Origin of the sequence: Halomonas sp. OfavH-34-E (assembly GCF_024124525.1) — a bacterium.
GTDB classification, from domain to species: domain Bacteria; phylum Pseudomonadota; class Gammaproteobacteria; order Pseudomonadales; family Halomonadaceae; genus Halomonas; species Halomonas litopenaei.
Genome location: NZ_JAMXRY010000037.1, coordinates 1 through 53594, shown reverse-complemented (window position 1 = coordinate 53594; position 53594 = coordinate 1). Strand labels below are relative to the sequence as shown.

Sequence of the window (53594 nt, the reverse complement as noted above, 5' to 3'; positions counted from 1 at the left end):
GCCCTGCGCGGCGTATCGCCCTGGCCAACCCGCGCCACGCCCCTTATGGCATGGCCGCCCGCGAGGTGCTCGAGCGCCAAGGGCTGTGGCAGGCAAGTGAACCCCTGCAACTGTTGGGTGAAAACGTCGCCCAGGCCGCCCAGTTCGCGCTGTCCGCCGAGGCCTCCGGTGGCCTGGTCGCCTATTCCCTGGTCAAGGCGCCACGCCTGGCCGAGCGCGCTGCCTGGCGGCTGATCCCCGCAGACTGGCATCGACCCCTGGTACAGCGCATGGTGCTGCTCGAAGGGGCGGGCGCCGGCGCCGAGGCCTTCTTTGACTTCTTGCAGACGCCCGAGGCGCAGGAGATTCTGCGGGATTATGGTTTCACTGCGCCCGTGACCGGCGAGTAGCCGCTTTATGGACGCTCTGGCGCTGGTCGTCTCGCTCAAGCTGGCCTTGCTGACCAGTCTCTTGTTGTTGGCACCGGGTATCTGGCTAGGGCGGCGCCTGGCCCACAGCCGGTCACGCTGGCGGCCGCTGGCGGAATCCCTGGTGGCACTGCCGCTGGTGATGCCGCCCACCGTCATGGGCTTCTACCTGATGCTCGCCTTCAGTGCCGACGCCCCGCTGGGCGGCGCCTGGCAGGCGCTGACCGGCACCAGCCTGAATTTCTCCTTCAGCGGCATCCTGCTGGCCTCGCTGGTGGTCAACATCCCCTTCGCGGTACAGCCGATCCAGCGTGCCTTCGAGGCCTTGCCGGACCACCTGCGTGAGGCCGCCTGGTGCAGTGGGCTATCGACCTGGCGCACTTTTATGACCATCGAATTGCCGCTGGTGATGCCTGGCGTCATCTCGGCGCTGGCGTTGACCTTTGCCCACACCCTGGGGGAGTTCGGCGTCATCCTGATGGTCGGCGGGGCCATCGATGGCGAGACCCGCACCCTGGCGATTTCCATCTACGACCACGTCCAGGCCTTCGACGAGGGGGCCGCCGGGGTGATGTCAGCGCTGCTGCTGGTGGTCTCCTTCGTGACCATTGCGGTGGTCTACGGGCTGGCGGCGCGCCGCCGCTGGCGGGGGCGTTGAGCATGCACCATCACCAGGATGTCCATACGGGACTCGACGTCGACCTGGCCCAGCCCGGGCCGATCCCGCTCGAGGCGCAGTTCGCCTGCCGTCCCGGGGAGTTGCTGGCGCTGGTCGGACCTTCGGGCAGCGGCAAGTCGACCCTGCTGCGCGCCATCGCGGGGCTCTATGCTCCCGCCTCGGGGACGGTGCACTGTGGCGGTGAGCGGTGGTTTGACGCCGAACAGGGGGTCGTGTGGTCGCCGCAGCGGCGCAGGGTGGGGCTGGTGTTTCAGGACTATGCGCTGTTTCCTCATCTCGACGCCGCCGACAATATCGCCACCGCCCTGGGCCACCTGCCGCGGCGTGAACGTCGCCTGCGAGCCGCGCACTGGCTAGAGCGAGTCAACCTCGAAGGGCTGGAGCGGCGCCTGCCGCGAGAGCTGTCCGGCGGCCAGCGTCAGCGGGTGGCCTTGGCCAGGGCGCTGGCCAGGGAGCCACAGGTGCTGCTGCTCGACGAACCCTTCTCGGCGGTGGACCAGGTGACGCGCCGTCGGCTTCAGCGTGAGCTGGTGCAGTTGCGCGAACGCCTCAATATCCCCATCGTGCTGGTCACCCACGACCTCAACGAGGCCAGCGCCCTGGCCGATCGCCTGTGCGTGCTGCATGGCGGCCGGACCCTGCAGCAGGGCACCCCGAGCGAACTGTTCCGGCGCCCTGACAGTCCCGAGGTGGCGCGCCTGCTGGACCGGCCGAACATCTTCAGCGGGCGAGTGGTCGATACCGCCCAGGGACTGCGCCTTGGCTGGGGCGAGTGGTGTCTTGAGGTGGCCGCAGGCCTCGAGGGGCTTGGCGAGGGAGCCAGGGTGACCTGGTACCTGCCGGAATCCGATATCGTGCTGCAGCGCCGCGACCGGCCCTCCCGCGGTGTGCGGGAAAACCTGGTCACCGCGCGGGTGGATGAGCTGCTGGTGCTGGGCGGACAGAGTTCCGTGACCCTGAGGGTGCCCCACGAAAGCCAGCCCCTGCGCTTTGATATCTCGACCCACGCCGCCAGGCGCAATGGACTCGAGCAGGGTGCCTGGGTCAATGTCTCGTTGCTGGCTGCTGGCATCCACCTGATGCAAGCGGATAAGCTGCCTGCCTTGCCTGCCGATGACCATCCTGACTGAGAGGCCTCCATGACCCTGACTCGCCGTCGATTCCTCAGCTCCCTGGCGCTCGCGCCGGTGGCGTTTTCTACTCCCTTTCTGGCGACGTCGGCCTTTGCCGCCGCCGACAGGGAAGAGGTAACCCTGGTGGTCCATGGATCCCAGGGGCCGAGTCGTCTGACGGTCGAGGTGGCCGACGAGGCGGCGGAGCGCAACCGTGGGCTGATGGGGCGCGAGCGACTGGCTGATGACGCCGGCATGCTGTTTCTCTACGCCAGTCCCCAGGGGGTGCATAACGGCTTCTGGATGTATCAGACCCTGCTGGCGCTGGATATCGCCTTTATCGGTGCCGACGGACGCATCCAGGAGATTCGTCGCATGGAGCCCTGCCAGGGCGAGGCCCAGGAATGTCCGACCACCCGCCCGGCGTCGCGCTACCACGCTGCCCTGGAGGTCAAGGCCGGGACGTTCGAGGCGCTGGGCGTCGGTCCCGGCGACTGTGTCAGCTGGCCGGGCAGCAGCGAGAGCTGCAGCGGCTAGGGGTCCTTGCTGGGGGCGGTGGGTACCGGCGGGGTGGCGGGAGCACGACGAGGCCCGAAGCGGATGACGATCAGCGCCACCCCGGCGACCACCATGCCACCACCGCCCAGCTTGTAGGCGTTGACGCTGTCACCCAGCAGCACGATGCCGAGGATCACCGCCAGCACCGGCACCAGCAGCGTCAGCGGTACCACCCGGTTGACGTCGTGGCGCCGGATCAAGCCAAACCAGATGCCGTAGGCCAGGATCGAGGACATCAGGGCGGTGTAGAGCACCGCCCCCCATCCCGCAAGGCCGGCGTCGAGCATGGCCTGCCAGTGGTTGTCCTCGAACCACCAGGAGGCCAGCGCCAGTTGGGGAGTGGCGAACAGCGCGATCCAGCCGGCCATCGCCATCGGCGAGACCTTGGGTCCGAGCTTGATCAATAGCTGGGATACCGCCCAGCCCAGGGCGCTGGCCAGCAGCAGTGCGGTAGGCAGCGGCGCCGGCAGGGTCGGCCCGCCGGCCAGCACGCCAATGCCGCCGAAAGACAGCAACAGTCCCACCAGGCGTTTTGCGCCGAGCCGCTCCCTGAGAAAGATTACCGCCAGCAGGGTGGCGAAGGGCGTACCCATCTGCACCAGCAAGGCACCGGTACCCGCCTCGGCCTGGCCGAGCCCGATGATCAGCAGGGCGAAGTTCATCACCCCGAAGGTCACCGACAGCAGTGCCAGGAAGGGCAGCTGATGGCGCGCCACCGGATGAAAGGGCACCAGCAGCGCGGCCACCAGTGCCAGGCGCAGGGTAGTCAGGAGCAAGGGCGGCATGTCTGACACGCCAAGCTTGATGACGATGATATTCAACGCCCAGATGGCGATGACCAGGAGGCCGAGGAGGAGGTCGCGTAGGGGCACCGGTCGTCCTTGATGGGTAAAACGAGCAGCATAGCAGAGCCCCTGGGCCGGTCCGAGGGGCGCCTTCGTTCGACTGCCTTGTTCACCGCGTCATGCTAGCACCCCCTTCGCAGACGTTTGGTGTCCACGCTCTCACAAGCTCCAGCCGTGCAGCCCTCGCACGAACGACATGGCGAGGACATCTGAGCGTGCGTGTCCGAAGGCCGACGGGCCTTTCGCGCATCGCGCGGCACTTGTCGCGGATTACCGTTTGCAGGCATATTGAAAAGTCGACAAGATCAATACGTTTCTCCCTTAATCACCACACTCGACCCCCAGCCTTTGCCAGGCTAGATCCGGCTTCTGATGCAGCGCTTGTGTCAGGTACCGCTCAGCGTTGGCCTGGCCAAGGGGGCATCAATGCAAGGACACGTCATGACATCTCTGTTCGGCTCGCGCTCGCCGTCTCGTTTCTCTCTCACCCTGGTCGGTGCGGCCATCGCCCTTGGCTCGCTGGCCGCCTCGGCGGACGTCGAAGCGCGGGAACTCAAGGTCTCCACGGTGCTTTCCGATGCCTTCCCCTGGGGCCAGGCCGCTCAGAAGTGGGCTGACCTGGTCGAGGAGCGTTCCGACGGCGAGCTGACGCTCAGGGTCTTTCCCAATTCCCAGCTGGTCAGCGGTGACCAGACCCGGGAGTTCTCGGCGATGCGCTCGGGGCTGATCGACCTGGCGGTGGGCTCGACCATCAACTGGTCGCCCCAGGTGCCGGAACTCAATCTGTTCTCCTTGCCCTTCCTGATGCCGGACGAGAGCGCGGTGGACGCGATCACCGAAGGTGAGGCCGGCGAGCTGGTGTTCCAGGCGATCGAGTCGCGGGGCGTGGTGCCGCTGGCCTGGGGCGAGAACGGCTTCCGCCAGCTGTCCAATTCCCAGGGCGTGATCGACGAGCCGGCGGACCTGGAAGGCCTGAAGATCCGGGTGGTGGGGTCGCCGCTGTTCCAGGACACCTTCAGCGCACTGGGCGCCAACCCGACCCAGATGAGCTGGGCCGACGCCAAGCCGGCGCTGACCACCGGCGCGGTGGATGGCCAGGAGAACCCGCTGTCGGTGTTCGACGTGGCGCGTATCGACCAGGTCGGCCAGGAGCACGTAACGCTGTGGAACTACATGAACGATCCGCTGATCTTCGCCGCCAACCAGCAGGTCTGGAGCACCCTGTCCGATGACGAGAAGGCGTTGCTGCGTGAGACCGCGGTCGAAGCCGGCGCCTGGGAGATCGCCATGACCCGCGAGCAGGAGAGCGAGCGCCTGGCGGCCATTCAGGAGCGTGGTGTGACCGTCACCGACTTGAACGAGGAGCAGCACGAGGCGTTCGTCGCGGCGACCGAAGGGGTTTACGAGAAGTGGGTACCGCGCATCGGCGAGGACCTGGTCGAGGCCGCCCGAAGCGCCATCGACGCGCGCTGAGCAACCGCTCTGACGCGGCGGTAAACCTTGTGCCGACCCTCATGATCGAGGGTCGGCGTTGATTGACTCCCTACCGACGCCCTTTCTCGATGAAACGTCCTGATGCACGAATCGAGCGCACCCTGGCCACCCTGGCGATCCTGATCATCGGTGCGATCAGCCTGGTCAATGTGGTGGTGCGCTACATCACCGGTGGTTCCTTTGCGTTCACCGAAGAGTTTTCTGTCTTTCTGCTGGTCATGTTGACCTTCGCCGGTGCCTCGGTGGCTCTGCGAAGCCATCGCCATATCCGTATCGGCCTGCTGGAGCGGGCGCTGCCGCCGCTTGGCTATCGCCTGCTGGTGATCTTCCAGGGCTTGTGCGGGCTGCTGGTGCTGGGCCTGATCACCTGGTTCGGTGCGCTCATGACCTGGCAGGAGTACCAGTGGCAGTCGTTGTCGCCCGGACTTGGGCTGCCCCAGTGGTGGTACCTGATCTGGCTGCCGCTATTGTCGGGGCTGATGTTCCTCCGCCAGTGCCAGGCGAGCCTGGAGCGACTGCGCGGAGGTGCTCACGATGACGCCTGATGTATGGATGCTGATCGCCTTTCTGGTGCTGCTGATCGCCGGCGTGCCGGTGGCCTTTTCGCTGGGCCTGTCCGGCGCCGTGGGCATCGTCACCGGGCTGTCGCCGGCGATGCTGGCGACCCTTGGCACCAATACCTACAACAGCGTGGCCAAGTATCCGCTGATCGCCATTCCGCTATTTATCCTGACCGGGCTGATCTTCGAGCGGGCGGGGGTCGCGGCACGCCTGGTGCGCTTCGCCCAGGCGCTGATCGGGCCTCGCCATGGTGGCCTCGCGGTGGTCGCGGTGGTGGTGTGCATGATCATGGGGGGCATGAGCGGCTCCGGCCCCGCCGACGCCGCCGCGGTGGCGATGGTGATGCTGCCGAGCATGACCCGCGCGGGCTATCCGCGGCCCTTCTCGGCGACCCTGATCGCTTCCTCGGCGTCTACCGCCATCCTGATCCCGCCTTCGGTGGCCTTGATCCTGTACTCCATCGTGGTGCCGGGAGTGGATCTGCGGGCGCTGTTCGCCGCCGGACTCTTTCCCGGGGTGCTGGCCGGCGCTTCGCTGCTGATTCCGGCGTTGTGGCTGTCCCGGCGCTATGGTTGGGAAGACCCTGCCGAGATGGAGCGCCCACCCATCGGCAAGAGCTTCCGCGAGGCGCTGCCGGCGCTGTTCGCGCCGGTGATCATACTCGGCGGTCTGCGCAGTGGCCTGTTCACGCCCACCGAGGCGGCGGTGGTCGCCGTGGCCTACGGCATCCTGGTCGGCCTGGTGCTGACCCGTGAGCTGTCGCTCAAGGACCTGTGGGGGCTGATGGGCGAGGCGGCGGTGGTGTCCGGGGTGGTCATGCTGATCATCGCCCTGGCGGGCATCTTCGCCTGGTCCGGGACCATGCTCGGCACCTTCCGTCACCTGGCAGAGTGGGTCATCGGGCTATCCGACAACGGCACCTTGCTGCTGCTGTTGATCATGCTGGCGGTGCTGGCCGCGGGCATGCTGCTGGACGCCATCTCGATCTACCTGATCATGATGCCGATCCTGATCCCGGTGATGCAGCACTTCGGCTGGAATCCGGTGTGGTTCGGCATCCTGCTGGCCATGAACATCGCCATCGGCCAGTTTACTCCGCCGGTGGCGGTCAACCTGATGGTGACCACCGAGGTCGCCAAGGTCAGGCTGGAGCAGACCCTGGGCTGGGCCATGGTGTTCGTGGCGGCGATGGCCTCGGCGCTGGCATTGGTGGTGATCTTCCCGGAGATCGCGCTGTGGCTGCCTCGGGTGCTGGGTTACAACGTCTAGGCCGCCTGGGGCAGTACCCTGGGCAGTGGGGGCACAAGGCGCGAGCATGGCTCGCGCCTTGTTGTGTTCATGGTCTTCAGTCGTTGTCGGTCAGCGTCTCGAGCCAGCGTTGATGGACGTCTCGGCTGGCCTCGTCGAACAGCACGAAGCGTACCAGTTCGATATCGGGGCAGGCGGGCAGGGTGGTCAGGACCGTGGACACGGCAATTTCCGCCGCCTCGTTCAGCGGGTAGCCGAATACGCCGGTGGACAGTGCCGGGAACGCCACTCGACGGATGCCTTGCTGCTGGGCCAGGCCCAGCGCCTCTCGGTAGCAGCCGGCGAGCAGTTCGGCGCTCGGTTCGTCGACGCCGTAGACCGGGCCGAGGCAGTGGATCACCCAGGCGTTGGGCAGCGCAAAGCCTTCGGTGATGACCGCCTGGCCGGGGCGAATCGGTGCCAGCGGCCGCCCGGCCTGGGCCAGCTCCGGGCCGGCGGCACGGTGAAGGGCGCCGGCCACACCGCCGCCGCTTTCCAGCTGGGCGTTGGCTGCGTTGACCACCGCCTCGACGTCGGCCTGGCGGGCGATGTCACCGGTAATGCATTCGATCAAGGGATAGTCCATGGAGACTCCTGTCATTGGCTTGCGGTGGTAACCGTCGGTGACGGTAGCGGCCCTGTGGCCAGCCGGTCGATGTCCTGACGGCGGTCGCCCGCCAGTGGAAGCCGCTTCCTGGCACGCTCCAGGGTGTCGCGCTCGAGCTGCCAGCTGACCAACGCTTCCTCTTCGCCCAGAACCTCTGGCGACGCCTCGGGGGTGACCAGTGGCGGACACAACAGCGAGTGCCCCCAGCCGTTACCGGCCCGGTTGAGGCTTAGCCAGTAGCATTGGTTTTCCATCGCCCGGGTGATGACGAAGCTGTGCCAGCTGGTGAAGGAGAAGTCCCGAGTGAAGGCCACCGGGTGGATCATGAGGTCGACGCCCAACCGGCGGTAGCGGGCGGCCAGCTCACCGAACCTGAGGTCGTAGCAGATCATGAAGCCGACGCGCCAGCCGGCGATATCCAGCGTCACCAGGCGCTCGCCCGGGCTGAAGTGGGCCGCCTCGGCGCTGGCGCCGAACTGGGCGCAGTGCAGCTTGTCGTAGGCTCCCGCCAGTTGCCCCTCGGCGTCGACGACCACCTGGCTGATATGGCGCCAGAGGGAGCCGTCGGCCCGGCGTGATCTGCGCGCCACGCCGAAGGCGATCGGGCACCTGAGTTCCCGGGCCAGCGCGCAATAGTGTGCTGTCACAGGCCCTTGCAGGTCGTCATCGAGTTCATCCATCGCCTCGAAGGCCTGCTCGCCGTACTCCTGGGACGACAGCTCCGGCAGCACGATCAGCTGTGGGCGTTGCTGCGACGCGGCAGTGCGCAGGCGCCCGGCCAGGGCGTCCAGGTGGTCGCGCTGGTCGAGCCGATTGCGGGTCGCCGGGATTGTGGTCTGGCAAGCCAGCAGGCGCATGGATTCCTCGCAGTTGGCGAAAGAGGCAGGGTAACCCGAATCGACAGCGCGACGACATGGGCGGCAGTCGATTGCGTCAGCGGTGCCAAGGGCTATGCTCACGGTAGACCGTCGACGCTCGATTTCCGCTCCGCGAGTGTCAGTGGTCGAGCGCCTTAAGTCCTCGTTGTGTACCTGGCCATCGTTGCAGGCCGACGGGGAGGGAAGGGATATTTCTCCACGCCCTGAGGGGCGTGCAGAAAAAATTAACGCCCACTAAACGTTAGCGGTAGCTAAACTCTCGTTTTACAATGATTCGGCCTGGTCTCTCCAGGTGAATTTATCGCAAAAGGAATGACTGGTGGATCTTTTGCCGGCCCAGGAGGGGCAAGGCACGAGTCCATGCCGTCAACGTCGACAATACCAAAAGAGGTGTGACCATGAAGCGCCATGCTTTCTCCGCCGCTGCACTGTCCAGCGCCATTCTCGGAGCCGCCATGTTCACGTCCCCGGCCATGGCCCAGGACGAAGAACAGTTCATCACCATCGGCACCGGGGGTCAGACCGGCGTGTATTACGTCGTTGGCCAGTCTGTCTGCCGCTTTGTGAATCGCAACAGCGAAGAGACCGGCATCCGCTGTAACGCGCCGTCCACCGGTGGCTCCGTGGCCAACGTCAATGGTATTCGCAGTGGCGAGCTGACCATGGGTGTCGCCCAGTCTGATGTGCAGTATCAGGCCTATAACGGTACCGGCAACTTCGAGGGCGAAGCCTACGAAGACCTGCGTGCCGTGTTCAAGGTGCATGGCGAGCCGCTGACCATCCTGGCCCGTGCCGACGCCGACATCGAGAGCCTCGATGACCTGGCCGGCAAGCGCGTCAACATCGGTAACCCGGGTTCCGGCCAGCGCAACACCATGGAAGTGGTGATGGACGCCAAGGGCTGGACCGAAGACACCTTCTCGCTGGCCTCGCAGCTCGACGCAGCCGAGATGGCATCTGCCCTGTCGGACAACAACATCGACGCCATGGCCTACGTCGTCGGCCACCCCAATGGTTCCATCCAGGAAGCCACCACCACCGTCGACGCCAAGCTGGTGCCGCTCAACGACGACGCCATCAAGGGCCTGGTCGAGGAGTATCCGTACTACTCCATGTCCACCATTCCAGGCGGTCTGTACAAGGGCAACCCGGATGACGTCGAGACCTTCGGTGTCGCCGCGACCTTCGTGACCAGCGCCGAGGCCGACGACGAGCTGGTCTACCAGACCGTCAAGGCAGTGTTCGACAACTTCGATCGCTTCAAGCGTCTGCACCCGGCCTTCGAAAACCTGGATCCGCAGGACATGGTATCCAACGGTCTGTCCGCACCGCTGCATGAAGGTGCCGCTCGTTACTATCGCGAGCAGGGCTGGATCGAGTAAGGGTTCTTCCCCTCTCGGGGGAATAGCCAGCTAATCTCTGCGCGGTCGGCCGTTGGGCGGCCGCGCAGTGCGTTGTGGCCCGTCGATGGATCGACACCGGACGTTCGGTAGAGACCAGACAGCGCCAGCACGACTGGCCCGCGAAAGCGGGCATTCGGGGATGGAGGCGAAGCCCTCCATCATGACGATTCCTCTTCCAGGCAGGGCACGCTTATGACTGAGGACAACAAGAGATCCACGCAGTCCGAAGTGGATCTCGAGGACATGGTCGCCTCCAGCGACTCCGGTTCGCGCAACCCCTTGGGTGCGCCCGGCAAGCTGCTGGTAGGCGTTGCGGCGGCATGGTCGCTGTTCCAGCTATGGATTGCTTCGCCGTTGCCGTTCATGGCCGGCGTCGGCGTCTTCAACGCCACCGAAGCGCGCTCTATTCACCTGGCCTTTGCATTGTTTCTGGCCTTCATGGCCTACCCCGCGACCAAGCGCTCGCCGCGGGACCGCATTCCTCTTCAGGATTGGGTGCTGGCGATTCTGGCCGCTTCCGCCGGGGCTTACATGTTCGTGTTCTACGAACAGCTGGCTGACCGTCCTGGCGCACCCATCCTGCAGGACGTCATCGTCGGTGTGACCGGCCTGATTCTGCTGCTCGAGGCAACACGGCGGGCGCTCGGGCCGCCGCTGATGATCATCGCCTCGATCTTTATCTTCTATTCGCTGGCGGGGCCCTGGATGCCGGGTATCCTCGCTCACCGTGGCGTCAGCCTTTACGGCCTGGTCAATCACCAGTGGCTGACCACCCAGGGTGTGTTTGGTATCGCCTTGGGCGTTTCGACCAGTTTCGTCTTCCTGTTTGTGCTGTTCGGCGCGCTGCTCGACAAGGCAGGTGCCGGCAACTACTTCATCAAGGTCGCCTTCTCGTTGCTGGGCCACTACAAGGGCGGGCCCGCCAAGGCCGCCGTGGTGGCCTCCGGCATGACCGGCCTGATCTCCGGCTCGTCCATCGCCAATACCGTGACTACCGGTACCTTCACCATTCCGATGATGAAGCGTGTCGGCTTCTCCTCGGAGAAGGCCGGTGCGGTGGAGGTGTCCTCCTCGGTCAATGGCCAGATCATGCCGCCGGTGATGGGCGCCGCCGCCTTCCTGATGGTGGAGTACGTCGGCATTTCCTACGTGGAGGTGATCAAGCACGCCTTCCTGCCGGCGCTGATTTCCTATATCGCGTTGATCTACATCGTTCACCTCGAGGCGCTCAAGGCCAACATGGAGGGGCTGGAAAGCTCCAACCCGCCCAAGCCGCTGGTACGCAAGGTGATCGGCTTCCTCGGTGGTCTGCTGCTGATGATGGTGGTGGCGCTGGGTGTCTACTACGGCCTGGGCTGGCTCAAGCCGGTACTGGGTGATGCGACTCCCTGGGTGGTGGCCGTGGCGCTCTCGGTGGTCTACGTGGCGCTGTTGAAGCTGGGTGCAAACTATCCCGAGCTCGAGCTCGATGATCCCAACGAGCCTATCTACAAGCTGCCCCAGACCCGACCCACGGTGCTGGTAGGCCTGCAGTACATCCTGCCGGTGATCGTGCTGATCTGGTGTCTGATGGTGGAGCGCCTGTCACCGGGACTGTCCGCCTTCTGGGCGACGGTGTTCATGATCTTCATCATGCTGACCCAGCGCCCGATCATGCACGCCTTCCGTGGGCGGGGTGATCTTGGCAAGGATCTGCGCGAAGGCTGTCTGGACCTGTGGACGGGGCTGGTGACCGGCGCGCGCAACATGATCGGTATCGGTATCGCCACCGCCACCGCCGGCATCATCGTGGGTGCGGTCTCCCAGACCGGTGTCGGCCTGGTGCTCGCGGACGTGGTCGAGATCCTGTCCATGGGCAACCTGATGCTGATTCTGTTCTTCACCGCCATTCTCAGCCTGATCCTGGGCATGGGGCTGCCGACCACCGCCAACTACATCGTGGTGTCGGCGCTGCTGGCTCCGGTGATCGTGCAACTGGGTGAGCAGAATGGTCTGCTGGTACCGCTGATCGCGGTGCACCTGTTCGTGTTCTACTTTGGCATCATGGCCGACGTCACGCCGCCGGTGGGCCTTGCCTCCTTTGCCGCCGCGGCGGTTTCTGGAGGGGATCCGATCCGCACCGGCTTCCAGGCGTTCTACTACAGCCTGCGTACCGCCGCGTTGCCGTTCCTGTTCATCTTCAACACCGACCTGCTGCTGATCGATGTGGCGCCCTTGCAGGGCGTATTGATCTTCGTGGTGGCGACCATCGCCATGCTGATCTTCGCCGCGGCGACCCAGGGCTACATGATCACCCGCAATCGCTGGTACGAGAGCATCCTGCTGCTGCTGGTGGCCTTCACCCTGTTCCGCCCGGGCTTCTGGATGGACATCATCCATGATCCTTATCGCAGTGTGCCGCCGTCCGAGTTCGTCGAGGCCTACGGCAACGTGGACGAGGACAGCACCCTGCGTCTGCAGGTCAAGGGCGAGGACGCCTTCGGCGATCCGCTGACGACCTACATGACGCTGCCGGTGGCAGACGGCGAGACCGGTGAGGATCGCCTGCTCAATCTCGGTCTGGAATTGATCGTCGAGGACGGTCGCGCCATCGTCGACATGGTGACCTATGGCAGTCAGGCTGCGGATCTCGGCTTCGACTTCGATCAGGAGATCGTCGAGATTCAGGCACCGGTGGACCGCTGGCCGAAAGAGCTGATGTGGATTCCGGCGCTGCTGCTGTTCGCCCTGATCGTGTTGGCACAACGCCGTCGCCGGCCCCCTGAAACCACTGAGGCCACGGCCTGAGGAGGTCCGTCATGTACCAGAAGATCCTGTTACCGGTCGATCTCAATGAGCCATCGTCGTGGGAGAGGGCACTGCCGGTGGCGCTCTCGCTGTGCCGCAACTTTGGTGCCAGCCTGCACCTGGTGACGGTGTTGCCGGACTACCGCATGCCGCTGGTGGGGTCCTACTTCCCCAAGGACTTCGCCAAGAAGGCCCATGAAGCGGTACAGAAGGCGCAGCATGACTTCATCGTCGAGCACGTGCCGGAGGACCTGACGGCCCAGGCGATCATCGCCGATGGCTCCCCCTGGGAAGCCATCATCAAGGTCGGCAAGAAGATCGATGCCGACCTGATCGTCATGGCCTCGCATACCAAGCGCAAGTTCGCCGACTACGTGATCGGCCCCAACGCCGAGCACGTCGTCCATCACAGCAAGTGTTCGGTGATGATCGTGCGTTGACCCAGACGACAAGCGCTAGCGCCATCGACGCCCCCTCACATGAGGGGGCGTTTTCGTAAGCTTGCGTAGGTTGAAGGCGAATCCAGGGCCCATCAACTACAGTCAAATTAGAGTCGATGGGCGCCGGCGATGGCGTGAAGGAACCTCGCATCTTGCCCCTTGACTCCCGTGACAGGTGGGCGGTGGCAACCGTCATCCGTGGGTACAAGGGGGAGTAGATGATGAGTGCAGCAGCATCACGACACGACAAGGAGTCGAGCGGGGCCAGAGTAAAGATCTCCATCAAGAACGTCGGTATGGGGCGGCCCAGGGTGTGGTTATCTTCGGGTTTCGAGGATTTTAGGGCCGCCACTGCGGTCAGCCTGTCCTATGGCATGTTCTGGGTCGGGCTCAGCATCGCCGTCACGGCAGGGGCGCTGACGCTGGGACTGTGGCATTGGCTGTTGCCGCTGGTGGCCGGCTTCATGTTCATCGGGCCGTTGGTGGCGGTGGGCTCCTACGGGATCAGCAGGGCGCTGGAAGAAGGCCGCTCCCCGACGTTGGGGGATGCCTTTGGCGCCTGGCGCGGCCACACCGGGCAACTGGCCATGATGGGCGTGATGATGATGATCTTCTTTCTCGCCTGGATTCGCCTGGCCACCTTGCTGTTTGCCCTGTTCTTCGGTCTCCAGTCGCCGGATCCGTCCACGGTCTATGCGTCACTTCTGACCACGCCGGAAGGCCTCGGCATGCTGGTGGTGGGGCTGGCCTTTGGCTGTGTGCTGGCGTTTGGCGCCTTTTCCATCAGCGTGGTCGCGATTCCAACCCTGATGGATCAGGACCTGACGTTCATGGAGGGCATCGAGGCCAGTATTCGTTCGGTGGCACGCAATTTCCGACCGATGCTGCTGTGGGCAGCGATTCTCACCGGCTGCGTACTGGTGGGGATGGCCACCTTCTATATCGGGCTTGCCTTGATTCTGCCGGTACTGGGGCACGCGAGCTGGCACGCCTACGAAGACCTGGTGGTGTGCGAACGGCTGGACGACCCCGGCGCCTGAGGGCGGCAACCTGGTCCGCGAAGACGCCCCGACAGGGGGCGTTTTCCTGAACCAGCAAAGCTCGAGGGGCCCGCAGACTGACCTTTGGCGCTCGATCACGTAATCTACTCCTGCAGAAAGAGTCAGGAGACGTCATGCGGGTGCCAGCTTTCCTTTGCCAGGTGGGTGTCCTCCTGGGGCTGTTGGTAGCAGGGGGAATCGGCCAGGCCCATTCCCAGCCTCTGCCAGCTCCGGAGGGGCCTGTGCTGCTTAAAGTATCGGGCAATATCCAGAACACCAATGTGGATGCACAGCTTCTGCTGGATCGTGCCATGCTCGACGATCTGGAGAGTCGTGCGCTGGTGACCGATACCCCGTGGCATAGCCAGGCCAGCCGTTTCGAGGGGCCGCTGCTCCGCAGCGTGCTGGAATCCGCCGGTGTCACTGCCGACAGCATTCGCGTGCACGCCTTGAACGGCTTCGTGGCCGACATCCCGGTCTCCGATGCCTATCGCTATGACGTCATCCTGGCCATGAAGCAGGACGGCGAAGCGATGTCGGTGCGAAACTTCGGCCCGCTGTTCGTGTTGTACCCTTTCGATGATCATCCAGAACTACTTAACGAGTCGGTCCAGTTTCGCTCGGTGTGGCAGGTAGATGCCATCGAGGTCCCGTGATCAATGTCACCGGGAGATCGGTCGAAGGCCATCAGGAGGCAAGGCAGGGAGTGCAGCGCCCCAATACCATAGTGAGTGATCCCGGTGTATCGGCTGGTGTCGACCCGAACATTCTGCCAGCAGATTCCCGACCCAAGGAGGAGGGTGCTCGGCGCATCCGTTCCGTATGCGACGCTATCCTCTGAGACTGGTATTCAGCGCCGTGGCGGCACTGGCCTTCTTTGCCGCCGCCATGGTGGTGATCGGTCTGGTCGCCTGGCGCCATGACAATCTTTCCCACCAGGTGGTGGAGGATATCACCTGGCATTCCTACAAGCTGGACCGAGACGTGGTGTTGCTGCGCAATCACCTGTTGTTCGGGGAGCATGGCCCCGAACAGCTGGCCGGCTTCAGGCTCGAGTTCGACCTGTTGTTCAGTCGACTGAACCTGTTTCGCCACAGCGACATTCACGAGCTGGTCGAGGAGGCTCCGGCCGCGCGTCGCCAACTGTCGATCATCATCAGCCTGATGCAGGACCTGGATGCAGAGGTCAGTGCCCTGGCGTCCCTCGATAGCGAGGCAGAAGCCGTTCTTGACCAGCATCTTGCCGCGCTATCCACCGAGACCGAAAGGTTGATCATGGCCGTCAACGGCCATCTGGCCGAGATCAATACCGCAGAGCGTGTTCGTCTGCAGCGACTGTACCTGTTGCTGCTGGTGATGATCCTCGGTATGAGCCTGGCCGGAGGGGTCATGCTTGCCGTGCTTTTCAAGGAAGCCCGTGATAACGAGGCCTCGCGCAAGGCACTGGAGACGCTGAGCGGCGAACTGGAAATCAGTGCCCGGCGCGCCCAGTCCGCCAGTCAGGCCAAGTCCGACTTTCTGGCCACGGTGAGCCACGAGATCCGCACGCCGCTCAACGGCGTCATCGGCATGAGCGAACTGTTGCGTGATCTCGAACTGTCGGAGCCCGCCAGCCGCTACTCGCACACCATTCATGACAGCGCCCGCCAGCTGATGGGCATGATCGATGACATCCTCGACTTCTCCAAGATCGAGGCAGGACGCATGGAGCTGGATGTTCAGCCGGTGGCACTCGATGCCTTGATCGAAGATGCCCTGGAGCTGTTTCGTCCGCGCGCACTCGACAAGCGGTTGCGCTTGCTTGGCCACGTGGACGAGACGCTGCCGGCACGACTCCAGGGGGACCCGGGCCGGCTTCGACAGGTGCTGCTCAACCTGCTGGCCAACGCCATCAAGTTTACCGACCGCGGCATGGTGAGGCTGTCGGTAGCGCCTGTGGACGAGGGCTGGGTGCAGTTCGACGTGGTGGATACCGGTCAGGGCGTCGAGGCGTCCCTGCTGCCTCAGTTGTTCGAGCCCTTCCGCCAGGGCGATGCCTCCGTCGCCCGGCGCTATGGCGGCACCGGTCTGGGCCTTGCGATTTCCAAGCGCCTGGTAGTGGCCATGGGGGGCGAGATAGGGGTCGACAGCCGCCGAGGCAAGGGCAGTCGCTTCTGGTTCCGATTGCCGCTGGTGCCCTGTGACGAACCCCGCCGTCAACCGCTGACGGTGGCCAGGGCGCGCGCCCATCCCAAGCAGCTCGCCGAGGCGGATCTGCTGGTGGTGGAAGACAATCTGGTCAACCAGGAAGTGGCGATCGCGATGCTGGAACGCCTCGGCTGTTCGGCTACCCTGGCTTCCTGCGGCAAGGAAGCGCTGGCTCTCTGCTCACAGCGCCGTTTTGACCTGATATTGATGGATATCCAGATGCCTGACCTCGATGGTCGCGAGGTCACCCGACGCCTTCGCAGCTTTTCCGACTGGCGTAGTGAGGTTCCCGTGGTGGCGATGACCGCTGGTGGCGCCAGTCACGATGAGTCGGACTGCATGGCCGCCGGCATGAACGACTATCTGACCAAGCCGCTGTTGATGGGCACGCTGCTGATGGTGCTCAAGCGCCACCTGCTGGGAGAGTCCGAGACCTCGACGACTCCGAGGGGTATCACCTCACTGATCAATGCCGATACGCTCGATGCCCTGGACGAAGGGCTTGGGGGCGAGCGCCGGGATGCCCTGGTGGACCTGTTCGGGCGACAGGCGCGCGAACGCTTGCCGGAGATCCAGAGCGCCTACCGGCGAGGCGAGGAGGAGCCGCTGGCCCAACTGGCCCATCAGCTCAGGGGCGAGGCCGCCGGCGTCGGCGCCATGGCTCTGGCCGAGGCGGCGCGAGCGCTGGAGCGTTGTGCCCTGGATGGCTGCATCGAGGATGCCAGAGGCGTCATCGATGCGCTGCCTGAGCTGCTTGAACGCACCCTGGCGGCCTTTGCCCGCAGCGAGAGGCGCGCCTCCCAGACCTGAGGTCGGCTTCGGCGTCCCGCTGTGTTGCTGAGCTGTACTGCTCAGTTGTCGTGGGAAGGTGCCGTTTCAGTTGCCTTGGGGACGGGGACGCCGCCAGCGCGGATGTCGTGGCACCACCACCCGTTGAGCCCGGTATTCACCCCGCACCGCATCCATCGCCAGCGCCAGGGCCTGCTCGGCGATGCCCCGATGATCCTGGACGGCGGAGTTGACCGCCAGCGGCAGGAAGTCCAGCAGGCGGTTGTCGCCGAAACTCGCCATGGCCAGACGCGGGGGCAGGCCGCCGCGTGCAATCAATTCGTCCAGGGCGCCTTCCAGCAGAATGTAGGACGCGGTTACCAGGGCGTCGGGCAGTCCCTTCTTTTCGATATAGTCAGCCAGCAGCCTGGCGCCTTCCTCGCGGGCATAGTGGTCGCCGCTTTCCAGAGTGCACTCGAGCTCGCGTCCCTCCACGCCTGCGCGGAAGCCGGTGCGGCGCTCTTCGGTGATCGAAAGGTGCGGCACCGCATCGAGCCATAGCACGCTTTTGACTGCCGGCGTCATCAGCGAGCGTGTGAGCTGTTCGGCGGCCTCGCGGTCGTTGCTGACGACGCTGGCGAAGCTCGCCTCGGGCAGGCCCCGGTCGATGGCGATGATCGGCAAACCCTCGTGCATCAATTCGGTATAGAAGGACTCCGGCTGCGCCAGACAACTTGCCACGATCAACGCCTCGCAGCGTTGGGCGCGCAGTGACAGGGCCAGGTCCCGCTCGCTGTCGGGCTGGTCGTCGGAGCCGACGATCAGCAGCTGGTAGCCCTGGGCCCGCGCTCCGCGTTCCAGGTGCTTGGCCAGGCGGGCGTAGCTCGAGTTTTCCAGGTCCGGCACGATCAGCCCCAGGATGCGGCTGCTGCCGCGCCGCAGGGCCGCCGCCTGGGCATCGACACGGTAGCCATGCTCCGCCACCACCGCCATCACTCGGTCCACGGTGTCCTGACGAATACGGCGCTCCCTGGCCTTGCCATTGACGATGTAGCTGGCGGTGGTGCGGGAAACGCCGGCCAGGCGGGCAATTTCGGCCAAGGTCATGCGGGTGTCTCCATTGAAGGCGTCGGGCGTGGTCACGGCGACAAGGTGTCAATTCCCTCTAGTCTACCTGGCATGGCAGCAGTGTCCCCCTGCCAAAGTCGTAGCTTTTGCGACTTGCCATGTGCGCTGAATCGTACCAGCATTGTGGCATGGTGAAGTGACACGATTCAGCTTTCGAGCAATTTGCATTTGCCGAAGCCAGGTGATCCCAGCATCCGGTGTGCGCTGTATCTGTTGCATCCCGGCAGTGCCGGGGCGCTGGACCTCCTCGCCGACACCGTTCAACCGATACCGGTGAGGAAACGCTGCACCTCACCCAGGAGAGCCCTTCATGCTGACGCTGAACGCCGACGACATCCTGCTGGATTGTCGTGCCGAGAGCTGGCGCCACGCCCTCGACGCCGCCTTTGACACCCTGAAGGCGGCCAGCCTGGTCGATGACGGCTACCGCCAGGGCCTGGTCGATCGGGAGTCCCAGTCCTCTACCTGGCTTGGCAATGGCATCGCCATCCCCCACGGCACCCCCGAGAGTCGAGGCGCGGTGCGTCGCACCGGGGTGCGGGTGCTGCAGTTCCCCGAGGGCGTGCGCTGGCACGACGGCAACCTCGTTCATGTATTGGTGACCATCGCCGCCCAGAGTGATGAGCACCTGGATATCCTCAGAAGCCTGACCCACGTGCTCGACCGGGACGGTGTCTCCGAACGCCTGGCCCAGGCGAGCAGCGCCGAGGAGATCACCGAGCTGCTGGCTCGGCCGGTGGTTCGCCCGCGACTGGACCAGGACACCCTGGTGCTGGGCCATCGCGCCGACGACCTGCTCGATCTGGCGCTGGCCGGGGCTCAGCGGCTGCGCCAGCTGGCATTGGTCGATACCGCCTATCTTGCCGAGATGGTCACCTCCATGCCGACGCACCTGGGACGGGGGCTGTGGCTTGCGTCCAGCGAAGCCGGCGTGTCCACGCCGGCACTCGCTGCGGTGACGCCGGCCAAGCCCGTCCAGCATCAGGGCAGCGACGTCGAGGCGGTGTTGTGCCTGGCCTCCCATGGCGAGGCTGGACGCCCGCTGGCCGACGCCATCGTGTCGCTGGTGGCGTCACTGGATGAGTCCGACGTCGCCCATCTGCGCGAGCGGGACGCCGACGACTGGCTGGCGCTGCTGGCTGGCGAAGGTGGCTCGGCCCAGAGTCGTCGCGTACGCCTGCTCAACGCCCATGGGCTTCACGCGCGTCCGGCCAAGGTGCTGGTCCAGAAGGCACGCGAAAGCGGGGTCGCCGTGCAGGTGCGCCTGGCCGAGGGCAGCGGACGCCCGGTGTCGGCGGCGTCGCTGACCAAGGTGATCGGTCTTGGTGCCAGACGAGGACAGGAGCTGATCCTGTCGGCGCGAGGCGAGGGTGCCGAACAGGCGCTGACATCGCTGGTCGAGGCGATCAACGATGGTCTGGGGGAGCAGGTGACGCCACTGGCGTCTTCGGCTGTGTCGCAAGGCGAAGCCGAGCAGGCGGTCGCGGAGCCGGTGGCGGCAAGCATGCCGCCCGCCGACCAGCCGCTGGAAGCGGTGGCCGCATCGCCGGGACTCGCGGTGGCGCCGCTTTTCGTGATCAAGACCCCGGACTTCGACTATCCCCGCGAGGCGGCGGACTCCGCGTTAGAGCGACAGCGCCTCGAGCGGGCCATCGCCCAGGGCGGCGAGCAGCTCAAGGCCCTGATCGCCCGGACCGCCGGAGGCGAGGTCGCCGCCATTCTGTCGATGCATGAGGAAATGCTCGAAGACCCGGAACTGGCCCAGGCCGCGCGCGAGGGCATCGACGAGGGGCTTTCCGCCGAGGCCGCCTGGTGGCAGGCCATCGACGTCGCCGCCCGCGCCCAGGAACAGCTGGCCGATCGCCTGCTGGCCGAACGAGCCGCGGATCTGCGTGACGTCGGCCGTCGTGTGCTGGGTATCCTGTGCGACGTCGAGCTGCCCGAGCCGCCGGCCGTGCCTTACCTGCTGGTGACCGACGATATCGGTCCGTCCGATGTCGCCCGCCTGGACACCGAGCGGGTTCGCGGCATCCTCACCGCCCGGGGCGGCGCCACCGCCCACAGCGCGATACTCGCCCGGGCACTAGGGATACCGGCGGTAGTCGGTGCCGGTGCCGGCGTGCTGGCGCTCGAAAATGGCACTGAGATGCTGCTCGACGGCGATGAAGGCTGGGTCGTGCCGGCACCCTCGCAAGCGCGTCGCGAGCGCTTCGAGGCGCGCATGGAAGCGCTGGAGGCGCTCAAGGCACGTGCCTGGGACGCTCGCTTCGAGGACGCCCGGACCGAGGATGGTACCCGCGTGGAGGTGGTCGCCAACCTGGGCAATACCGCCCACGCCCGCGACGCCGTATCGCGCGGCGCCGAGGGGGTGGGGCTGCTGCGTACCGAGTTTTTGTTCATGGCCCACGCCTCGCTGCCGGACGTGGAGACCCAGGAGCGCGAATATCGCGAAGCCCTGGACGCTCTGGACGGCCGCCCGCTGGTGGCGCGGACCCTGGACGTGGGTGGCGACAAGCCGCTGGCTTACTGGCCACTGCCCCAGGAGGACAACCCCTTCCTCGGCCTGCGTGGCATTCGTCTGGCCCTCAGGCGTCCCCAGGTGCTGCGCGATCAGTTCAGCGCCCTGGTGAAGGCCGCCGACGGCCGGCCGCTGCGCATCATGCTGCCCATGGTCAAGGACCTGGATGAGTTCCGCGCCGCCCGTGCGATCTTCGATGAGGTGCTGCGCGAACTCGGCGTCAGCCGAGACGGCGACCGCCTGCAGCTGGGCGTGATGATCGAGGTGCCGTCCTGCGCGCTGCTGGCGCCGAGCCTGGCGCCCGAGGTCGACTTCTTCTCCATCGGCACCAACGACCTGACCCAGTACACCCTGGCCATCGACCGTGGTCATCCTGAGCTTTCCGGGGAGTCCGACGGCCTGCACCCGGCCGTGCTGCGGCTGATCCAGATGACCGTCCAGGCGGCTCATGCCCATGGCAAGTGGGTCGGCGTGTGCGGTGAGCTGGCCAGCGACCGCCAGGCGATTCCGGTGCTGGTTGGCCTCGGCATCGACGAGCTGTCGGTGAGCGCCCGCCAGGTACCCATGGTCAAGGCACGCCTGGCGTCGGTCTCCACCACCCGGGCCCGGGAACTCGCCGCCCTGGCATTGGCCGCTCCCACCGCCCGGGACGTGCGCAGAGAGCTGGAGGCGAACCAATGAGCGAGATATCCGGCAATGCCGTCAAGCCACCGGTGCTGACCATTTCGGCCAACCCGGCGCTGGACCTGTCTGTCGCTGTGGACCGGCTGACGCCAGGTGCGCTGCACCGCGCCGAGTCAGTCGAGCTGACCGCCGCCGGCAAGGGCGTCAACATGGCGCGGGTGCTCGCCGCCCTGGGCCACCCGGTCTGTGTCACCGGCTTTCTGGGCAGTGACAACGACTCGCCCTTCATCGATGCCTTCGCCGAGATGGGGGTCGAGGACGCCTTTGTGCGATTGCCCGGCGCCACCCGCATCAACACCAAGCTGAGCGAGGCCGACGGTCGCGTCAGCGATATCAATGCGCCGGGACTCAGCGTCGATGCCGACGCCTGGCAGCGCCTGATCGCCACCATCGAGGCGCGCCTGACGACGCCTGCGCTGCGCCCCGCCGCGGTAATGATCGGCGGCAGCCAGCCACCGGGAGTCGGCGCTTCGGCGCTGGCCGAACTGATCACTCGGATCAAGGCCACCGGCGTACCCGTGTGGGTGGACACCAGCGGCGAGGCGCTCAAGGCAGCGGTCAAGGCGGGGGCCGACGCGGTGAAGCCCAACCTGGAGGAGCTGGCCGACTGGGCGGATCGTGACATTGCAACAGACGTCGACGTTCAGCGTGCAGCCCTTGAGCTTTACGCCGCCGGCGTCGGCGACGTGCTGATTTCCGCCGGTGCCGACGGTGTGACCTGGCTGGGTCCGCATGGCCTGTGGCAGTCGCTGCCTCCTGCGGTCAGGGTGGCCAATACCGTATGTGCCGGCGATACCCTGTTTGCCGCCATGCTGCACGGCGTGCTGTGCGAGGCGCCTGTGGAACAGGCGCTGAGGTTTGCCACGGCGCTGTCCGCCGAGGCGGTGCGCCACACCGGCGTGGGCCGGGCCGACGCCTCCGATTTCACCGACCTTCTTTCCGACACCAGGGTGCGGCGCCTCAATGACGTCGAAGCCCGGGGAGTACTTGCATGAACGTGATCCTGTTGACGACCTGCCCCGGCGGCAGCGTCACGAGCTACCTGGCCGCCCAGCGCCTGACCCCTGCCGCCGAGGCCAAGGACTGGCAGCTCTCCACCGAGGTGCACTCGAGCCTGGCGCCGGTCGAGACCCTGTCCCACCAGACCCTGGCCGCGGCCGAGCTGGTGATCGCGGTGGGCGAACCCATCGCCGGGGCCCACCGCTTCAGCGGCAAGCGCCTGTATCGTGGCAGCCTGGAAGATGCCCTGAGCGACCCGTCGGACTTTCTCGAGCGGGCGGCCCGTGACGCCCAGGTGTTTACCCCCCTCAATGATGAGGCGGCCAGCGCTTCAGGGAATGGCCCCGTGGCTGCAGACGTCAGCGACGAGGCGCGCATCGTCGCGGTGACCGCCTGTCCCACCGGGGTCGCCCACACCTTCATGGCCGCCGAGGCACTGGCCGAGGCAGGGCGTGGGCTCGGCCATCAGGTACGCGTCGAGACCCAGGGCTCGGTGGGCGCTCAGGATCAGTTGACCGACGACGAGATCGCCCAGGCGGACCTGGTCATCCTGGCCTGCGATATCGAGGTCGATCCCACCCGATTTGCCGGCAAGCGGATCTACCGCACGTCCACCGGCAACGCCCTGAAGAAGTCGCGCCAGACCATCGAGGCGGCGCTGATCGAGGCCCAGGTGGAAAGCGCGGATGGTGGCGCCAGGGCCGAGTCTGCCAAGAGCTTCAAGGAGAAGGGCGTCTACAAGCACCTGCTGACCGGGGTGTCCTTCATGCTGCCCATGGTGGTAGCCGGGGGCCTCTTGATCGCGCTGTCCTTCGTCTTCGGCATCGAGGCCTTCAAGGAGGAGGGCACCCTGCCTGCCGCCTTGATGGAGATCGGTGGGGGCACCGCCTTCGCCCTGATGGTGCCGGTGCTGGCTGGCTACATCGCCTATTCCATCGCCGATCGGCCCGGCATCGCCCCGGGCATGATCGGCGGCATGCTGGCGTCGAACATCGGTGCCGGCTTCATCGGCGGTATCCTGGCGGGCTTTCTGGCCGGCTACGTGGCCAAGGCGGTGACCCGCTACGTCAAGCTGCCTTCCAGCGTCGAGTCACTCAAGCCGATCCTGATCATCCCGCTGGTCGCGAGTCTGGTCACCGGTCTGGTGATGATCTATGTGGTCGGTGAGCCGGTGGCCGGGGTGCTCGAGGCACTGACCGCCTTCCTCGAGAGCATGGGCTCCACCAATGCGGTGTTGCTGGGGATTCTGCTCGGCGCGATGATGTGCTTCGACCTGGGGGGGCCGGTCAACAAGGCGGCCTACACTTTTGGGGTGGGCCTGCTCGCCTCCGAGACCTACGCCCCCATGGCGGCGATCATGGCCGCCGGCATGGTGCCGGCGATCGGCATGGGCATCGCCACCTTCGTCGCCGGGCGCAAGTTTGCCGACCCCGAGCGCGAGGCCGGCAAGGCCTCCTTCGTGCTGGGGCTGTGCTTCATCAGCGAGGGCGCGATTCCCTTCGCCGCCAAGGACCCGCTGCGGGTGATTCCCATCAGCATGCTGGGCGGCGCCATCACCGGAGCCATCTCGATGCTGGTGGGCGCCAAGCTGATGGCCCCCCACGGCGGCGTATTCGTGCTGTTGATTCCAAATGCGATTACTCCAGTGTTGTGGTACCTGCTGGCGATCGTCGCGGGCTCGCTGGTGACCGGGCTCGGTTACGCCGCCATCAAGCGCGGCGAGACGGCCTCCATGCCGGTGGGCGAGGGGGCCTGATAAGGGGGGCTCGGCACTCACCGGCGGTTGACGGCCAGCAAGGTGCAGATGGCGTCCTGGGCGCCTCTCACTGGTGCACGATGAAGGGTATTGCTCAATGGCCCGGCCTGACAGGTCGGGCCATTTTTTTTGTTCCTGACCCTTTAACGAAATGATCGACTGGTATTTTGCTGGATTCTCAGTAAAAAGACGGAAAAATTCCGAGCGCATGGCATAATGGCGCGCTTCTTGCCTCATGCTAGGCAGGACCCGGAGCAGGTGGCGACCCCACCTCAGCCGGGACAGGGCCTTACCGGGCCCAGGCGGCCCCCACCCGGGGCCTAACAAGGACGACCGTTTTCTTGTGAAGGCCGGCGAAAGTCGGCGCGAGCAGGCACGAGGCGGTACGTCCGATTGATGAGGAGATCCCATGTCAAGCGAACCCGTGACTCTCATGGTGGCCCGCCGCGTGGCGCGTGGACGCTACCGCGACTTCACCCTGTGGCTCGATGAAGGCCGCGAGCTGGCGGCGGACTTTCCCGGCTATCTCGGCTCCGGCATCCTGGCGCCGCCCCCCGGCGACGACGAGTATCAGCAAATTACCGCAACCTATACCATGTTATATCGACATAAATCGTTGATTTAAATGGCTAATTTTTGATGTAACAGTTTTATAATGATTTATTCCCAAATTCCGCGGTTGTTAAGCTTTTTTGATCTAACTTTGGAGCTGTAAGCTTGGGCAGTCCACGTCGAATGCACCCCCCATCAGCACAGCCTGAAGTACTTCATCCGACCACCGCCAGCCAGAGATGGTAGGCAGGACGGCTTTCGACCAAAAGCGGTCGTTGATACTTCGCTGATATTAACGCCTTGCTCACCGGAAAATTAGGAGCGCAGCGAGTAATTTTTACGAGTGCAGCAAATTGTTATACATCACTCTGACTAACACTGTTCGCCGCCTCAAGCCTTCGTTCGTAGTCTCTAGCTGCTTCATTTAGCACGTCCCTTATGACACGAACATGCCAAACCCTGCCAAGATCTGACTGCGAGTTAACTCTACCCGAATAAATTCCCAGAAACTCCCAAACGACGTTACCGCTTTGTGTGAAATGAACTTTTCCATCCTTAAAGTGACGATATCCCGTCGGCCTGTAAGCTATTACAGGCGATCCAGATTGCCCCTGGCGCGTCCTGCAATCTATAAGGAATACAGGATTTTCAGGCTCAATAAGAGATAATTCTTGAGCCAGAAATCCTGTTGCCCAAACCGGAAGTTTTCCCTGAGAAGAAATGCCGAAAGGAAAACCAATTACACTAAGTGGTTCTGCTGGATCAATAGCTAGATTGACGTTATCTAGATCTGATTCCATATAGTAAGGAAGCCTACAGACATCATCACCCCAATTAAGATTCAGAGCTATCACATCCGCTCTTTCTCCCAGCACGGGATGCTCAATCCAATAAGGCGATCCATCTTCTCGGTATAGAGGAAGCCTGACCCGTTTCCACTCCTCGCCTATTTTCGATTGGTCATGAGTATTCTTATGGAAGTGAATAACTATGGCATCAGGGACAGCTGCATATTTTTTGTCCAGGCACTCACTAGTATCCTGATGTCGACCAGTAACGTTATGCCTATTAGTTATTAATGCACAATGTGACGCCCTTGTGTTTGCAGCCAAAAATGCTGTTCCCGAACTAAGCAACGTATCTCCAAAATACATTTCGATAAAAAGCGACTTAGCAGTTGGCAAGGTTATATTCATGTGATCTCTACTTTTTATAATTCATCGAGCCCGGCTGCGCATAATTCTAGCGCAACATGCGCGGCTACGAAATGGAGCCGAAGCCGCAATTTAGCTTAGCCTTGACACATTTAATAGTTCGCTTCCTGCAACGTATTTTCAATGCTATCGGGCTGAAAATCATTATCTATAGCCTGTTGAGCACGAGTTAGATCATAGTCAGGAGCTTCCCTCACCCCGACACGCCGTCGTTCTGAATCCACTTTCCAGAACTCAACGTGCTCTATGTTCCGGAGTCGAGGCTCCATGAATAAGGAAAAGTCGAGCGTATATGCTTCAAATCTGCCTTTTCTTCCGGAGGCAGCTGAGGTATCTGGCTCAACCACATGAATAAGCTTAAAATCCATAAGTTGGAGGATCAGCTCGTGAACACTAAACAACCTTTGCGCTTGTTCCTGAGAAACCAGAAAGGCCGTCTTCTTCTTTTCTCTTAAACAGAAAGAAATTATATCTTGATACACTTTTTCTAATGGAGAAGAGTCAGAACTCGCCTCTTCCTTAAGATTGTTTAACTTCGTCCGATACGAAAGTCTGCTTGCACCTTTCCAAATATAGGTTGGTGTCAGCCATCGATCTTGGTCATCTGCGTTAGCTGTCGAAATTGCCTCAACAAATATATTTAGAAAATCTCGTGGAACCCCTCCTGACGCTAGCACCAACGAGTGAAAGGCATCAGGATTAAAAAGAGTGTCCTTTGGGTTATCAACTCCGGCTGTGTACGATAGTGCGGCGAGCATTTCGGCGAGGTATTCGCTCGTGGCATCTAAATCTTCTAAAGTTCTATCAAGATTGATCTCCTCGACGTCCTGATGGAGCTCTATACCTATTGTTTGTTCGCCGTTTCTTATTATAGATGTCCTATGCCGAACCGTTCCTATTTTTAGGTAAAAGTTTGTCCCACGAAGCAACCGATGAAGATAATCTATGACATCTGGCTGACGATTCCTTGGTATAAGATAAAAGTCATCAAGCAGTATGAACGTTGAGTCATAGCTAGATTTATCCAAGGATTCCGAAAGTGACTTCTTGTAATCACTCAGATAACGCTCCAAATGATCAAGTTTCCGCTCTTTGAAATCACTTTGTTTCTCTTGACTATCTGAACGCTTGCTATGGAACTTAGCAGTTCCCTTTTCAAAACCACCGCCATGTTCAGAATTTCTTCCATCAGTTTGCCTGACTTGAGCTTCTTCGGCTTGTGCAAGAATTTTTCGTAAATCGTCAATGTTCTTCTGTACCGAATTCGGCCTTCTTAACATTCTTCGCCACGAGCTACTAGCCGCGGGCATATTCTCAAATATTCGAAGTAGCAGCCTGACTAGAAGATCAGGATACGTAAGCCGCTTGAACTCATCGCCCTCAATATAGATTGGCAGTATTCCATTGCTAGCGTTTTTGTCGTTTAAGAAATGGACAAAAAGACACGACTTCCCCGACCCCCTGCGGCCAAACACTATCTGATGTTGCTTGGCCCGGAATCTTTCCAAATGACCAGATACGTCCACGTAGTCTGGATCGTGGTTTGGCCTAATACGAAAGGAGTCTTTGACTAGGTTAGTAAGTATTGAAACTTCTTGACTACGAAGCACCTGTATCTCCATTTGTATAACTGTTCAGCATTTCTTCGCCGTGCAGAGCATGGCGTATAAGTGCCTGTTGGACTCAGCCGCCCATCAGTCTGCTGCGCCGGTTCTATAAGGTATTGCATTGCCTGCGGTACGCTCGTCTCCTGCGTATGCTGCCTTTGCCAGCAGGGGCAGGGCCGCTTTGGATCGCCCCGCGACTGGTAGCGAAGTCAGGCCCACGCTAGGCATGGATTGAGCCATACTTTCCACTCCACCTGTAGAGAACCATGACATGAATGCTTCAACAACTGCAATTCGTGAGCCCTGTAACAGAGGCAAGCTGGTCGGTCAGAAAACACCGCTTCGCTTAAAAGACATCTGGGCCATTCGTGTTCGGCTGCAGCTCGCCGGGAAGACACGCGATCTAGCGCTATTTGACCTAGCGCAAGCTGAGGGCCTGCGACCTGGTCACTTTACGTGTCCGTGATATTTCTCATGGCGAGCGCGTATCACCAAGGTCTATCGTAATGCAGAGGAAGACACAACAGCCAGTGCAATTTGAGATAATCGAGCAGCCACGCGAGGCCTTAGCCGATTAGATTCGGTGCGCCCGGCTTCGAAGCGAGAACAATTTGTTTCCGAGCCGCCTCAGTAGCTCAGAGCACCTGTCAACACGACAGTATGCTCGTATCGTCAAAGCTTGGGTAATCTCTATTGGACTGGATCCTTCAATCTATGGCACGCATACGCTGCGCCATTCAAAGGCATCGCTGATATACCGTCGGACGAAAAACCTGAGAGCCGATCAGCTGCTCTTGGGTCATACGAAGCTGGAAAGTATTATCCGATACCTTGGGATAGAGGTAGGTGATGCTTTAGATATGGCTTAACCAACAGAAGCATAGGAAGAGCAGAGGCGGTCTGATTTGGACCGCCTCTGCCGGCCAATAGCGGACTATTGATAGCTTTCACTCTGCCGCCCACACTCCTGTGTGTCCAGCCCTTGTTGGCGGACTCCGCGAATTTGGCAAAGCTGACGTATTCACCGCGTAATGCAAGTTTGCTGCGCGGAACTCGTCTGGAAGTGCCACAGTCACTTTAGTTGGCTGGTACGTTGGTTAAAATCGGCACCGAAGCGACAGTCTCGGTACTGTCGAGGGCTCTAGCCTCCCAAAGAAGTAGATCAGCAATAAAAACGCGACAAAAGCGTGTAATCCAGTGATTGGACGACCAGGCCTGTTCATGTCAAACTAATGCTGGTATCGGCCTACATCACATTTTATGGGTGTTGTCGAATGCGAGAAAGGACGAAAGCATAATTGCATGGCTCTACTATAGCTGCCAGCCTCATGGCGACTGCTGGTCCTGCGGCCCTTGGCCAAATGAGCCGATTACAGCTACTCTCAGCTGAGAGATAATGAGAGGCATATTTTATGCGCACGCTGAAGCTGGATCTTGAGTATTGTTACGGAATTCGAAAACTGGAACAAGTTTTCGATTTCAAGAAATACAATGCCGTTGCCTTATACGCCCCGAACGGAACCATGAAATCGTCGCTCGCGAAAACGCTACAGGACATTGCTGATAAGAAAAAATCCTCCGACAAAATGTTCCCGGACCGCCCTACGAAACGGTCGGTGCTGGACGAGAACGATGCCGAGCTGGACCCGGAATCCATCCTGGTCATTCAGCCCTATGATGAAGACTTCGGCAGCAGTGAAAAGATCTCAACCCTTCTCGTGAATACGGCTCTGCGAAAGGAGCACCAGGAACTCAATCAAGGCGTTGAGGATGCGAAAAAGACGCTTCTCGCCGCGTTGAAAGACCAGTCAGGGTCGAAGAAGGAGCTCGCTGCTGAAATCTCTTCAACCTTCACCAAAACCCCTGATCAGTTTCTCATGGCGATCAGTGGAGTCGCTACTGAAGTCCAAGAACAGACGGAAGCGCCGTTCGCCGACATCCCATATGATCTCGTCTTCGACCCAAAGGTTGTCGAGATGCTCCAGCAGGCTCAGGTACGCGAGGCACTCCAGGAGTACATCAAGCGTTTCAATGAACTCATTGACCAGTCCCAGTATTTCAAGCGCGGGAAGTTCACGTATTACAATGCCGGCGTGATTGGAAAGGCACTCGCCGATAACGGCTTCTTCGACGCCGCGCACAGTGTGAGGCTCAACGCGGGAGAGATGGTCGAAATCACATCAAGAAAGCAACTTGAGGAACTTGTCGAGGCCGAGAAAGAGGGCATTACGTCAGATGTGGATCTGCGCAATAAATTCCACTCGGTCGAAAAACTCCTCCATAAGAACGCCAATGTCAGGGACTTCAACTCTTTCGTCGCTGATCATGAAGACATTCTCCCCGCCCTCGCGAATGCTACCGACTTCAAGGAGCAAGTCTGGAAGAGCTACTTCGTGAAGCACCACGATGCCTTTAATCATCTTGTCAAGGAAATCCACGCTGCTGAGGAAAGGAGGAAGGAGATTGAGGAGGCAGCCCGCAATGAAAGGACGGAATGGCAGGAGGTCATCGACATCTTCAATGAGCGCTTCTTCGTTCCGTTCGAGCTAAAGGTCAAGAACCTAGTCTCTGTGATGCTTAACGAAGATAAGATCCCCAAGTTAGGCTTTACTTTCAAGGAAGGCAATGACCGGAAGGATGTCGAGAGGGATGCTCTACTGGAGGTCCTCAGCACCGGGGAACGAAAAGCATTCTACATCCTGAATATTATATTTGAGATCCAAGCACGTCGGAAGGCTGGGCAGCGAACGTTGATCATCGTTGACGATGTCGCCGACTCCTTCGACTACAAGAACAAATATGCGATAATTCAATATCTCAAAGATATCGCTGAAGATGAAAACTTTCGCCAAGTGATCCTTACGCACAACTTCGATTTTTTCAGGACGATTCAAAGTCGTTTCGTCAACTACAAATCGTGCTTCATGGTAGCGAGGAAGGAAGACGGAATCGAGATTAATAAGGCGATAGGGATCAAGAATATCTTTGTCAACGACTGGAAGGTCCATTTCGGAAATGAGCCAAAAAAGCGGATTGCCACTATACCGTTCATGCGAAACTTGGTGGAATTCACGAAGGGCAAGGAAAATGCTGACTACTTGACGTTGACATCGCTTCTTCATATCAAAGTCGGGACTCCGGGCATCCAAGACACTGATCTTTTCGATATCTACCAGACGATTTTCGGCGGCACCCCTGCGAACTTCACACCGTCCAGAGGTTCAGTGCTTGATCTAATCTACCAGGAAGCGGACGACTGTCTACAAGACGGTGATGCAGCCAACTTTGAAAACAAGATCGTCCTCTCAATCGCGACTAGGTTAAGGGCAGAACAGTATATGCTTGAGCGGATCAAAGACCCGACACTGCCCGGAGAAATAACTGGCAATCAGACAACGGAGCTGCTAAAACGATTTCGTAAAGATTTTCCTCGCGACCCTGCCATCCCGACAATTGATCGAGTGGTTCTCATGACCCCGGAGAATATCCACCTGAACTCCTTCATGTATGAGCCCATCCTTGACATGTCAGACGAGCATCTCCGTAAAATTTACAGTGACGTGAAAGCGCTCTAACGAGACCTTCCGAGGATGAGGGCATATTCCCTTCAAGCATGAGTGACTGTTACGCAGCCAGGCACCCAGCACTCTATTATCAACGCAGCAACTGAAGACACCGAGTTTATATGCCAAAAACAAACGCTCCTACAGAGTCAGAAACCAACACAGCAGCAACTCTGCTGGCTGTCGCTAGCGATTATCCTCTGCACAAATTGGGTTGGAAAGCCTTTCAGGATCTCTGCGTTGGGGTGGCTGAGGAATGCCTTCGCAGGCCGGTCCAGAACTTCCTGCCCGGTAACGATGCCGGACGTGATGGAGCGTTTGTGGGTCGTTGGGAAGGTGACGACCCCGCTGCGGGCGAGTCAACTATCCAATGCAAGTTCACCTCCAAGGAAGGAAGGAATCTTAGCCTTTCTATGTTAAGTGATGAACTTGCCAAGGCTGAAAGACTTGCCAAAAAGGGACTGGCCCACGATTACATTATCCTGACAAACCATGCGATCACCGGGGAAAGCGAACTCGCTATCCGCGACGCTTTTCAATGCGCTGGGGTTGGTCGATGTCGTATTTATGGCAGCGACTTTATTAACCGACAGATACGTACCTCTTCACGACTCCGAATGATGGCACCGCGTCTCTACGGGCTTGGGGACCTCAACGATGTGCTCGATGCGCGTGCTTATGCACAGGCTCAGTTGATCCTCAGCGCAATGGGCGAGGATTTGCAAAGGCTTGTCGTAACTGAGGCTCATCGCCGAAGTGTGCGGGCGATTAGTCAACACAATGTGGTGCTTCTACTCGGTCCGCCTGCATCAGGAAAATCAACTATTGGCGCGAGCATCGCAGTTGGAGCGTCCGATATATGGCGTAGTTCGACCATACGAGCCGCATCACCTGAAGACGTTCAGCGGCATTTGAGCCCTGATGTTGCGCAGTTTTTCTGGATCGATGATGCGTGGGGCAACACCCAGTATCAGCGCCAAAAAGCGGAGGCATGGAATCAGGTTTTCCCTCTGATGCAGGGCGCAATGAAACGAGGCACTAGGTTTCTAATCACATCACGCGACTACATTTGGGAAGCAGCTAAAGCTGACCTTAAGCTCCAGGCTATTCCGGTGATGAAAACGAGTAAGGTTGTCATTGATGTTCAAGAGTTAAGCAACGCCGAGAAGGCTCAAATCCTCTACAACCACCTCAAATTTGGCGATCAGAGTCGTCATTTTATATCTGCTATCAAGGAATATCTTCCGGCCATAGTTGAGCGCGAAAGTTTCCTGCCGGAGACTGCACGCCGTATTGGGTCAAGCTTCTTTTCAGGCAATCTTAATGTAAATAAATCTGCTGTAATTGATTTTTTTGACAAACCGGAGCAATTTCTATTCGACACCATCTCAAATATTTCGAATGACTGCATAGCCGCAATTGCGTCTATATTTCTCAATGGTGGCATTGTCCGCTCCCCCGTAATTTCTTCGACTATTTCAACCGCCGTGAGTGCCTTTGGTAGTACGGAGGCCGCGACGCGGAGTGAGTTGCAAGCTCTAAACGGCTGTTTGTTGCTGTTGGCAGAAGACGAGCATGGTTCATATTGGACATACAAGCATCCTACTGTGAGTGATGCATTTGCGCGCTATCTTGCGCAATCTCCAGAGCTCGTTGAACTCTACCTCCGCGGAGCAAAGCCGGAAACCATCCTGCACGCTGTCGTCTGCCCCGGAGTGACGATAAAAGGTGCGACAATGGTGGTCCCTGCAACTCTCTACGAGCTTCTTTTTGAGAGGATCGGAAACCTGCAAGCAAACTTACTACGAACTTTCGTGTCCTACCGTTCGAATGCTGCGTTCTCACAAATCATGCTGACTCATAGGCCCGATATTCTGGAAGGTGCGCAAACTTTCGTCTCGCCTATCGACGAAGACTCCGATGCGAGACTTCTTGTGAGCCTGCATCGGCAAAAGGTTTTGCCCAGCGATTGGCGTGATCATCTCGTATCCGAGCTTCTTTCAGCCCTAGTAAACGAAGCCGACTCAACTGTTTTTGAAACAGACTACGTAGACACTATACTCACGGATCACGAAATACAGCAAGCAGTTGTACTTGCCCGAGATAAAGTCCTGACTAACATTCCCTACTATGTGAGTGAAGCGCGACTATATTGGTCAAACGAATACCCTCCAGATGATCATTTCTCTAGCTTGGAAACAGCGATTCAGACGATCAGCCTTGCTGTCGATCAGGCAGGGCCAGGAGCCCCGTATCCAGACCCTATGCCTATTTTTTACCAGGAAGTCAGCCGCGCTATTGAAGAAATGGAGGAAGACTACGAACCTCAGTCATCAACGTCAGCGCCAGTCGCTGCATCTACTCCTCAGAACGCAGTTCTTCACAACCTTTTTAGGGATGTGGACGAGTGAGCCGATTCCGTTCTGTTGCAGGCACAGCGAAAGTCTAGCCTAACAGGCTGCACTGAAGCATCTAGATTCACGGCAGGGGCAGGAGGTCCGCTTTGGGTCGAAACCGGTCACTGTTCCAGCCTTAGTGTGGTCGCTGAGAGCATCCAGGACGGCGTCCGTGACCTTCTTCGGGAAGAGACAATGCATCACCTGATACCTCGCTGTGGTTGTGGATTTGGGCCAGTATCGCTTGGTTGCGTTCGATACGGTCGGCGATGCCGTTGGCGAAGTGCAGCTTGTAGCACACCGTCTCGGGCTTGGCGTGAGGTGTCGAGCACCACAGCCCTGGTGGGCTCCAGCCCGCACTCCAGGCGCCGCAGCAGGGTAAAAGGCAGGATGATGCGGCCGTACTGGGACTACTTGAAATCGCCGCCCAGCAGGTCTGCAACGGACCACATGAAGGCCGCCAGCTAAGCGTGACTCTCCGTGTTCATGATGCTTCCCCGAGTTCTTGGTGCTGATGGTGATGTATGAGAGCCATCATACACAGCGAAGCGGAGTGAGGGATAAGGTAGGCAGGCCGCGTTGAGGAGTTGCTGCCTGTCCTACATCGTCTGTCAGTGATCTCCTACGGCGTGCCGCTGAATGTCTCTCTAAAGCGTGAGGGCCTAACTGACCTCAAGCTCCGTCATGCGAGGAAGAAGCGACGCCGGGTCGCACATTAGCACACCGGCGATGAGGTATAGCTTCTCGACCGTGATGTTTACCTCGCCACGTTCGATGCGTCCTATGTAGCTGCGGTCAATGCTGCAGGCCAGCGCCAGTGCATCCTGAGAGAGCCGACAGGCTTTTCTCTGTGTTCGGATGCGTGCCCCCAACGCTTTTGCCAATGGATCCATGACTGCCTCAATCTCATTTGAGGCAGTACTATCGTGTGTTTGCGGACTCACAGGCCACGGACTATAATCCGCATTTTTGTGATAACCGCTTAGGTGCCTGCATGAAAACCGTCTCGTTCATCTTCGACAGGCGACTGTATGACCTTCTCCAGGAGGAGGGGCGCACGCAATTCACCACCCGCGAATTGCGGGATGCCTACGCCAAGCATCTTGAAGGCACCGACTTTCGTCTCGGCGATGTGCGCCGGTATGTGTATGAGCAGATTCGGCGCCTGCTCAGGGCTGGCTGGCTCGTACCTGACAAAGAGCGCCGCAAGCGAGGGCAGGTCTACCACCTACAACCCATCCCGCCGCACCTGCATTTAGAGCTGATCGACAACGGCTTCGAGAATAGCCTCAAGCCCGCGCCTAAAGAGGAACCGACATCGTCAACCCCCGAACCGAGTGCCACGCCACCCGCGTCGTCGTTCGATGCGCAGACGTATCTAGAAGGCCTCCTCAAAGAGATTCAGCTCGACTTCCTGTCGTCGATGGGCGAAACGGAACGCTACAAGCAGCTCCTCGATGACATGCCCCATTTAAAGGACCAAGTTGAGAGCGAGTATCGGGGGGCCAAAGACCGCAGTTCGCGCCTGTTGGGACATCTTCGTGCCGTCGAGAACACACTCAAGGCGGTGGCCTCTCAGCGATGACGGCATCGCTGAGAGACTGGCAGCGCCGGTGTATCGACACGGCGTTGGAGAACTTCCTTTCCACGTCGCATTTCTTCTGCCAGGCGACCCCCGGTGCCGGTAAGACACGCATGGCTGCGGAGCTGACCCGATGCCTGCTCGACCAAAGCAAGATCGATCTGGTGCTCTGTTTCGCACCCTCGCTCCAGGTCGTCGACGGCTTTCGCTCCACCTTTTCGGCGGTACTCGGCAAACGCCTGGACGGCTTGCTCGGCTCGGTGGGAGGGGCTTACACCTATCAAGCCATGGAGTACCGCGATGAGGTCTTCTGGCGATTGCTCGAAGACTATCGCGTGTTCGTAGTCTTCGACGAAATCCATCACTGCGCCGGCCACGACCCCTTGCTGAGTAACGCCTGGGGGCAACAGATCGTGCGGAAGATCCAGGATCGGGCCGTCTTCACCTTGGCGCTGTCCGGCACGCCTTGGCGCTCTGACGACCGCGCCATTGCCTTGGCGCGTTACCTCTCCCCCGAGGGGCAGCTGATCTGCGACTATCGCTATGGTCTGAAGGAAGCCATCGCGGATGGTGTGTGCCGTTCACCCCGCATTCTGCTTGTGGACAACCAACAAGTTACGCTGACGGAAGGAGTCGAAACCGAGAACACCGTTAGGTTGTTCCCCAGTATCGCCGAGCTGCTGGGGGAGTCGCCTGTCACTTACGAAGACTTGTTGCGCCATGACGAGGTGATCGAACAACTGCTCGCGCTAGGAAGCGACAAGCTGGACGCGCTTCGCCGGAGCCAGCCAGAAGCGGCGGGCCTGGTAGTCGCTACCGATATCGCACATGCTCAGCAGATAGCCCAAGCGCTTGACGCCAGAGCGGAGAGTTGGTGCATCGTGACCAACAAAACCCCGAATGCCCAGCAGGTCATCAATGCATTCCGACACAGCGATTGCCGATGGATCGTCGCAGTCGGGATGATCAGCGAGGGGACCGACATCCCCCGCCTGCAGGTATGCTGCTTTCTAAGCCGCATCCGTACCGAACTACACTACCGGCAGGTATTGGGGAGAATACTGCGGCGCATGGGCGAAGCCGATGATCAAGCCTGGCTGTTCATGCTAGCGGAAACGACGCTGCGGCGATACGCGGAACGGATTGCCGACGATCTACCGGAGGATTTGGCCGTACTGAGTCAGGTACCGATGAATGACGCCGAAGCAAATCCACCGTCGAGCGGTAAGGGGGCTAACAACGCTGCGGATGGCAGCCATGACGGTTATTTTGAACAAGACCTGGAGGAGGCCTCCACGAGCGCTTACGCGCTCGGCGACTTTGCTGATGAATCGAGCTACCACATCAGCTTTTCGCAACACTACAGGCAGTTGCTGCTGATTTGCCTTTGAAATATTTGTTCCAAGCCTTGTTGATCGAAAAAAGCATTCAGTTTTTTTTTTGACGACTAGCGCTCCGACCAGTCATGAAAGCGTCTGCTAAAATCGGCAAAGTTAACATGAAAGTTTATATCCTTTAAGTGAAGCTTAATTTTCCCAATTGCCGAAAGAGAGGAACCAGAAAAAAGCGCAGCGCCCCGCAGGTGGAGACCTAAAAGTTAATATAAACCAGGAAGCCCAGTTTACCCACTCTTTTTCGGGGGAAACCCGACCACTTTCTCGTTCTCCGCAATGGCTCGTAGGCGCTGGTTCTCAGAAACGAGTGCGGCCAATTCAGAAGCCATATCTTGGCAGAGATTTCGGGTATCAAGGTACTCTTTCCTAAGTACGGCGTACTTATTTCTAAGCTCTTTGAGCTCAATATTCTTTTCATCTCGCTGAGCACGCACTGCCTTATTACCGGCCTCCCGTATACGCTCGGCAAGACCTGGGTGATTGTTGTGAATTGTAGCTCGACTGACTCCGGCTTCCACAGCCACCGATTGAATGCTGAGCTTGCGCCCTGGCTCGACCACTTTTGGGCGGCCTTTCTCTATTCTCACAATGGCCTGGCGTATGGCCTTTGCAGTCAGTTCGCCCCGTGTAAGGGGCTGGGAAATGTTATCAGCTTGCGACATCAGCCAAGTCCTCTCCTGTTGCTCCAAGATCCTTCAGAACCACCTTGCAGCGTTCGATATCACGCTCGACCCGCTCGGTGCCGCCGGGCCCAATATCTGTGAGGTCACGCAATTCAAGTTGTTGGGCATAGATTCCCTGCCACACGGACTTGCGGGACTCATCAATGACGGCATTACCACAATCTGCACAACGGGTTTTCTCGATACCCTGGCCGCCGTTGCAGCCTCCTGTATCGGCGGTACACCACGCGACGCCGGTGGCCCGCAGGTGAACCAAGGGGCTAATTTTTATGGCCATCTCAGCTCGCCCCTCCTTAGTGGCAAGCGCCTCGTTCTTCGTACGGAAAGCTTGGATGGGATCGGCACCACCACCCGTCAGGATCGCATCAGGCTCCAGCCAGTGCTCCAGAAGATCCGTCTTGATGCTGAGTGCGGCCAGGCTAATGCTGTCGTACAAATCGGCATCCTGCTGCCGAGACATGGCGTACAACGTTGTCATGTCTAGCGACCAGTGCTTGAAATGGTCCCGAAGGTAACGAAGGTCTCCAAAGGCGCTGTGAGCGGCGTAGACCGCGAAAGTACGCCGAAACTGGTGGGGGGTAAAGCGCCAGTCAAGCCCGCACTGGGCAGCAAACGCATTGAGGCGAGTAATGACCGCACTAATTGAAAGCGTTCCAATCCGATGTTTATGTCTCTTTCCCACAGCCAGGAACAAACGATGGCTATGCTCCTGCAGTTGAGCTATGTCAGCGTCTTGCGGATTATCGGTTCGCAGGTCGAAAATACGCTGATCCAGTTGCGCTTGCAGCGGTTGCGAAAGACGCTCAGCCACGGCAAGGGCGCGGTGAGTCATCTCGGCCACCAGCCACTCGCAGGCTCCCGCGCCCGTCTTATACGATGTACCGCGCATCCAGTGAAAGGGTTCGCCCTCTTCATCCAGCGTTTTGAAGGCGCACTGATTTTCCAGTGAGCACACCTCGGATACGCGAATACCGCTGGTGATAAGGATGATGCACATACACGCCGTTTGCAGATGTCTCTCCGCTTCGATCAACTCACCTTTTGTCCACCCCAGCTTATTCAAGCGTGTTTGGATGGGCTGCCGGCTTATACCTTCAGACTGCCACGCTTCAACTCGCTCGCGGACACTGATGATGTCATCGGCACGGTCCAGCCAGCCCACTGTCGACTGGAACAGCAATCCCAGGATGTCATCCGGTATGATTTCAGTTTTGGCTTCTTCGAGTCGGAGTCTATCCTGCCCCGCAATCCCTGCAAGTTGATATGCTGACGATTCATGCCAAGGATGGGGCATGGGGTCATTGGACTGTTGGCTGAGGATATGTAAAATTTCAATAGCCACGAAACGCCGGGCCAAGTATGAACCTGAAAGCGGTGCTCCTTTATGTCCCTTTAACTCCTTGCAGAACCCCACATACTGTTGGCAAACCAGTAGCGTCACATCGCTCAGCCGGGATACCCTTTGGTCATGAAGCCAGGCAAGAAAAGCTATCGCATTATAGAAAAATTGGCGAATCGTATTTCCCTTGGGCAGGGAACGTCCGTCAATCCCTTTCAGTATATAATACGTCACGCAGGTCTTGAACGTTTCTCTAAACGCAAGCGGCACCCGCAAGAAGTTTAATAGTTTTGTATTGTTACTTGTTCCAGCAGTGAAGAGACTGTCAGGAAGGGTCACGACATCATCACCACAGTAGCTCAGAACGTGGTAGCTGCCATCTTCCAGCCGCATCCCGGTAAGCACAGCGTGCGAGTTGAAGGCCCGTGCCTCAATGGCCTTGAGGGCTTTCATCTGTTCGGCGCGGAACTTGGCTTCATTCATGCAATGCCCTCTAATCGTTCTGGATCACGCCAAAAGGGGTGCGGGTCGACTTTAGCCCGCTGCCTTTGAATGCTCACCTGTTCGGTATCAAATTGCGGGGTTATCTCTTGATCGATGATTCGAATAATGTGACCGTAAACGCGTTTCCAGGCACTTGCTCCCATTTTCCGGCGCATCTTAACCAGTGCCCAGTAGAGACTGAAGACACGGTGTAGGTCATCTCCTGTCACAACGAATGACTGGCACCGAAAGCAAGCAAGAAACTTCTGGCAGTGCTCGCCATTTCCGGGTGCACGCTCTCCGTTCAAGGTGTCCCGACAACGGGCTATCGGCGTGCACTGGGTTGACAATGGCGCAAACTTGCCATGGTTAAGCAGTTCTTCGGTGCGAACCTGGCCCATGAATCGCCAGTCTTTCTCGGCGCTCTCTGGAGCCTCCAGGTAGTAGTTGTCGGACACCTTAAGGGTGTGGCCGCCGAGTCTGGCGGTCAGAAACGGATCCTGGCCAGACAGAGCGAATAGCCGGTTCTCGAACGTCTTGCGCAGTCGCATGACGTTGAGCTTCAAAGGCTCGCCGTCCGCATCCTCTATCTGATGGCGGTCAATAAATGCTTTTATTCCTCGGCTGAGAGTGTTCATCGTCATACGACTTATTTTTCCGGCGTTTATAAAATCCCGATTCACGTAAACAAAGAGCCGCTGTGGGTAATCGCTCGCCTGTCGTGGCGAAGCGTTGCGAACTCGCACAAGATCAATGATGCGTGCCACGTCAGGCAGCGCCGACACCATCGACTCAATATCGCCGACTCGACGCAGGCTCTGGATGTGCGTGGAGCCGCCGCGACGCTTGAAACTGACCAGCACGTATCGGTCATTCTTGATGGGATGGGGAAGGAGGCAGTCAGTCAGGAGTTCCGAGGCGGGCGTTGGATTGATACCTGTTCTCGCTGCAATGGCCAGCAGGCAGGTGACCAGCTCATAAGAGGTTAGCGGTCCACTTCCTTTGATGATCTCCCGCATGTCGGCTTTCATAGCCCGCAGAACGCTATGGCGTTCTGGCTCACTCAGGGCAGTCTGGCCCTTGTGTGATCTATTCGAGTTCGGGAAAGGATTGCGAGGGAAAATATCGTTGGCAATCCAGCCTGACTTCCCCATAGCTACCAGTATCGACTTGGCGGATTGATATCGACTTTTCTGGGTAGCTGTGCGATGACCCATCTGCCGTAAATGGGAAATGAAGTGGTCGATGAACTGGCGGTCGATATCATCCAGTCGCAATTCGCGCCCCAGCGCGGAAGCCATCGTGGCGCAGAAAGGAAGGAAGGATGACACTCCGTTACTGAAATATGTGTCGAGACTAGCTGCGCTGTGCGTTTTTCCGCCGCTTTCAATAGAAGCTTTGGCCATGCGATCCAGTACACGTTGAGTTGCATAGACCACTACATCGCAGCCGTTTCCGTAGTGCTTTGCGAAATTTAGTTTACGCAAATCCGTGGCACCTTCAGGCAAGGACACGACCATATTGGCAGGAGGCAGGTTAGTGAGATCCAGCGTTTCGTCATTGGCGACTTTACCAGGTCGAAGTGTCGTGGATTGTAGCTTTTTTCTAGGCATCACCAATTTCCCTGCTGATAAGGTCGATTTCACTCTGGTAATCGTTCATCAGCGCATCCTCAAGCTCTGAAAAGGAGTGCAGATATTTTTCTGTGGTTGTGACCGAGGCATGACCCATTCTGTCGCGCACGTACAGCAAGGCATGGGTCTGGGAGTTGGATTGCATCATTGCGTACAGCGTGTGCGTGGCGTAGGTATGGCGTAGAATATGAACGTTTATGTAAGGGATACCAGCCGCCACTCCAGCTCTCTTTACAATGCCCAGGAAGGCTGCCCCGTCGTTCGCGAAGGGTTGGCCGGAATTCGTCAGGAACAATACGGACTGGTGCTGCCCCGAAATGCTCTCGTGCTGATGGCGACGATCCAGGACGTATTGCCAAAGGGCTTCCATGACGGTGCGAGGCACATCGATACCCCTGGGCTGATTTCGTTTGATGGTCATGTCGCGTGGATCAAGATTGACCCGGATGAAGGAGCGGTGCTTGGTATAAGTCGCCGGATTGATCACGTACTTCAGCGGAAACGTAGCCAGTTCCTCTCGGCGCAGCCCTGTCGTGAGCGCCAATCTGACGATCAGCTTGTGCGTGGGATTGGTGATGGCATTCAGTAGATCAACCGACTGGTGCTTGCTCAACACCCGAATGACGGTTCGGGGAGCCTTCAGCATGATGTCTGGGCTCGTTTGCCTCCCACCACTCGCATCGACGTGAGCCAGGAACCCTTTCGGTTGTCTCACCGTGACCGTTTCCATGGCATACGGAACAGTCGTCACCCAACCACAGTTGTCGGCATGCCGATAGAAGGCGCAGAGTAGTCGTAGCCGGGCATTCACCGTTGCTGCAGCAAGGCTCCCCCCCTCAGGACCTAGGTTCCAATCCCGAAACTCAGCCAGGATCGTAGCTTCCCTGTCATTGCCCACATCACGCCAATCAATGCCATTTACCTCGCACCAGCCAAAGAACTGATATAACGCTTTACCGTAAGTAACCCACGACTTCTTGGATTGAACTCTGCCACGCTTGATCAGGTGCGCTATGCAAAAGTCCAGCGCTTCCTCAACAACCTTCCTCTCCTTGGAAATAAGGATTGGAAAGCCAGAGTAACTTAGGCCGTTGAGTTTGAATTTATTGGTGCTGAAGAAGAGGTCCATGTATGGATGTTAGTAGGGTATATCACTTTGGCAAGTGGGAATCAGATCATCTTTCGCTTTCAGGACACCGATACCCTCGCACGCTGGGAGCATTCCGCCTCGCGCCGTGCCTGGCTCGAGCGTGGTGCCGGCCTGTTCGAGGCCCCCCAGGAGCGGCGTGCCCTGGGACTCGACAGCTGGTTCACCAGCCCCGGCCCCAGGGTGCCGCCGCGCTGGAAGCAGGCGATCGCCATCTGGCTGGCGTTCTTCCCGGTGTCGCTGATGTTCCAGTGGCTGCTGGGCGATACCCTGGCGACCTTGCCGCTGGTTCCTCGGGTACTCGCCAGCACCCTGATGCTGACCCCGGTGATGGTGTTCCTTTTCATCCCCCTGTCTACCCGCCTGCTGGCGCCCTGGCTTCAGGCGCCGCCCGGACGTGGCGCTCGCCTGAGCCTGCGTCTGCGCCGCAGCTGAGGCTGACAGGCGGCCCTCCCGGCTCGCATTGAGTCTGGCCACTGCTCGCGCCTACACTCAGGTCATGCGGCGTTGCCGCGGATCTTGAGGACAGCCCATGGGCAGTGCGAGCACGGCGCCCCGCGTGGAAGGCGACATCACCGCGCGGGAGCGCCCTACACCAGAACAACAAGAGCTTGCGTCGCTGGGACTCAAGGTGGCGGCCAGCCGCCACCCCAAGGCTGAACAGGCGGCGTGTGAGCTGCATCACGAGCTCTATCATCCCGACCTGGGTTTCGTGCTGTTCTTCGTCAGCGCCGAATACGCGCTGGACCCCCTGGCCCAGGCCCTGGAGTCGACCTTCGGTGGGCTGCCGCTGGCGGGTTGCACCACGGCGGGTGAGATCACCCCGCTGGGGTACGAGCGCGGGACCATCGTCGCCATCGGGTTCGATCGCCGTCATTTTGGCGTGGCCACCACCCTGCTCGAGGACCTCGAGAGCGTCTCCCTGATCGACGCCCAGCGTCGGGTGGAGTCGCTTCTTGCCACCGCTAGGGGGCATCTGGATGGCGAGGCCTTCGCGCTGACCCTGCTCGATGGGCTGTCGGCCAGCGAAGAGCAGGTGCTGACCACTCTGGACGCCGCCCTGGGTGGTATCCCGAGCTTCGGTGGCTCGGCTGGGGACGACAACCGACTGGCGCATACCCATGTGTTTGCCGGTGGGCGCTTTCACAGCGCGGCGGCGGTGGTGGTGCTGATCACCACCCACCATCCCTTCGAGGTGTTCTCGACCCATCACCTGGCGGCACGCCGTGACAAGCTGGTGGTCACCCGCGCCGATCCTGCGGGCCGGCGTGTGCTGGAGCTCAATGCCCTGCCCGCGGTGGACGAGTACGCCCGGCTGGTCGGTGTCTTGCCAAGCGAACTCGATGAGGGCGTGTTTGCCCGCCACCCGTTGGCGGTCAAGCTGGGCGATGCCTACTACGTCCGCTCGATCCAGCGTGCCAACGCCGACGGTAGCCTCAGCTTCTACTGCGCGGTGGAGACCGGCATCGTGCTGACCGCCATGGCCGGCACGCCGATTCTCGAGGCCCTCGACGATACCCTGGGGGGCCTTCAGCGCCGGCTGGGGAAACCGCAGTTGATCATCGGCTGTGACTGCTTTCTCAGGCGTCTGGAGTTCGAGGCGCTCGCGCAGATCGGCGACGCCTCTGAGCGACTTTCCAGGGCCTCGGTGGTGGGCTTCAACACCTACGGTGAGCAGCACCACGGCATGCATATCAACCAGACTTTCACGGGGGTGGCGATTGGATCTGGTCGGTGAGCCAAGGCAGGATCGCGCCAGCAGTGCACTGGAACAGGAACTGCTGGAGGAAAACCATCGGTTACGCCGGATCTGCCAGGCGCTGATCGAGCGGGTCGAGTCCGCCGGGGCGGGCGGGGCACCCTATGGTGCCTTCGAGCACGCGGTGCTGCTCGCCGAGCAGGTGCGCGAGCGCACCGAGACCCTGCACCGTACCCTGGATGAACTGGCCGAAACCAATGCCCGTCTGGAGGAGGCCCGGCGCGACGCCGAGGCCGCCAATGCCTCCAAGACCCGCTTCCTGGCGGCGGTCAGCCACGACCTGCTGCAGCCGCTCAACGCCGCGCGGCTGTTTGCCAGCGCCCTGGAAGAGCGAAAGTTGCCTGAAGAATCCGGTCGCCTGGTGCAGCGTATCGATCGCTCGCTCAGCGACGTGGAATTGCTGCTGGGGACCCTGGTCGACATCTCGCGACTGGATGCCGGGGTGTTGACCCCGGACGTGGCCCCCTTCGCCGTCTCGCAGTTGCTGGATGCGCTCGCCGAGGAATTTCGTCAGATGGCCGGCGCCCGCGGGCTGGCGTTTCGCTATGTGCCGAGTTCCGCCTGGGTCGAGTCCGACCTGGCGCTGCTGGCCCGAGTGATTCGCAACCTGATGTCCAACGCCGTGCGCTACACCGAGTCGGGGCGGGTGCTGCTCGGCTGTCGCAGACGTCGGGTAGGCCAGCAGTACTGGCTCGAGATCCTGGTGGGGGATACCGGCCCGGGCATCGACGAGGCTCGGCGCGACGAGATCTTTCTGGAGTTTCGCCGGGGCAACGCCGCAGCCCCGGGGCAGGAGCGCGGGCTGGGACTGGGGCTTGCCATCGTCGATCGCATCGCCCGGCTGCTCGATCATCCCATTACCCTCAATAGCCGATCCGGCCAGGGCGCCCAGTTCTCGGTAAGCGTGCCCTGCGCTCGCCCGGCGCGTGCGGTGGCCCCGTCGGCCTCGACCCTGCAGCAGGCCGGCACGCGGCAGCTGCAGAGTACCGAGGTATGGGTGCTGGACAACGATCCCGCCATCCTCGAGGGCATGAGCGCGCTGCTGGGTGGCTGGGGATGTCGGGCGCGCCTCGCGTCGCGAGTGGTTGAACTGGAACAGAGCCTGGCCGAGCGCCACGAGACACAGGGCATGGATAGGCCGTCGCCAACGGTGGTGATGATCGACTACCACCTGTCCAGCGACGAAGAAGATGGCCTGGCGCTGGCGCAGCGCCTGGCCGGCTCTCATGTAGACCTGGCCCCGATACTGATCACTGCCAACCACGACGCCGAGATCAAGCGGCGTTGTCGTGAGCTTGGCTTCCCCTGTCTACTGAAGCCGCTGAAGCCCCTGCGCCTGCGTCAGGCACTGATACACCTGCTCGACGCCGGTTGAGCCGTCTTGCCTTGGTCAGCGAGACGTTCTGCCTTCTAGCGCGCCCGTCGCCTGGCCAGGCAGGCCAGCAGGGTGGACTCGTCGGCTGCCAGGATCGCCTGAACACGGCTGCCGACGCCAAGCTTCTTGAGGATCGCCGAGACGTGGGTCTTGACCGTGGTCTCGGCGATATCGAGCTCGCGGGCGATGACCTTGTTGGAGGCGCCGCGAATCAGCAGGGACAGCACCTCGAGCTGCTTGACCGTCAACTGCTCGAGCGCGCCTGCATCGGCTGGACCCGTCACCCCCTGTGTCGCCCCCTGCGTCGCAGGCGGGGCACTCGAGGCCTCGGCCGGGCGGCGCATGATCTCGGCGGGCAGATAGATCTGGCCGTCCAGGATCTGCTTGATCGCCGCCAGCAGGTCCGGGCGTGGCGTGGACTTCGGCAGGTACCCGATGGCGCCCAGATCCAGGGCGCCGAGCACCGTGGCGCGCTCGCTTTCGGCCGACAGCACCGCCACCGGCACCGCCGGAAATGCCCGGCGCAATTCGCGCAGCCCGTCCAGGGCCGAGGCGTCAGGCAGATTCAAGTCCAGCAGCACCAGGTCGACGTCGTCGTCGGCGTCGAGGGCGCTTGCCAGCGCGGCGAAACAGTCCGCCTCGCGCAGCTCGGTGCCGGGCAGGCCCGATTGAATGACCGCGGCAATGGCGTCGCGAAAGAGCGGGTGATCGTCAGCCACCATCAGGCTGTGCATGTCTGGCGTCCCGGTTGTCTGTGTCCTTGGTCGGTCTCCTACCGAAGGAGGAGGCGCTCTCCTGCCAGGGCAGTATGTCGCAAGCCAGGTTCCTGACCAAGACTGGAGTGGCAGACAACTACAACATCCTTTCCAAGGAGACACGCCATGATCTACGCCAACCCCGGACAACCCGACGCCGTGGTCAGCTTCGACGAGCGCTACGGCAACTATATCGGCGGCGAGTTCGTCGCCCCGGTCAAGGGTCAGTACTTCGACAACGTAAGCCCGGTCAACGGCCAGGTGTTCTGCCAGATCCCCCGCTCCGGTGCCGAGGATATCGACAAGGCGCTGGACGCCGCCCATGGGGCAGCGCCGGCCTGGGGGCGCACCTCCGCCGGCGAGCGCAGCAACATCCTGTTGAAGATTGCCGAGCGCATCGAGGCCAACCTGGAGGCGTTGGCGGTGGCCGAGTGCTGGGACAACGGCAAGGCGGTGCGCGAGACCCTGAACGCCGATATTCCGCTGGCGGTGGACCACTTCCGCTACTTCGCCGGCTGCATTCGTGCCCAGGAAGGCACCGCCGCCGATATCGACGCCAACACCGTGGCCTATCACTTCCACGAGCCGCTGGGCGTGGTCGGCCAGATCATCCCCTGGAACTTTCCGCTGCTGATGGCCACCTGGAAGCTCGCGCCTGCGCTGGCCGCCGGCAACTGCGTGGTGCTCAAGCCCGCCGAGCAGACCCCGGCCTCGATCCTCAAGCTGATGGAGGTGATCGGTGACCTGCTGCCTCCCGGCGTGGTCAACGTGGTCAACGGCTTCGGCGCTGAGGCGGGGGAGGCCCTGGCCACCAGCAAGCGCATCGCCAAGATCGCCTTTACCGGTTCCACCCCGGTGGGCTCGCACATCCTCAAGTGCGCTGCCGACAACATCATTCCTTCTACCGTGGAGCTTGGCGGCAAGTCGCCCAACATCTACTTCGCCGACATCATGAACGCCGAGCCGGAGTTCATCGACAAGGCCGCCGAGGGGCTGGTGCTGGCCTTCTTCAACCAGGGTGAGGTGTGCACCTGCCCGTCGCGGGCGCTGATCCAGGAGAGCATCTACGAGCCGTTCATGGCCAAGGTGATGGAGCGGGTCACCACCATCAAGCGTGGCAACCCGCTGGACACCGAGGTTCAGGTCGGCGCCCAGGCCTCCAAGGAGCAGTTCGACAAGATCATGTCCTACATGGACGTGGCCCGGGAGGAAGGCGCCGAGTTCCTGACCGGTGGCAACCAGGCCAAGCTCAATGCCGATCTGGACACCGGCTACTACATCGAGCCGACGCTGCTCAAGGGCAACAACAAGATGCGCGTCTTCCAGGAAGAGATCTTCGGCCCGGTGGTGGCGGTGACCACCTTCAAGGATGAGGAAGAAGCCCTGGCGATTGCCAACGACACCGAATTCGGTCTTGGCGCCGGCGTCTGGAGTCGTGACATCAACGTGGCCTTCCGCATGGGGCGTGGCATCCAGGCCGGTCGCGTATGGACCAACTGCTACCACCAGTATCCCGCCCACGCCGCCTTCGGCGGCTACAAGAAATCCGGCGTCGGTCGCGAGACCCACAAGATGGCGCTCGAGCACTACCAGCAGACCAAGAACCTGCTGGTGAGCTACGACACCAACCCCCTCGGTTTTTTCTAAAGGGAGTCGATCCGGGCCCGGTACCACCGGGCCCGGGAAGCTTCACCCCAGTGGCCTGACGCCGTTTGGCTCTCAGCGCCACGCCCCTTCACCGGGTGTCCCCGGACACCTTTCTCCTCTGTACCGTCCTTCCTTGATAGCGGGCGGATAGAGACCCTTTTTGCCCGGATCAGGGCAAGGAGCACAACAATGCAAAGCACCATGGAAGCCGCCGTCGTTCGTCAGTTCGGTCAGCCCTTGACCATCGAGGAGGTCGAGGTACCGCGCCCCGCCAGGGGCGAGGTACTGGTCAAGATCGCCGCCTCCGGGGTCTGCCATACCGACCTGCACGCCGCCCACGGCGACTGGCCGGTCAAGCCCAACCCGCCATTTATTCCCGGACACGAAGGCGTCGGCGAGGTCGCCGCGGTGGGCGAGGGTGTAAACCACGTCAAGGAAGGCGATCGGGTGGGGATTCCCTGGCTGTACAGCGCCTGCGGCCACTGCGAGCACTGCCTGGGTGGCTGGGAGACCCTGTGCGAGTCCCAGCAGAACACCGGCTACTCGGTCAACGGCGGCTTCGCCGAGTACGCCATCGCCGACGCCGGCTTCGTCGGCCATCTGCCGAGCAACGTCGGCTTCGTCGAGATCGCCCCGGTACTTTGCGCCGGTGTCACCGTCTACAAGGGCCTGAAGATGACCGATACCCGCCCGGGGCAGTGGGTGGTGATCTCTGGCATCGGTGGTCTTGGCCATATGGCGGTGCAGTACGCCGTGGCCATGGGCCTGAACGTGGCGGCGGTGGACGTGGCCGACGACAAGCTGGAGCTGGCACGACGGCTCGGCGCCACGGTCACCGTCAACGCCTTGAAGGAGGACCCGGTGGCGGCGATCAAGCGGGACATCGGCGGCGCCCACGGGGCCCTGGTCACGGCGGTCTCGCCGAAGGCCTTCGAGCAGGCCCAGGGCATGGTCCGGCGTGGTGGCACCATCGCCTTGAACGGCCTGCCGCCGGGAGACTTCCCGTTGCCGATCTTCGATACCGTGCTCAACGGCATCACCGTGCGTGGCTCCATCGTCGGTACCCGTCAGGACCTTCAGGAGGCGCTGGACTTTGCTGGTGAAGGTAAGGTCAAGGCCACCGTGTCCACCGACCGTCTGGCCAATATCAACGACATCTTCGGCCGCATGATCGATGGCAAGATCGAGGGCCGAGTCGTGCTCGATATGCAGGGCTAGGTTGACTGAGCAGCAGCGGTCGATACAGCAGGGCGGCGACACCAGGTGTCGCCGCCCTGTCATATGCATGTGATGTCCTTGTCATCCTTGCCTACGCTGGTGTCGCGGCACCATCCATGGCATCTCGAACCCGCAAGGAGCCGACCGCATGAGTACCGAACGTCACGCCCCCCTGGCCCTGGAGGCCGTCATCTTCGACTGGGCCGGGACCCTGGTCGACTTTGGCTCCTTCGCCCCGACCCAGGTGTTTGTCGAGGTGTTCGCCGAGATCGGTGTGGCCGTCAGCCTCGACGAAGCCCGTGGCCCCATGGGCATGAGCAAGTGGGATCATATCCGCGCCCTGTGCGATCTGCCCGACATCGCCGAGCGTTTTCGCCAGGCCTGTGGCCACTCGCCGAGCGACGAGGACGTCGACGTGCTCTATCGGCGGTTCATGCCGTTGCAGGTGGCCAAGGTGGCCGAGCATTCCGCGCCGATTCCTGGCGCCCGGGAATGTCTCGCGGGGCTGCGGGGCAGAGGACTCAAGATCGGTTCCTGCTCCGGCTATCCCGCCGAGGTGCTGGCGCCGGTGCGCCGTGCGGCGCGCCAGGCGGAGCTCGAGGTGGACCACGCCGTCGCCGGTGACGAGGTGGTGCGCGGGCGACCCGGGCCGGCTCAGGCGCTGGCCAATGTGGTGGCGCTCGGTATCGGCGATGTGGCGGCTTGCGTCAAGGTCGATGATACCGCTCCCGGCATCGAGGAGGGGCGCGCCGCCGGCATGTGGACGGTGGCGGTGACCGATACCGGCAACGCCATGGGGCTGGATCTCGAGGGTTACCAAGCGACCCCGCCGGACGCGCTCGAGCGGCGCCGGCGCCACGTAGCCGAGCGACTGAGCGCCTGTCGCCCCCACTACCTGATCGCAAGCGTCGCCGAGCTTGACGGTGTGCTGGATCAGATCGCGGCTCGGCTCGCCCGGGGCGAGCGACCCCAGGCCTCGTGAAGGTCAGCTCGGGAAAAAACGGACAGGTCGAGTGCGTGGCTGCGTCCCAGCCAGATGACGCCCTGGGTATGGTCGAAGAGGTCGTCGTCGGTGCCCAGATGCACGAAGATGTCCAGCTCGCCCCGATGGATGGCGAGCCAGGGCACGATTTCGCCGAAGGCCTCGGCCGCGAAGGATAGCTGGCAGCTCCAGCGCGGATGCGGCCCCACCGGTTGTTGATGAAAACGCCCCACCTGAACGGCAAAGCGCGACTGGCATTGCTCGGCCAGGGTCCTGGCCTGGGCAAGCCCTTCGGCATCGTCGTAGTAGAGGTGGGCGTGGTAGTAGCGAATCTGCTCGACGTCGGGCATGGGACTCTCCTGGGCGCTCTGCTGATGACGTCGACAAGGATCGCGTCCCTGGCGATGCATGGCAATCGCGGTGTCACGCCCGCCTGCCCACCAGCGTTACATACCAAAGCGGCGGCCCTGGGGCCGCCGCTGTCACTTGCTCCGGCGTCGTCGGTGACGACCTTGCCGGGTCACGCTCAGGGTTCCTGGGTCGTGCCCTGGGGTGGCTCGCCGATAAAGCCCGGCATGGCCGGCGTCGGCGTGCCCTGGCGGGCGATGGCCAGGAACTGCAGGTGGCGCTCGTACTCGCCGAGCACGTCATCGATGACCTGACCCCGGGTGTAGCCATTGAGGTTCTGACCCACGCCGCCTTCGGCCAGATGCACGTCCAGGCGCAGGTAGTAGTCATCGTCCGCCGGCAGGAAGCTCGGCGTGCGCATGCGATGGGGGCGGACCTGGTAGACAAAGCTCTGCATCGCCTCGAAGTCCACCTGCAGGGTCAGCCGCGGCAGCGGTTCGCCCTCGATCTGCTCTTCGCTCAGGGTGGCCGACTGGCCGCGACGCTCGAGCTCCTCGACGAACTGTTTCAGGCCCGGGCGCAGGGCGTGCTCCATGGTCGACTCGGCACCGGCGCGGTTGGAGGTGTCCAGCGCCCGATCCAGGCGTTCCTTCCAGTTGCCGCCTTCGCCGCTGGCCGCGACCAGCTTGCGCGCGTCGGCCTTTTCCTTCTCGGTGCGCAGGGCCCGCGCCAGTCCCACCATGATGGCGAACATCACCAGCGAGAACGGCAGGGCGGTGATCACCACCGCGCTTTGCAGGGCGTCGAGGCCGCCGGCCATCAGCAGGGCGATGGTGATCAGGCCGATCACCGCCGCCCAGAAGATGCGCAGGCGGATCGGCGCGTCGTGGTTGACGTCACGCAGAATCGAGGTGAAGTTGGCCAGCACCAGGGCGCCGGAGTCCGCCGAGGTAACGAAGAACACCACTCCGAGCAGGGTGACCACCGAGGCAGTGACGCCGATGTAGGGGTATTGCTCGAGGAAGGTGTAGATGGTGGTCTGGGGAGTGGCCAGCGCCTGCTCGCCGAGCACCGCCAGGCCGCCATTGGCGACCATGTCGATGCCGGCATTACCGAAGATCGACATCCACGCCATCATGAAGCCCAGCGGAATCAGCAGGGCGCCAAGGGCGAACTGACGAATGGTGCGCCCGCGCGAGATGCGCGCCAGAAACAGCCCGACGAAGGGCGTCCAGGCGATCCACCAGCCCCAGAAGAAGATGGTCCACCAGCCTTTCCACTGCTGGGCGTCGCTGCCGGCGAAGGCGTAGGTGTCGAAGCTCTTGCCGACGAAGCCACTGAAGTAGTCGCCGACGTTGAGCACCAGGGCGTTGAGCAGCGCCAGGGTGTCACCCTGGAACAGCACGAACAGCAGCAGGGCGGCGGCCAGCAGCATATTGAACTCGGACAGCCGGCGAATGCCCTTCTCGACGCCGGTGACCACCGAGATGGTCGCCAGGATCACCACCAGCACGATCAACACCACCTGGGTCGACAGGCTTTCCGGTACGCCGAACATGAAGCTCAGGCCGTAGTTGAGCTGGATGACGCCGATACCGAGGCTGGTGGCGATGCCGAACACGGTGGAGATCACCGCGGTGATATCGACGGCGTTGCCGATGGGGCCGTAGATGCGCTTGCCCAACAGCGGATAGAGGGCGCTGCGGATGGCCAGCGGCAGGCGATGGCGATAGCTGAAGTAGGCCAGTGCCATGCCCATCAGCACGTACATGCCCCAGCCGGTCAGGCCCCAGTGGAGGAAGGTCTGAGGCACCGCCTGCCTAAGGGCGGCGGCGCTTTCCGGGGCCATGTCCGGGGGCGTCAGATAGTGCGACAGCGGCTCGGCCACGCAGAAGAACAGAAGGTCGATGCCGATGCCTGCGGCGAACAGCATCGAGGCCCATGACAGCAGCGAGAACTCCGGGCGCGAGTGGTCCGGGCCGAGGCGAATGTTGCCGACCCGGGACAGGCTGATGACCAGCACGAACACCAGATAGGCCACGGCGGCCAGCATGTAGTACCAGCCGAAGGTGTCGTTGACCCAGGCAAGACCGCTGTCGAACAGGGCACCGGCCCGTTCGGTGAAGGTCATGGTGAAGAACAGAAAGACCACGATGCCGGCTACCGCGCCGTGAAAGACGACGGGGTTGAGGCGATCGCGGGAGGCGCTCTCGTGATGTGACATGCACGTGCTCCCTCGAGGATGAAGTGAGACAGAGCCTGCCCGGCGAGGCTATCGCCGTTCTCCACGATGCCATCCTGGCATCCTGATGCTGCTTCCGTGAGCGTTACGCCATTTTGTTAATTGACCGACCAATTAACAAAATGATGATGGCGGAGTGGCCGAGTCGTGGCTCGGTACCTGTTGGCGGCTCTTGCGAAGGGTCTGGGCGACCCACCGCGGCCAGGGGCGCGCGGTTATTTTATTGATTGAACGTTCAATAAAATACAGAGATGGGGAGCATCTTTCAACCCGAGGGGGAGAAACGGCGGGCAGGGGGCGCACGAAAACGCCATGCCCGAGGCTCGGACATGGCGCGTTGGTACGGGGCTTTCTGGTCTCCCGGGTCGGCGCCTATGGCCGAACCGAGGGCGTCAATATCAGGCCTCGGGGGCGTGATGCTTGTCGGGACCATGAGCGCGGTGCTCACCCGGACCACCGCGCGGGTGGTCGCCGTGGCCCGGCATCATGGTGTGCTTCAGTTCACGCAGCTGGCGCTCGTCGAGGATCTCGGCCAGCTGGTCACGGGTGGAGGACATCAGTTCGCGCCAGGCGTCATGACGGGCTTCGGGGTTCTCGAACTCCTGGGCCTTCAGCGCTTCGGCGCCTTCCTTGAAAGATTCGCGAGCGGCGTTGAACGCTTCGCGCTCGTCGTCGGACAGCTCCCACTTGTCGACCAGGGCGTTGATGCGCTCCTCGCGCAGCTCGTGGCGGGCACGTTCGAGGGCGGCGACACCGTCTTCACCGAGGATTTCCATGCGCTGCTCGCGGAAATCGTCGTTGAGTTCCTTGATCTCCTGACGGTGCTCCATGGCGGCCTGCTTCAGGGCTTCGCGGGTCTCGGCGTCGATGCCGGCGCGGTCAAACAGCTCGGCGCGCATCTCGCCCCCTTCGTGGCGCGGGCCTTCGGGGCGGTCGGGCGAGGCCGTCGCGGTCATGGCGACCGGCAGCAGGGCGGCAGAGACAGCGGCGGACAGCAGGGCCTTGCGGGCAAATGTCATTTTCATGGGTCGACTTCCTTCAGCGTTGATGCCTCGTCACAGGACGTGGCGTTATGGCGGGCGATGCCCTTGTTGACGTGATCCATCTTGACCCTGGCTCGTGCAAGGCTGATGCAGCCAATGTGCAGAGAAGCGGCAAGCGCAGACGAGTTTGTGCAACGCAGGGTTCGAATTTTCGGCGGGGCAGTGGAGCCGAGGCCGAGGAGTCGGCGCCGGTGAAATTTTCTTCAATACCGAAGGGCGTCATCGCGTCAGCCTGAAACGCCATCCTGTGAGGCATGTGTGATGACGTTTTCTCTGGAAGAACTGCTGGCGATCTTTGCCTTCTCGCTGGTGGCCTCGATATCGCCGGGCCCGGTCAACCTGCTGATCCTGTCCACCGGCGTGGGTCACGGCTGGCGCCGAGCGATGCCCCTGGTGGTGGGTGCCAGCGGCGGTTTTACCCTGCTGCTGGGCCTGCTCGCCGCGGGGCTCGGGAGTGTCTGGCTGGCGCTGCCCGGGCTTCAGTGGCTGGTGC

The 53594-nt window shown here is 61.2% G+C and carries 41 protein-coding genes and 4 pseudogenes; 29 read left to right on the top strand and 16 right to left on the bottom strand.

Features of this window, described 5'->3' with window-relative positions:
- The 4 genes from modA to NH448_RS15970 all read left to right on the top strand — a co-directional run.
- Positions 1-389, top strand: a 389-nt coding sequence (modA, locus tag NH448_RS15985) for a molybdate ABC transporter substrate-binding protein (protein ID WP_253029014.1), incomplete at its 5' end; no start/stop codon positions are given.
- Between the two features lie 7 nt (positions 390-396).
- Positions 397-1065: a molybdate ABC transporter permease subunit gene (modB, locus tag NH448_RS15980; protein ID WP_045994094.1), complete on the top strand. Its 669-nt coding sequence runs from the start codon at positions 397-399 to the stop codon at positions 1063-1065.
- 2 nt (positions 1066-1067) lie between these two features.
- A complete protein-coding gene (locus NH448_RS15975; RefSeq protein WP_108448254.1) occupies positions 1068-2216 on the top strand; it encodes an ABC transporter ATP-binding protein in 1149 nt (382 codons plus the stop codon).
- 9 nt (positions 2217-2225) lie between these two features.
- Positions 2226-2735 carry a DUF192 domain-containing protein gene (locus NH448_RS15970; RefSeq protein WP_045994092.1) on the top strand — a complete coding sequence of 170 codons (510 nt, stop codon included), beginning with the start codon at positions 2226-2228 and terminating at the stop codon, positions 2733-2735.
- Here the strand turns inward: NH448_RS15970 and NH448_RS15965 are convergent.
- Positions 2732-3628 carry an EamA family transporter gene (locus NH448_RS15965; RefSeq protein WP_253029013.1) on the bottom strand — a complete coding sequence of 299 codons (897 nt, stop codon included), beginning with the start codon at positions 3626-3628 and terminating at the stop codon, positions 2732-2734. The genes NH448_RS15970 and NH448_RS15965 overlap by 4 nt on opposite strands.
- Before the next feature lie 423 nt (positions 3629-4051).
- Here NH448_RS15965 and NH448_RS15960 point away from each other — a divergent pair, with 423 nt between their 5' ends.
- The 3 genes from NH448_RS15960 to NH448_RS15950 all read left to right on the top strand — a co-directional run bounded on the left by NH448_RS15960 (position 4052) and on the right by NH448_RS15950 (position 6925).
- Complete coding sequence (locus NH448_RS15960) at positions 4052-5074, top strand: DctP family TRAP transporter solute-binding subunit (protein ID WP_108448374.1); 1023 nt, start codon at positions 4052-4054, stop codon at positions 5072-5074.
- An 89-nt stretch (positions 5075-5163) separates the two neighbouring features.
- Positions 5164-5640, top strand: a complete 477-nt coding sequence (locus tag NH448_RS15955) for a TRAP transporter small permease (protein ID WP_045994089.1) — start codon at positions 5164-5166, stop codon at positions 5638-5640.
- Positions 5630-6925 carry a TRAP transporter large permease gene (locus NH448_RS15950; RefSeq protein WP_045994088.1) on the top strand — a complete coding sequence of 432 codons (1296 nt, stop codon included), beginning with the start codon at positions 5630-5632 and terminating at the stop codon, positions 6923-6925. The genes NH448_RS15955 and NH448_RS15950 overlap by 11 nt, the downstream gene beginning before the upstream one ends.
- A gap of 76 nt (positions 6926-7001) precedes the next feature.
- Here the strand turns inward: NH448_RS15950 and NH448_RS15945 are convergent, their stop codons facing one another.
- Together NH448_RS15945 and NH448_RS15940 are read right to left on the bottom strand one after the other, a co-directional pair.
- Positions 7002-7529, bottom strand: a complete 528-nt coding sequence (locus NH448_RS15945) for a macro domain-containing protein (protein ID WP_204248980.1) — start codon at positions 7527-7529, stop codon at positions 7002-7004.
- An 11-nt stretch (positions 7530-7540) separates the two neighbouring features.
- Positions 7541-8407, bottom strand: a complete 867-nt coding sequence (locus NH448_RS15940) for a carbon-nitrogen hydrolase family protein (protein ID WP_052704464.1) — start codon at positions 8405-8407, stop codon at positions 7541-7543.
- 419 nt (positions 8408-8826) lie between these two features.
- Here NH448_RS15940 and NH448_RS15935 point away from each other — a divergent pair, with 419 nt between their 5' ends.
- The 6 genes from NH448_RS15935 to NH448_RS15910 all read left to right on the top strand — a co-directional run bounded on the left by NH448_RS15935 (position 8827) and on the right by NH448_RS15910 (position 17095).
- Complete coding sequence (locus tag NH448_RS15935; protein WP_045994086.1) at positions 8827-9810, top strand: TAXI family TRAP transporter solute-binding subunit; 984 nt, start codon at positions 8827-8829, stop codon at positions 9808-9810.
- Between the two features lie 213 nt (positions 9811-10023).
- Positions 10024-12618: a TRAP transporter permease gene (locus NH448_RS15930; RefSeq protein WP_045994085.1), complete on the top strand. Its 2595-nt coding sequence runs from the start codon at positions 10024-10026 to the stop codon at positions 12616-12618.
- A gap of 11 nt (positions 12619-12629) precedes the next feature.
- Positions 12630-13058 (top strand): universal stress protein, encoded by a 429-nt coding sequence (locus NH448_RS15925; protein WP_045994084.1) that lies wholly within the window; start codon positions 12630-12632, stop codon positions 13056-13058.
- Between the two features lie 221 nt (positions 13059-13279).
- Positions 13280-14098 carry a DUF2189 domain-containing protein gene (locus tag NH448_RS15920; protein ID WP_045994083.1) on the top strand — a complete coding sequence of 273 codons (819 nt, stop codon included), beginning with the start codon at positions 13280-13282 and terminating at the stop codon, positions 14096-14098.
- A gap of 242 nt (positions 14099-14340) precedes the next feature.
- A complete protein-coding gene (locus NH448_RS15915) occupies positions 14341-14754 on the top strand; it encodes a molybdopterin-dependent oxidoreductase (protein ID WP_231498610.1) in 414 nt (137 codons plus the stop codon).
- Positions 14755-14920: 166 nt separating this feature from the next.
- Positions 14921-17095 (top strand): ATP-binding protein, encoded by a 2175-nt coding sequence (locus tag NH448_RS15910; RefSeq protein ID WP_045994081.1) that lies wholly within the window; start codon positions 14921-14923, stop codon positions 17093-17095.
- A gap of 66 nt (positions 17096-17161) precedes the next feature.
- Here the strand turns inward: NH448_RS15910 and cra are convergent, their stop codons facing one another.
- On the bottom strand, positions 17162-18160 hold the full coding sequence (gene cra, locus NH448_RS15905) for a catabolite repressor/activator (protein ID WP_045994080.1): 999 nt from the start codon (positions 18158-18160) through the stop codon (positions 17162-17164).
- 331 nt (positions 18161-18491) lie between these two features.
- Here cra and ptsP point away from each other — a divergent pair, with 331 nt between their 5' ends.
- The 4 genes and pseudogenes from ptsP to NH448_RS15885 form a co-directional block, all read left to right on the top strand.
- Positions 18492-21380, top strand: a complete 2889-nt coding sequence (gene ptsP, locus NH448_RS15900; RefSeq protein ID WP_045994079.1) for a phosphoenolpyruvate--protein phosphotransferase — start codon at positions 18492-18494, stop codon at positions 21378-21380.
- Positions 21377-22378, top strand: coding sequence for a 1-phosphofructokinase family hexose kinase (locus tag NH448_RS15895; protein WP_045994078.1), 1002 nt, complete (start codon positions 21377-21379; stop codon positions 22376-22378). The genes ptsP and NH448_RS15895 overlap by 4 nt, the downstream gene beginning before the upstream one ends.
- Complete coding sequence (locus tag NH448_RS15890; RefSeq protein ID WP_045994077.1) at positions 22375-24138, top strand: PTS fructose-like transporter subunit IIB; 1764 nt, start codon at positions 22375-22377, stop codon at positions 24136-24138. The genes NH448_RS15895 and NH448_RS15890 overlap by 4 nt, the downstream gene beginning before the upstream one ends.
- A gap of 409 nt (positions 24139-24547) precedes the next feature.
- Positions 24548-24712, top strand: a pseudogene (locus tag NH448_RS15885) (antibiotic biosynthesis monooxygenase); the annotation flags it as partial.
- A 334-nt stretch (positions 24713-25046) separates the two neighbouring features.
- Here the strand turns inward: NH448_RS15885 and NH448_RS15880 are convergent.
- Together NH448_RS15880 and NH448_RS15875 are read right to left on the bottom strand one after the other, a co-directional pair.
- A complete protein-coding gene (locus tag NH448_RS15880; RefSeq protein ID WP_253029012.1) occupies positions 25047-25886 on the bottom strand; it encodes a hypothetical protein in 840 nt (279 codons plus the stop codon).
- A 110-nt stretch (positions 25887-25996) separates the two neighbouring features.
- Positions 25997-27184: a hypothetical protein gene (locus NH448_RS15875; protein WP_253029011.1), complete on the bottom strand. Its 1188-nt coding sequence runs from the start codon at positions 27182-27184 to the stop codon at positions 25997-25999.
- A gap of 938 nt (positions 27185-28122) precedes the next feature.
- Between NH448_RS15875 and NH448_RS15870 the strand changes: the two genes are divergently transcribed.
- The 3 genes from NH448_RS15870 (at position 28123) to NH448_RS15860 (ending at position 33485) form a co-directional block, all read left to right on the top strand.
- Positions 28123-28380, top strand: coding sequence for a tyrosine-type recombinase/integrase (locus tag NH448_RS15870; protein WP_253029010.1), 258 nt, complete (start codon positions 28123-28125; stop codon positions 28378-28380).
- A 543-nt stretch (positions 28381-28923) separates the two neighbouring features.
- Positions 28924-31086, top strand: a complete 2163-nt coding sequence (locus tag NH448_RS15865) for a hypothetical protein (protein WP_253029009.1) — start codon at positions 28924-28926, stop codon at positions 31084-31086.
- Positions 31087-31196: 110 nt separating this feature from the next.
- On the top strand, positions 31197-33485 hold the full coding sequence (locus tag NH448_RS15860; protein WP_253029008.1) for a hypothetical protein: 2289 nt from the start codon (positions 31197-31199) through the stop codon (positions 33483-33485).
- Between the two features lie 185 nt (positions 33486-33670).
- Here NH448_RS15860 and NH448_RS23700 read toward each other — a convergent pair.
- A pseudogene (locus NH448_RS23700) lies at positions 33671-33868 on the bottom strand (hypothetical protein); the annotation flags it as partial.
- A 264-nt stretch (positions 33869-34132) separates the two neighbouring features.
- Positions 34133-34363, bottom strand: a complete 231-nt coding sequence (locus NH448_RS15855; RefSeq protein ID WP_124803276.1) for a helix-turn-helix transcriptional regulator — start codon at positions 34361-34363, stop codon at positions 34133-34135.
- A gap of 101 nt (positions 34364-34464) precedes the next feature.
- Here NH448_RS15855 and NH448_RS15850 point away from each other — a divergent pair, with 101 nt between their 5' ends.
- Both NH448_RS15850 and NH448_RS15845 read left to right on the top strand, forming a co-directional pair.
- On the top strand, positions 34465-35055 hold the full coding sequence (locus NH448_RS15850; RefSeq protein WP_253029007.1) for a hypothetical protein: 591 nt from the start codon (positions 34465-34467) through the stop codon (positions 35053-35055).
- Positions 35052-36443, top strand: coding sequence for a DEAD/DEAH box helicase family protein (locus NH448_RS15845; RefSeq protein ID WP_253029006.1), 1392 nt, complete (start codon positions 35052-35054; stop codon positions 36441-36443). Before NH448_RS15850 ends, NH448_RS15845 begins: the two co-directional genes overlap by 4 nt.
- 230 nt (positions 36444-36673) lie before the next feature.
- On the opposite strand, the gene NH448_RS15840 is transcribed toward NH448_RS15845, so the two are convergent.
- Genes NH448_RS15840 through NH448_RS15825 form a run of 4 tightly spaced genes read right to left on the bottom strand, consistent with a single transcriptional unit; the run spans position 36674 to position 41714 of the window.
- On the bottom strand, positions 36674-37108 hold the full coding sequence (locus NH448_RS15840) for a hypothetical protein (RefSeq protein WP_253029005.1): 435 nt from the start codon (positions 37106-37108) through the stop codon (positions 36674-36676).
- On the bottom strand, positions 37095-38951 hold the full coding sequence (locus NH448_RS15835) for a tyrosine-type recombinase/integrase (RefSeq protein ID WP_253029004.1): 1857 nt from the start codon (positions 38949-38951) through the stop codon (positions 37095-37097). The genes NH448_RS15840 and NH448_RS15835 overlap by 14 nt, the downstream gene beginning before the upstream one ends.
- A complete protein-coding gene (locus tag NH448_RS15830) occupies positions 38948-40597 on the bottom strand; it encodes a phage integrase SAM-like domain-containing protein (RefSeq protein ID WP_253029003.1) in 1650 nt (549 codons plus the stop codon). The genes NH448_RS15835 and NH448_RS15830 overlap by 4 nt, the downstream gene beginning before the upstream one ends.
- On the bottom strand, positions 40557-41714 hold the full coding sequence (locus NH448_RS15825; protein WP_253029002.1) for a site-specific integrase: 1158 nt from the start codon (positions 41712-41714) through the stop codon (positions 40557-40559). The genes NH448_RS15830 and NH448_RS15825 overlap by 41 nt, the downstream gene beginning before the upstream one ends.
- 42 nt (positions 41715-41756) lie before the next feature.
- On the opposite strand from NH448_RS15825, the pseudogene NH448_RS15820 reads away from it, so the two are divergent.
- From NH448_RS15820 to NH448_RS15810, 3 genes and pseudogenes are all read left to right on the top strand, one after another.
- Positions 41757-42167, top strand: a pseudogene (locus tag NH448_RS15820) (antibiotic biosynthesis monooxygenase); the annotation flags it as partial.
- A 97-nt stretch (positions 42168-42264) separates the two neighbouring features.
- Positions 42265-43470: a nitric oxide-sensing protein NosP gene (gene nosP / locus NH448_RS15815; RefSeq protein ID WP_083970549.1), complete on the top strand. Its 1206-nt coding sequence runs from the start codon at positions 42265-42267 to the stop codon at positions 43468-43470.
- A complete protein-coding gene (locus NH448_RS15810) occupies positions 43454-44866 on the top strand; it encodes a hybrid sensor histidine kinase/response regulator (protein ID WP_239452588.1) in 1413 nt (470 codons plus the stop codon). The genes nosP and NH448_RS15810 overlap by 17 nt, the downstream gene beginning before the upstream one ends.
- A 35-nt stretch (positions 44867-44901) precedes the next feature.
- Here the strand turns inward: NH448_RS15810 and NH448_RS15805 are convergent, their stop codons facing one another.
- The gene (locus tag NH448_RS15805) at positions 44902-45600 is read right to left on the bottom strand and encodes a response regulator transcription factor (RefSeq protein WP_045994076.1); all 699 of its coding nucleotides are present in this window, start codon (positions 45598-45600) and stop codon (positions 44902-44904) included.
- 147 nt (positions 45601-45747) lie between these two features.
- Between NH448_RS15805 and NH448_RS15800 the strand changes: the two genes are divergently transcribed.
- The 3 genes from NH448_RS15800 (at position 45748) to phnX (ending at position 49468) form a co-directional block, all read left to right on the top strand.
- Complete coding sequence (locus NH448_RS15800; protein WP_045994075.1) at positions 45748-47268, top strand: aldehyde dehydrogenase family protein; 1521 nt, start codon at positions 45748-45750, stop codon at positions 47266-47268.
- A 189-nt stretch (positions 47269-47457) separates the two neighbouring features.
- Entirely contained in the window at positions 47458-48486 is a 1029-nt protein-coding gene (gene adhP, locus NH448_RS15795; protein WP_045994074.1) for an alcohol dehydrogenase AdhP, read from the top strand.
- A 148-nt stretch (positions 48487-48634) separates the two neighbouring features.
- A complete protein-coding gene (phnX, locus tag NH448_RS15790; protein ID WP_045994073.1) occupies positions 48635-49468 on the top strand; it encodes a phosphonoacetaldehyde hydrolase in 834 nt (277 codons plus the stop codon).
- Here phnX and NH448_RS15785 read toward each other — a convergent pair.
- The 3 genes from NH448_RS15785 to NH448_RS15775 form a co-directional block, all read right to left on the bottom strand.
- A complete protein-coding gene (locus NH448_RS15785; protein WP_253029001.1) occupies positions 49420-49818 on the bottom strand; it encodes a DOPA 4,5-dioxygenase family protein in 399 nt (132 codons plus the stop codon). The genes phnX and NH448_RS15785 overlap by 49 nt on opposite strands.
- A 176-nt stretch (positions 49819-49994) precedes the next feature.
- Positions 49995-52040, bottom strand: coding sequence for a choline BCCT transporter BetT (gene betT / locus NH448_RS15780; RefSeq protein ID WP_253029000.1), 2046 nt, complete (start codon positions 52038-52040; stop codon positions 49995-49997).
- 416 nt (positions 52041-52456) lie between these two features.
- Entirely contained in the window at positions 52457-53083 is a 627-nt protein-coding gene (locus NH448_RS15775) for a hypothetical protein (RefSeq protein ID WP_045994070.1), read from the bottom strand.
- A gap of 279 nt (positions 53084-53362) precedes the next feature.
- Here NH448_RS15775 and NH448_RS15770 point away from each other — a divergent pair.
- Positions 53363-53594: pseudogene (locus NH448_RS15770) on the top strand (LysE family translocator); the annotation flags it as partial.

Coding starts and splice junctions, on each gene's coding strand:
- NH448_RS15860 (WP_253029008.1), top strand. CDS start 31,197: ATGCCAAAAACAAACGCTCCTACAGAGTCAGAAACCAACACAGCAGCA.
- NH448_RS15955 (WP_045994089.1), top strand. CDS start 5,164: ATGAAACGTCCTGATGCACGAATCGAGCGCACCCTGGCCACCCTGGCG.
- NH448_RS15975 (WP_108448254.1), top strand. CDS start 1,068: ATGCACCATCACCAGGATGTCCATACGGGACTCGACGTCGACCTGGCC.
- NH448_RS15840 (WP_253029005.1), bottom strand. CDS start 37,108: ATGTCGCAAGCTGATAACATTTCCCAGCCCCTTACACGGGGCGAACTG.
- NH448_RS15865 (WP_253029009.1), top strand. CDS start 28,924: ATGCGCACGCTGAAGCTGGATCTTGAGTATTGTTACGGAATTCGAAAA.
- cra (WP_045994080.1), bottom strand. CDS start 18,160: ATGACCTTGGCCGAAATTGCCCGCCTGGCCGGCGTTTCCCGCACCACC.
- adhP (WP_045994074.1), top strand. CDS start 47,458: ATGCAAAGCACCATGGAAGCCGCCGTCGTTCGTCAGTTCGGTCAGCCC.
- NH448_RS15950 (WP_045994088.1), top strand. CDS start 5,630: ATGACGCCTGATGTATGGATGCTGATCGCCTTTCTGGTGCTGCTGATC.
- NH448_RS15875 (WP_253029011.1), bottom strand. CDS start 27,184: ATGTTAAGAAGGCCGAATTCGGTACAGAAGAACATTGACGATTTACGA.
- NH448_RS15925 (WP_045994084.1), top strand. CDS start 12,630: ATGTACCAGAAGATCCTGTTACCGGTCGATCTCAATGAGCCATCGTCG.
- phnX (WP_045994073.1), top strand. CDS start 48,635: ATGAGTACCGAACGTCACGCCCCCCTGGCCCTGGAGGCCGTCATCTTC.
- NH448_RS15805 (WP_045994076.1), bottom strand. CDS start 45,600: ATGCACAGCCTGATGGTGGCTGACGATCACCCGCTCTTTCGCGACGCC.
- NH448_RS15940 (WP_052704464.1), bottom strand. CDS start 8,407: ATGCGCCTGCTGGCTTGCCAGACCACAATCCCGGCGACCCGCAATCGG.
- NH448_RS15945 (WP_204248980.1), bottom strand. CDS start 7,529: ATGGACTATCCCTTGATCGAATGCATTACCGGTGACATCGCCCGCCAG.
- NH448_RS15970 (WP_045994092.1), top strand. CDS start 2,226: ATGACCCTGACTCGCCGTCGATTCCTCAGCTCCCTGGCGCTCGCGCCG.
- NH448_RS15850 (WP_253029007.1), top strand. CDS start 34,465: ATGAAAACCGTCTCGTTCATCTTCGACAGGCGACTGTATGACCTTCTC.
- nosP (WP_083970549.1), top strand. CDS start 42,265: ATGGGCAGTGCGAGCACGGCGCCCCGCGTGGAAGGCGACATCACCGCG.
- NH448_RS15920 (WP_045994083.1), top strand. CDS start 13,280: ATGAGTGCAGCAGCATCACGACACGACAAGGAGTCGAGCGGGGCCAGA.
- NH448_RS15935 (WP_045994086.1), top strand. CDS start 8,827: ATGAAGCGCCATGCTTTCTCCGCCGCTGCACTGTCCAGCGCCATTCTC.
- modB (WP_045994094.1), top strand. CDS start 397: ATGGACGCTCTGGCGCTGGTCGTCTCGCTCAAGCTGGCCTTGCTGACC.
- NH448_RS15855 (WP_124803276.1), bottom strand. CDS start 34,363: ATGGATCCATTGGCAAAAGCGTTGGGGGCACGCATCCGAACACAGAGA.
- NH448_RS15835 (WP_253029004.1), bottom strand. CDS start 38,951: ATGAATGAAGCCAAGTTCCGCGCCGAACAGATGAAAGCCCTCAAGGCC.
- NH448_RS15880 (WP_253029012.1), bottom strand. CDS start 25,886: ATGAATATAACCTTGCCAACTGCTAAGTCGCTTTTTATCGAAATGTAT.
- NH448_RS15785 (WP_253029001.1), bottom strand. CDS start 49,818: ATGCCCGACGTCGAGCAGATTCGCTACTACCACGCCCACCTCTACTAC.
- NH448_RS15930 (WP_045994085.1), top strand. CDS start 10,024: ATGACTGAGGACAACAAGAGATCCACGCAGTCCGAAGTGGATCTCGAG.
- NH448_RS15895 (WP_045994078.1), top strand. CDS start 21,377: ATGAGCGAGATATCCGGCAATGCCGTCAAGCCACCGGTGCTGACCATT.
- NH448_RS15890 (WP_045994077.1), top strand. CDS start 22,375: ATGAACGTGATCCTGTTGACGACCTGCCCCGGCGGCAGCGTCACGAGC.
- NH448_RS15845 (WP_253029006.1), top strand. CDS start 35,052: ATGACGGCATCGCTGAGAGACTGGCAGCGCCGGTGTATCGACACGGCG.
- NH448_RS15800 (WP_045994075.1), top strand. CDS start 45,748: ATGATCTACGCCAACCCCGGACAACCCGACGCCGTGGTCAGCTTCGAC.
- NH448_RS15825 (WP_253029002.1), bottom strand. CDS start 41,714: ATGGACCTCTTCTTCAGCACCAATAAATTCAAACTCAACGGCCTAAGT.
- NH448_RS15910 (WP_045994081.1), top strand. CDS start 14,921: ATGCGACGCTATCCTCTGAGACTGGTATTCAGCGCCGTGGCGGCACTG.
- NH448_RS15775 (WP_045994070.1), bottom strand. CDS start 53,083: ATGAAAATGACATTTGCCCGCAAGGCCCTGCTGTCCGCCGCTGTCTCT.
- betT (WP_253029000.1), bottom strand. CDS start 52,040: ATGTCACATCACGAGAGCGCCTCCCGCGATCGCCTCAACCCCGTCGTC.
- ptsP (WP_045994079.1), top strand. CDS start 18,492: ATGCTGACGCTGAACGCCGACGACATCCTGCTGGATTGTCGTGCCGAG.